Consider the following 54,534-nt stretch of genomic DNA (forward strand, 5'->3'; position numbering starts at 1 on the left):
ATGGCCTGCTTGTTGAGTGGCGCAGCTTTTCAAGGACACCGAATGACGGCTTCTTCACCCGCCTCTCCCGCCTCCCACACTTCCCCTTCGGCGACCGCCCGCGGTGCAGTGGCCGACGCTTCCCGCCGTGTGGTCACCGTGCTGATTGCCCGCCGCGTGGCGCCCGCGTCGGTGGCGGCGTTTGAGGTGGCCATCCAAGGCATGCTGGCCGCTGCCGAAGGGTTTGCCGGGCACCTGGGCGGCCAGGTCATCCGACCCGGTGACAGCGATACCCCGGGCGAATCGCTTGCTGCGGACGGCAGCACCGAGCCGCTGCTCTACCACGTCGTTTTTGCGTTCGATAACGAAGCCCACCTGGCCGCCTGGCAAAACTCCGCCGAGCGCGCGCACTGGCTGGCCCAGGTGCTGCCGCACACCGTGGGGCAGCAGCTGCTGCACCGGGTCACCGGCCTGGACTACTGGTTTGCCGCCCCCAACAGCACCACCCGCCCCGCGCCGCCGCGCTGGAAGGTGGCCACCGTGACCTGGCTGGGCATTTTTCCTACCGTGCTGCTGCTGTTTCTGACCATTGCGCCGCTGATGGCCGACTGGTACCTGGTGCCGCGCGTGATGGTCATTACCGTGCTGGTCGTGCTGATCATGACCTGGGTGGTGGCGCCGCGCCTGACGCGCTGGCTGCATTCCTGGCTGCACGCCAAGCGTTGAAATCGCCCTATCACAAAAATCAAGGGAAAACCCTAATAAATGCCAAAACGGTATTGAGGGTGGGCAAAAATGGTATTGGACGGTATTGAAATGTCTTTCTATCGTTGCTTCCTGGCTCGCAATTGCTGGTTTTTTAAAGGCACCGCGTAAGCGACACACCACCATGCAGAAATTTGTCGTCAGCATCGAAGACACCGGCGAGCAGTACAGCTGCGTCGGCGGTCGCTCCGTGCTGGAAGGCATGGAAGCGTTGGGCAAAAAAGGCATTCCCGTGGGCTGCCGGCAGGGCGGCTGCGGCGTGTGCAAGGTGCACATCCTGGAAGGCCAGTACGCGCGCCGCGTGATGAGCCGCGCGCATGTCAGTGCCGAGGAAGAAGCCGCTGGCTGCGTACTGTCGTGCCGCATCTACCCGACCAGCGACCTGCGTCTGCAGGTCGTGGGCGCCATGAAAAAGAACATCTGCCGTTCGCTGGCAGCGCCTTCTTCAACCCATCCGTGAACCCAAACAAAGGAGACAACCCATGGCATTAACCGGCGTTTTGCGCCCAGGACACGCACAAATCCGCGTGCTGGATCTGGAGGAATCGGTCAAGTGGTACACCGAGGTGATGGGCCTGGTGCCCATGGGCCGCGATGCCCAGGGCCGCGCCTATTTCAAGACCCGCTCCGAGCGCGATCACAACAGCGTGGTGCTGCGCCAGGCCGACCAGGCGGGCATCGACTTCTTCGCCTTCAAGGTGCTGGACAAAGCCACGCTGGAAGACTTCGACAAGAAGCTGCAAGCCTTTGGCGTGAAAACCGAGCGCATCCCCGCCGGTGAGCTGCTGGAAACCGGCGAGCGCGTGCGCTTTCAGATCCCCACCGGCCACACCGTGGAGCTGTACGCCGAAAAGACCGACGTGGGCAACGGCATGGGCTACCTCGACCCCGATGTGGACGTGCTGGACGGCCCCGGCATTCGCCCCATCCGCATGGATCACTGCCTGCTGTACGGCGGCGATGTGGACGGCAACGTCAAGCTGTTCACCGAAGTGCTGGGCTTTACCCCGGTCGAGCGCGTGAAGCTGGAAGACGGCAAGACCGATCTGGGCGTATGGCTGACCTGCAGCGCCAAGGCCCACGACATCGCCTTTGTGCGCCACGCCGAGGACGGCAAGCTGCACCACGTGTCGTTCCAGATGCCGAGCTGGGAAAGCGTGCTGCGCGCGGCCGACATCATGAGCATCAACCGCGTCTCGATCGACATCGGCCCCACGCGCCACGGCGTCACGCAGGGCACGACGATCTACTTCTTCGACCCCAGCGGCAACCGGCTGGAGACCTTCTGCGGCGGCTACGACCACTACCCCGACATGCACCCCATCACCTGGAGCTGGGAGAACGTGGGCCGCGGCATCTTCTATCACGACCGCAAGCTCAACGACGCCTTCCTGAGCGTGGTGACCTGAGGAGCGCACGGCAATGGCACAACACAGCGTCGAACAACGCGCCATCACTGCCGAGGCCGCCAACGCGGCCGTGGTTGCAGCGGTGGCCAAGGCGGGCGAGCTGGGCATCCGCATCAATGTCGCCGTGACCGACGCATCGGGCGTGCTGGCGGCCTTTCTGCGCATGCCGGGGGCGTTTTTGCACTCGGTGGACATTGCCATCGACAAGGCCTACACCAGCGCCGGCTTTGGCTTTGCCACGGCGCAGTGGGCCGGCATTTTGCAGGGCGACGAAGCGCTGCGCCTGGGCATGCCCACGCGCCCGCGCAACGTGGTTTTTGGCGGCGGTCTGCCCATGCGTGAGGGCGGGGCGCTGATCGGCGGCATTGGCGTGTCCGGCGGTAGCGCCGAGCAGGACGAAATCTGTGCCCGCGCCGCGCTGACGGCCCTGGGATTGGATCCATGAAGGAGTCGGCCGCCCCGGGGTGCCAGGCATTTCATGCGGCACCCGGGCAGGCCGCTGCGAACCTGCAGGCCGCAGCGTTGTTCAACATTTCCATAGCAAGGTAACACCATGAAAGAGTTCCTGAATTTCATCAACGGCGAATATGTTCGCAACGCCAGCGGCAAGACGTTCCAAGACATCAACCCGGTGAACGGCCAAGTCATCGGCAATATTTACGAAGCCGGCCAGGTCGAGGTTGATGCCGCCGTGGCCGCTGCCCGCGCCGCGCTGAAGGGCGACTGGGGCCGCCTGTCGGTCGCAGAGCGCTGCAAGCTGCTGGACGCCGTGGCCGGTGAGATCAACCGCCGCTTCGACGACTTTTTGCAGGCCGAAATTGCCGACACCGGCAAGCCGCACCACCTGGCCTCGCACGTGGACATTCCGCGCGGCGCCGCCAACTTCCAGATCTTCATCGACACCATCAAGAGCACGGCCACCGAGTCGTTCAACATGCGCACGCCCGACGGCAAGACGGCATTGAGCTACGGCGTGCGCGTGCCGCGCGGCGTGATTGCCGTGGTCTGCCCCTGGAACCTGCCGCTGCTGCTGATGACCTGGAAGGTGGGCCCGGCCCTGGCCTGCGGCAACACCGTGGTCGTCAAGCCCAGCGAAGAAACCCCCGCTACCGCCACGCTGCTGGGCGAGGTGATGAACGCTGTGGGCATGCCCAAGGGCGTGTACAACGTGGTGCACGGCTTTGGCCCTGCCTCGGCCGGTGAATTTTTGACCAAGCACCCCGGCGTGAACGGCATTACCTTCACCGGCGAGACGCGCACCGGTACCGCCATCATGAAGGCCGCTGCCGATGGCGTGCGCCCCGTGTCGCTGGAAATGGGCGGCAAGAACGCCGCCGTGGTGTTTGCTGATTGCGACTTCCAGGTAACCATCGATACGCTGACGCGCTCGTGCTTTGAAAACGCTGGCCAGGTCTGCCTGGGCACCGAGCGCGTGTACGTCGAGCGACCCATCTTCGACAAAGTGGTGGCTGCCCTGAAAGAGCGCGCCGAAGCCATGAAGCCCGGCCTGCCGTTTGATCACGACACCAAGATTGGCCCGCTGATCAGCAAGAAGCACCAGGCCAAGGTGCTGGGCTTGTACAAGACAGCCAAGGACGAAGGCGCCACCATCGTCACCGGCGGCGGCATCCCCGACATGCCCGACGCGCTGAAGGATGGCTCCTGGGTGCAACCCACCATCTGGACCGGCCTGCCCGAAACCGCCACCGTGGTGACCGAAGAAATTTTTGGCCCCTGCTGCCACATCAGCCCCTTCGACAGCGAAGAGGAAGTGCTGGGCAAGGTCAACGCCAACCGCTACGGCCTGGCCACGGCCATCTTCACGCAAGACATTGCGCGCGCCAACCGCCTGGCGCACCAGATCGAAGTGGGCCTGTGCTGGATCAACGCCTGGTTCCTGCGCGACCTGCGCACGCCGTTTGGCGGCTCCAAGCAATCGGGCATCGGCCGCGAAGGCGGTGTGCACTCGCTGGAGTTCTACACCGAGCTGCGCAACGTGATGGTGAAGTTCTAAGCCATTTTTTGAACCAAATCGGCCTCTTGCGCTTGCCAGGCAAGCGCGAGTAGCTCTTATAAAAATAGCAAGGAGACAGTTTCACATGAGCAATACATCGTCCAACCCCGAGATCGGGCACAGCATCGAAGCAGCGGGCATTCGCACCAACTACCACGACAGCGGTGGCCAGGGCGCGCCCGTGCTGCTCATCCACGGCTCAGGGCCGGGTGTTTCTGCCTGGGCCAACTGGCGCCTGGTGATGCCCGCGCTGGCGCAGAACGCCCGCGTGATTGCGCCCGACATGGTGGGCTTTGGCTACACCGAGCGCCCGCAAGGCTTTGTCTACAGCATGGACGCCTGGGTGCGCCAGGCTGTGGGCCTGCTCGATGCCCTAGGCATTGAGCGCACCGACCTGGTGGGCAACTCGTTTGGCGGCGGCCTGTCGCTGGCGCTGGCCATTGCCCACCCCGAGCGCGTGCGCCGCTTGGTGCTGATGGGCAGTGCCGGTGTCTCCTTCCCCCTGACCGAGGGGCTGGACGCCGTGTGGGGCTACACCCCCTCGGTAGAGAACATGCGCGCCATCATGGACTACTTCGCCTTCGACCAAGGCCTGATGAGCGACGACCTGGCGCGCCTGCGCTTTGAGGCCAGCATCCGCCCCGGCTTTCAAGAATCGTTCGCCGCCATGTTCCCCGCCCCGCGCCAGCGCTGGATTGAAGCCCTGGCCAGCGCCGAGGCCGACATCCGTGCCCTGCCGCACCAAGCCCTGGTCATCCATGGCCGCGAAGACCGCGTGATCCCGCTGAGCACCTCGCTGACCTTGTCCAGCTGGATTCAGCGCTCCCAACTGCACGTCTATGGCCAATGCGGCCACTGGACGCAAATTGAACACGCCGCGCGCTTTGCCCGCCTGGTGGGCGACTTCCTTGCTGAAGCGCACCCCGACGAGCCGCTGCCGCTGCGGCCCTGAACGACTTTTCTGAACACCCTCGCCAAAGGAACCCCCATGACCATGACCCCTGCCTTGATCGAACAACTGGGCGACGAGCTGTACCAGGCCCTGACGCAGCGCCAAACGCTGGAGCCGCTGACCAACCTCCATGCCGACATCACCATTGAAGACGCCTACGCCATCCAGCAAAAAATGCTGGCGCGCCGCTTGGCCGCTGGTGAAAAAGTGGTCGGCAAGAAAATTGGCGTGACCAGCCAGGCCGTGATGAACATGCTGGGCGTGTTCCAGCCCGACTTTGGCTGGCTCACCGACGGCATGGTGTTCAACGAAGGCGAGGCCGTGCCCGCCAACACGCTGATCCAACCCAAGGCCGAGGGCGAGATTGCCTTCGTGCTGAAGAAAACCCTCAAGGGCCCCGGCGTGACGGCGGCCGACGTGCTGGCCGCCACCGAGGGCGTGATGGCCTGCTTTGAAATCGTGGATTCGCGCATCCGCGACTGGAAAATCAAGATTCAAGACACCGTGGCTGACAACGCCAGCTGCGGCGTGTTCGTGCTGGGCGACCGCCTGGTCGATCCGCGCGACGTGGACTTGGGCACCTGCGGCATGGTACTGGAAAAGAATGGCGAGATCGTTGCCACCGGTGCTGGCGCTGCGGCCCTGGGCCACCCCGCCAACGCCGTGGCCTGGCTGGCCAACACGCTGGGCCGCCTGGGCATTGCGCTGGAAGCCGGTGAAGTGGTGCTGTCGGGTTCGCTGGGCATCATGGTGCCTGTGCAAGCGGGCGACAACCTGCGTGTGACCATCGGCGGCATCGGCGGTTGCTCGGTGCGTTTCCTCTAAGGAGCGCGGCATGGACTTGCAACTCAGCGGCAAACGCGCCCTGGTCACCGGCTCCACCGCAGGCATTGGCTTTGCCATTGCCACCGAACTAGCACGCGAAGGCGTGGCCGTCGTGCTCAATGGCCGCAGCGAGGAGCGCGTGGCCCAAGCCGTGCAGCGCCTGCAGGCGGCCGTGCCACAGGCCCAGGTGCGCGGCGTGGCCGCCGACGTGGCCAGCGCTGCCGGTTGTGAGCTGCTGGCCCAGGCCAGCGCGGGCGTGGACATTCTGGTGAACAACTTCGGCATCTTCGATCCGCAGCCCTTCGAGGCCATCGACGACGCCCAGTGGCAGCGCTTTTTCGACGCCAACGTGATGAGCGGCGTGCGCCTGACGCGCGCGCTGCTGCCCGCCATGCAAGCCGCAGGCTGGGGCCGCGTGGTGTTCATCAACAGCGAGTCGGGCGTGAACCCGCCCACCGAAATGGTGCATTACGGCATGAGCAAGGCAGCGCAGCTGTCCGTCTCGCGCGGGCTAGCGCAGCACTGCGCTGGCACGGGCGTGACGGTGAACGCCGTGCTGCCTGGCCCCACCCGCACCGAGGGTGTGGGCGACTTTTTCGCCAAGCTGGCCGCCGAGCAGGGCGTGGACCTGGACGAGGCCGAGCGGCGCTTTTTCACCGATGCGCGCCCCACCTCGCTGCTGCGCCGCTTCATCGAACCTTCCGAGGTCGCCGCGCTGGTGGCCTATGTGTGCAGCCCCCGTTCCGCCGCCACCAACGGTGCGGCGCTGCGGGTCGAGGGCGGCATCCTGTCTTCGATTTGCTGACCCTTTTTTCCAAAGGACTTCCTATGAGCCAAAAAATCAAATGCGCCCTGATCGGCCCCGGCAACATCGGCACCGACCTGCTGGCCAAGCTGCAGCGCAGCCCCGTGCTGGAACCCGTGTGGATGGTGGGCATCGACCCCGAGTCCGACGGCCTCAAGCGCGCCCGTGAAATGGGCATCAAGACCACCCACGAAGGCGTGGACGGGTTGATTCCGCACATGAAGGCTGACGGCGTGCAGATCGTCTTCGACGCCACCAGCGCCTACGTGCATGCCGAAAACTCGCGCAAGGTGAACGCGCAGGGCGCGCTCATGATCGACCTCACGCCTGCGGCCATCGGCCCGTTCTGCGTGCCGCCCGTCAACCTGAAGGAGCACGTCGGCAAGGCCGAGATGAACGTGAACATGGTCACCTGCGGTGGCCAGGCCACCATCCCCATGGTGGCAGCGGTGAGCCGTGTGCAGCCCGTGGCGTATGGCGAGATCGTGGCGACTGTGTCCAGCCGCTCGGCAGGCCCCGGCACGCGCAAGAACATCGACGAGTTCACCCGCACCACCGCCGGTGCCATCGAAAAAGTGGGCGGCGCCCAGAAGGGCAAGGCCATCATCATCATCAACCCGGCCGATCCACCGCTGATCATGCGCGACACCGTGCACTGCCTGGTCGAGGGCGAGCCCGACAAGGAAGCCATCACCAGGAGCATCCACGACATGCTGGCCGAAGTGCAAAAGTACGTGCCCGGCTACAAGCTGGTCAACGGCCCGGTGTTTGACGGCAACCGCGTCTCGGTCTTCCTGGAAGTCGAAGGCCTGGGCGACTACCTGCCCAAGTACGCCGGCAACCTGGACATCATGACCGCCGCCGCCGCCCGCACCGCCGAAATGTTTGCCGAAGAAATTCTGGCCGGCAAGCTCACCTTGCAAGCTGCCTGAAGCGCACAGGAGTACCCCACCATGACACAAAAGATCACCCTGCACGACATGACGCTGCGCGACGGCATGCACCCCAAGCGCCACCTGATGACGCTGGAGCAGATGAAGTCCGTGGCCCAAGGGCTGGATGCCGCGGGCGTGCCGCTGATTGAAGTGACCCACGGCGACGGCCTGGGCGGCGCGTCGGTCAACTACGGCTTTCCCGCGCACAGCGACGAGGAATACCTGGGCACCGTGATTCCGCTGATGAAGCAGGCCAAGGTCTCTGCGCTGCTGCTGCCGGGCATTGGCACCGTCGATCACCTGAAGATGGCCCACGGCCTGGGCGTGCACACCATCCGTGTGGCCACGCACTGCACCGAGGCCGACGTGAGCGAGCAGCACATCACCATGGCGCGCAAGCTGGACATGGACACGGTGGGCTTTCTGATGATGGCGCACATGAACGACGCGGCCGGTCTGGTCAAGCAGGCCAGGCTGATGGAAGGCTATGGCGCCAACTGCATTTACGTCACCGATTCGGCCGGCTACCTGCTGCCCGACCAGGTGACCGAGCGCATTGCCGCCGTGCGTGCAGCGCTGAAGCCCGAGACCGAGCTGGGCTTTCACGGCCACCACAACCTGGCCATGGGCGTGGCCAACTCCATCGCCGCCATCCAGGCTGGTGCCAACCGCATTGACGCCGCCGCTGCAGGTCTGGGCGCCGGTGCGGGCAACACGCCGCTGGAAGTGCTGGTGGCCGTGCTCGACCGCATGGGCATCGATACCGGCGTGGACGTCTGGAAGATCCAGGACGTGGCCGAAGACCTGGTGGTGCCGCTGATGGACTTCCCCATCCGCATCGACCGCGATGCGCTCACGCTGGGCTACGCCGGCGTGTACGGCAGCTTCCTGCTGTTTGCCAAGCGCGCCGAAAAGAAATACGGCATTCCCGCGCGCGACCTGCTGGTCGAGCTGGGCCGCCGCGGCATGGTCGGCGGCCAGGAAGACATGATCGAAGACACCGCCCTCACCATGGCGCGCGCACGCGGCCTGACCGTCAACGCCTGATTGGAGCTACACCTATGGCACTCGCACAAGACACCATCGCACAGCTGGCCGAGCACCTCGAAAACTGCCAGCTGCAGGCGAAAGACACCCCCAAGATCACCGACGCCCATCCCGACATGGACTGGGACGACGCCTACGCCATTCAGGACGCCATCCTGGCGCGCAAACTGGCACGCGGCGCGCGCGTGGTGGGCCTGAAGGCGGGCCTGACCTCGCACGCCAAGATGCGCCAGATGGGCGTGACCGACCCGGTGTTCGGCTTTCTGGTCGATGAATACGTGGTGCCTGAAGGCGCCACCGTCAACACCGCGGAGCTGATCCACCCCAAGGTGGAGCCCGAGATCGCCTTCGTGCTCAAGCACGCGCTCAAGGGGCCGGGCTGCCACATCGGCGCCGTGCTGGCGGCAACCGACTTCGTGCTGCCCGGCATCGAGGTCATCGACAGCCGCTACCGCGACTTCAAGTTTGACCTCAAGAGCGTGGTGGCCGACAACACCTCGGCCTCGCGCTTCGTGGTCGGCGGGCGTGCGCTGCGTCCCGAAGACGTGGACCTGCGCACCGTGGGCATCGTGCTGGAAAAGAACGGTGAGCCCGTCGCCCTGGGCGCCGGCGCCGCCGTGCTGGGCCACCCGGCGGCGGCGATTGCCATGCTGGCCAACCACCTGGGCCGCCGCGGCCAGGAGATACCGGCCGGCAGCCTGATTCTGTCGGGCGGCGCCACCGAGGCCGTGGCCGTGGCCGCGGGCGACAGCGTCTGCCTGCGCGTGCAGGGCATGGGCAGCGTCTCGCTGCGCTTTGCCTGAGGGGCCGCGTCGCCCCTTTTTTGATGCAACCACAACGATAACTGGAGACAGCGCATGCAACGACGTGACTTCATGACCGCAGGCGCGCTGGCCGCGCTGGGCGCAACCCTGCCCGGCGCCGCCTGGGCGCAGTCGGCCTACCCGACCAGGCCTGTGCGCCTGATCGTGCCCTTTCCGCCCGGCGGGCCGACAGACATCATGGGCCGCACGGCCGCCAAGGCCATGGGCGACCAGCTGGGCCAGCAGTTCGTGGTGGAAAACAAGGCCGGCGCGGGCGGCAACATCGGCACCGACGCGGTGGCCAAGTCCGCGCCGGACGGCTACACCATCGGCCTGTCGGCCATCAGCAGCCTGGCGATTGCGCCGCACCTGTATGCCAGCGTGCCGTTCAATGTCGAGAAAGATTTTGTGCCGATCTCGCTGGTGGGCACCACGCCTTGCGCGCTGGTCATCAATCCGTCGGCACCTTTCTCCGACTTCAAGGGCATGGTGGCCTATGCCAGGGCCAACCCCGGCAAGCTCAGCTACGCCACGTCGGGCATCGGCACCAGCAACCACCTGGCGGCCGAGCTGCTGCAGTCGGTGGCGGGTATCAAGCTGACCAACGTGCCGTACAAGGGCTCCAGCCAGATCGTGCCGGACCTGCTGTCGGGCACGGTGCTGATGAGCATGGAAAGCTCGCTGGCCACCACCTTGCAGCATGTCAGGGCAGGCAAGCTCAAGGCCATCGCGGTCACATCGCAACAGCGCACCAGGGCCCTGCCCCATGTGCCGACGATCGCCGAGTCCGGCTACCCCGGCTTTGAGGTGGAGACCTGGTTTGGCCTGATCGCGCCCGCCGGCACACCCGCAGCCATCGTCCAGAAGCTGCAGGCTGCCTGGGCCGCCGGCTCTGCCGCCCCCGAAGCGCAGACCGCGTTTGACAACATCTCCGGCAACCTGCGCGTCACCACGCCGCAGCAGTTTGCCGAGTTCATCCGCACCGAAAACCGCCGCTGGGGCGACCTGATCCGCAAGAACGGCATCAAGGCGGAATAAACCCCTTTTTCACAGACGGACACACCATGCCATTCGCACAGATCTACATTATCGAAGGCCGCACCGAGGAGCAGAAAAAGGCTGTCATCGAGAAGGTGACCCAGGCCCTCGTCGATGCAGTGGGCGCGCCGCCCGCCAACGTGCGCGTCTGGATCCACGATGTTCCCAAGGAAAACTGGGGCATCGCGGGCGTCAGCGCCAAGGAGCTGGGCCGGTAAGCCTCTTGCGGCAAAAATAGCATTCAGCGCTTATCCAGCAAGCGCTGAATGCTATCAGGTTGATAGTGGACGGATTCAGGTATTGCCCACATAGGGGTTGCTGCGCCGCTCGCGCCCAAAGGTGCTTTCCGGCCCGTGGCCGGGAATGAACACCGTCTGGTCGCCCATGGGCCACAGCCGCTGGGTAATGCTGTCTATCAGCTGCTGGTGGTTGCCGCCCGGAAAGTCGGTGCGGCCGATGCTGCCCGCAAACAGCACGTCGCCCACGAATGCGCGGTCGATCTGCGGCGCGTGGAACACCACATGGCCGGGGGTGTGTCCGGGGCAATGGCGCACGCTCACAGTCTCGTGGCCAATGGCGACGGTGTCGCCGTCATGCAGCCAGCGTGTGGGCGTGAAGGGCAGCGCCGGCGCAAAGCCGAACATGACGCTTTGCTGCGCCAGGCCGTCAATCCAGTATTGATCGCCCTCATGCGGGCCCATGATGGGCAGTTGCAGCCGCTGCGCCAGCTCGCCCGTGCCGCCCGCGTGGTCGATATGGGCGTGCGTGAGCCAGATGGCCTTCAGGTGCAGGCCCAGGCGCTGCACTTCGGCCAGCAGCACATCCAGGTCGCCCCCGGGGTCGATGACGGCGGCATCCATGGTCTGGTCGCACCAGACGATGGAGCAGTTTTGCTGAAACGGGGTGACGGGAACGGTGTGGTAGTGCAGCATGCGGCAATTGTCGCCCGGCGCCGGATCGTCGGCGCCGTGGCGCGTTGCTTATTCAAAAACAATAGCTGCCAGCGCTTGTTAAACAAGCGCTGGAGGCATATTTCATGCAAAACGCATGTCGTCCGCCTGCAGCGCGGGTGCGATGGCCTCGCGCACATTGCGCACATGCTGCATGCCGGCGGCGTCGGCCGCGGCTGCGTCACCGGCCAGGATGGCCTGGCACATGGCCTGGTAGTCGCGCATGCGCACCTGCTGCAGCGTGGCGGGGCGGTGCTGGGCATAGACGATGGGCATGTGGATGGAGGGCAGCAGGCGGCGCAGCTCGCGGCTGCCGCTGGTGGCCAGCAGCGCGCGGTACAAGGCGCGTCGGGCGCTGGCAAAGCGGTCTGCATCCTGGCTGCGGTCGGCTTCGTGCAGTTGCTGTAGCGCCGCCTCGATGGGGGCGGGCGGTGCTCCCGCGGCAATCGCCCGCGCCGCGCTGCGCGCCAGCAGGCCGGTCATGCGCTCGGCCACGTCCAATACTTCCAGCGTTTCTTGCGCCGAAAGGCTGCGTATGGCGGCGCCCTTGTTGCGGTGCAAATCGACCAGTCCCTGCGCGGCCAGGCGCTGCAGTGCCTCGCGCACCGACGCGCGGCTGACGCCGAACTGCGCGGCCAGATCCACCTCGACCAGCCGCTGCCCGGGCACCAGGCGCTGCTGCGCCAGCCCCTGCACGATGCCGTGGAACACCGCGTCGGCGGCGGTCACGGGGGCGATTTCGGGAGCGTCGTCAGCGGGCTCGGGCGGCAGGGTGGGCAACATGGGCGGGCGGCAGGAGGGAGGACAAACATTATCACAGCGTGACAGGGCTTGTTTCCAATATTGTCTGACAATATCATCTGCAACGCGCCAGGCGTTCTGGCGCTTCATTTCAAAGAGGCCCTGCATGGACTTTTCCCTCTCCCCCGAGCTGCTCGCCTTGCGCGACAAGGTGCGGCAATTCATCGCCGAACAGGTGATTCCGCTGGAAAACGACGGGCGCCAGTCGCACCACGGCCCCGATGAGGCGCTGCGCAACGAGCTGGTGTCGCGTGCCAGGGCGGCCGGGCTGCTCACGCCCCACGCCTCGCGCGACATGGGCGGGCTGGGGCTGTCGCATGTCGCCAAGGCCGTGGTGTTTGAAGAGGCGGGCTACTCCTGGCTGGGCCCCACGGCGCTCAACATTCACGCGCCGGACGAGGGCAACATCCACCTGATGGAAGAGGTGGCCACGCCCGCGCAAAAAGAGCGCTGGCTGCGCGGCCAGGTGGCGGGCGACTGGCGCTCGTGCTTCGCCATGACCGAGCCCGCGCCCGGCGCCGGGGCCGATCCGTCCATGCTGGCCACCACGGCCGTGCGGGATGGCGACGACTACGTGATCAACGGCCGCAAGTGGTTCATCACCGGCGCAGAAGGAGCGCACTACGCCATCGTCATGGCGCGCATGGAGGACGGTTCGGCCACCATGTTCCTGACCGACATGGACAAGCCCGGCATCGTGCTGGAGCGCAACATGGACGCCATGGACAGCTGCTTTACAGGCGGCCACGGCGTGCTGCGCTTTGACAACCTGCGCGTGCCCGCCAGCGATGTGCTGGGCGAGGTGGGCAAGGGCTTTCGCTACGCCCAGGTGCGCCTGGCGCCCGCGCGCCTCACGCACTGCATGCGCTGGCTGGGCCAGGCACGCCGCGCGCACGACACGGCGCTGGCATACGCCCGCAAGCGCCACGCCTTTGGCAAGCCGCTGGCCGAACACGAGGGCGTGGGCTACATGCTGGCCGACAACGACATGGACCTGCACACCGCGCGCCTGCACATCTGGCACACCGCATGGATGCTGGACCAGGGCGAGAAGTGCAACTTCGAATCGAGCCGCGCCAAGGTGGTCTGCTCCGAGGCCGAATGGCGCGTGGTGGATCGCAGCGTGCAGATTCTGGGCGGCCAGGGCGTGACGGGCGAGACGCCGGTGATGCGCATCTTCACCGACATGCGGGCCTTTCGCATCTACGACGGCCCGAGCGAGGTGCACCGCTGGAGCATGGCGCGCAAGCTCGTGCACATGGCCGAGAAGGCCGCCGCAGCCAAGGAGGTGGCATGAGCGATGCATTGACGCCCTTTCGCCTGGACGGCCGCGTGGTGCTGGTCACCGGCGCATCGAGTGGCCTGGGCCAGCATTTCGCGCGGCTGCTGGCTTCGGTGGGCGCTCGCGTAGCCGTCGCCGCACGCCGGGCCGACAAGCTGCAGGGCGTGGTGGATGACATCGCCGCCGCGGGCGGCGAGGCGCGGGCGTTCACGCTGGACGTGACGGACGCCGCCAGCGTGCGCGCGTGCCTGGACGCCGTGGGCGCCTGGGGCGTGCCCGATGTGGTCATCAACAACGCGGGCGTCACGGTGACGCGCCCGCTGCTGGAGCAGACCGAAGAAGACTTCGACCAGGTGCTGGACACCAACCTCAAGGGCTGCTGGCTTGTCGCCACCGAGGCGGCGCGCCGCATGGTGGCCGCGGGCAAGGGCGGCGCGATCGTCAATGTGGCTTCCATCCTGGGCGAGCGCGTGGCGGGCGGCGTGGCGCCGTATGCAATCTCCAAGGCCGGCGTGGTCCAGGCCACCAAGGCCATGGCGCTGGAGCTGGCGCGCCACCGCATCCGCGTGAACGCGCTGCTGCCCGGCTACGTGGTGACCGACCTGAACCGCGACTTCCTCACCAGCGAGGCGGGCGACAAGCTGCGCAGCCGCATCCCCAGCCGGCGCTTTGGCGAGCTGACGGACCTGGACGGGCCGCTGCTGTTGCTGGCGTCCGACGCCGGCGCCGCCATGTCGGGCGCCACGGTGGCGGTCGACGGCGCGCACCTGGTGAGTTCGCTATGAGCGGGGCATCCACTTCTTTGCCGCTGGACGCGCTGGGCGACTACCTGCGCGCGCAGGGCCTGGCGGGCACGGGGCCGCTCGCGGCCACGGTACTGGCGGGCGGGCAGTCCAACCCCACCTTTCGCATCACCACGGCGGAAGGCCGCATTTACGTGCTGCGCAAGAAGCCCCCGGGGGCGCTGATCGCATCGGCCCACGCCATCGACCGCGAGTACCGCGTGATGCGCGCGCTGCAGGACACGGCCGTGCCCGTGCCGCGCATGCTGGCCTACTGCGACGATGCGGCGCTGCTGGGCACGCCGTTCTACGTGATGGAGTTTCTGCAGGGCCGTGTGCTCATGGACCAGTCGCTGCCCGGCATGGACCCGGCCGAGCGCACCGCCATCTACCGCGAGATGAACCGCGTGATCGCCGCGCTGCACGCCGTGGACTACGCCGCCGTGGGCCTGGCCGACTACGGCAAACCTGGCAACTACGTGGGCCGCCAGGTCGCGCGCTGGTCGCGCCAGTGCCGCGAGGCCACGGTGCCCGTCACGCCGGCGATGGAGCGGCTCATGGACTGGTTGCCCCAGCACCTGCCGCAGGACGACGAGACCACGCTGGTGCATGGCGACTACCGCCTGGACAACCTCGTGTTCCACCCCAGCGAGCCGCGCGTGATCGGCGTGCTGGACTGGGAGCTGTCCACGCTGGGCCACCCGCTGGCCGACCTGGCCTACCAGTGCATGGCCTGGCGCATCCCGCCCACCCTGTGGCGCGGCATCGGCGGGCTCGATCTCGCGGCGCTGGGCATCCCTCAGGAAAGCGAGTACGTGGGCTGGTACGAGCAGGCCACCGGACGCCAGGCGGCGGAGCACTGGGACTTCTACCTGGCCTACAACCTGTTCCGCATGGCGGCCATCCTGCACGGCATCGCCCAGCGGGCGCAGGACGGCAATGCCGCGGCCGCCGATGCGGTGGAGACGGGCGCCAAGGCCGGACCGCTGGCCGAACTGGGCTGGGAGGCGGCGCAGCGCTACATGGCCGGGCGCCAGTAAGCAGGTCGCTATGAAAATAGCAGCTGTTCGCGCTGGATATGTAAGCTTCTCCATGCGAAAACGCACGGAAAACGCCGAACACCCGGCGCGAATAGCTCCTGAATTCAGAGCGACAGTTCGTACCCGACGGTGATGGGCGCGTGGTCGCTGAACTTCTGCGCCTTGTAGATTTCCTCGGTACGCGCGAGCGCCGCGATGGCGGGCGTCGCCAGGTGGTAGTCCAGGCGCCACCCCACGTTGTTGGCATAGGCCTGCCCGCGGTTGCTCCACCACGTGTAGCAAGCGTCCGTGGTCTCTGGCTGTAACTGACGGTAAACGTCCACCAGGCCGCCCGTAGGCTCAGAGATGTGTAACAACTTTGTCATCCAGGCGCGCTCCTCGGGTAAAAAGCCGCTGTTCTTCTGGTTGCTGCGCCAGTTCTTCAGGTCGATCTGCTGGTGGGCAATGTTGATGTCGCCGCACAGGATGAACTCCCGCTCGGCCTTCAGCCGCATGAGGTGCGGATGGAATTCCTCCAGGAAGCGGAACTTGGCCAACTGGCGCTCCTCGCCCGAGGAGCCGCTGGGGAAGTAGGCGCTGATGATGGACAGGCGCCGCGCGGGGGTGTCAAAGCGCAGTTCCACGTAGCGCCCCTCGGTGTCGAACTCGCTGGAGCCGTAGCCGATGACCACGTCGCTGGGCTCGTGGCGGGCATAGATGCCCACGCCGGAGTAGCCCTTCTTCACCGCAAAATGAAAGTAGCCCTTCAGGCCGGCCAGCTCCTCGAAACGCCCCTGCATGTCCGCAGACTGGGCCTTGATTTCCTGTACGCAAATACAATCCGGCCGGCTTTGGGCAATCCATGCCTCGACCCCTTTGGACGTGGCTGAGCGGATGCCGTTGAGGTTGAGACTGGTTAATTTGAACAAGGATGCATCCATGGTGACAGACAGCGCGCAGACGGTGGAACAAGGGGCGAGCCAAGCCCGCCTGGCGCAGGATTTCGTGCGGTTTGCTGTGGATTCAGGGGTGCTGCGCTTTGGTGAATTCAAGACCAAGGCAGGCCGCTTGAGCCCGTATTTCTTCAACGCCGGTCTGTTCGACGACGGCGCCAAGCTCGGGCGGCTGGCGCAATTCTATGCACAAGCCCTGATGGCCAGCGGCGTCGAGTTCGACATGGTCTTCGGCCCCGCCTACAAAGGCATTCCGCTGGCCGCCACGGTGGCGGTGGAGCTGGCGCGGCTGGGCAAGAACGTGCCCTTTGCCTACAACCGCAAAGAGGCCAAGGACCATGGCGAGGGCGGCACGCTGGTGGGCGCGCCGCTGCAGGGCAAGGTGCTCATCATCGACGACGTGATGAGCGCCGGCACCGCCGCGCGCGAGTCCATCGCGCTGATCCGCGCCGCGGGTGCCACGCCGCATGCCATTGCGATCGCCCTCGACCGCCAGGAGAAGGCCACCGAGAATGGACAGGACGTGGACCACAGCGCCGTGCAGTACGTGCGCCGTGAACTGGGCATGCAGGTTTGTGCTATCGCCAAGCTGGCAGACTTATTGCAATACCTATCGGCGGGTGGCGGCGATACGCAGATGCGCGAGCACCACGAGCGGGTGCTGGCCTATCGCCAGCGCTACGGTGTGAACGACTGAAAACAACGGCAGCGGCCAGGAGGGCAGGGGTTTTGAAAGCAGGCACACGACACGCGGGCTGGTTCATGGCAGGAGCAACCGCAGCGCTGGGCCTGTTGACCCCGGTCGCCTGGGCGCAGCCGAAGCCGCCGCAAGAGGTGTACACCTGTATCGACAAAACCGGCAGGCGCATCACCGCCGACCGCCCCATCGCCGACTGCGTGGACCGCGAGCAGCGCATCCTGGACCATACGGGGGCCGAGCGACGCCGCATCGGCCCCACGCTGACCGAACACGAGCGCGCCGCGTTGGAAGTGCAGCGCCGCAAGGAGGCGCAGGAGCGCGCGCGCATTGCCGAAGAGCGCCGCCGCGAGCGCGTGCTGATGGCGCGCTACCCCGACGAGGCGGCCCACCAGGTTGAGCGCGAGGCCGCCCTCGTGCAGGTGGACGAGGTCATGGCCGTAGCCCGCAAGCGCATCCAGGAACTGCAGGTCGAGCGCAAGCGCATTGACGGCGAGATGGAGTTCTACCGCCGCGACCCGCTCAAGGCGCCGATGAAGCTGCAGCGCCAGATCGCCGAGAACGATGAGGCCGTGGCCGAGCAGCAGCGCTTTTTGACCGCGCAGGACCAGGAAAAGCGCCGCATCCACCAGCGCTTCGACGCCGAACTGGCCCAGCTGCGCCAGTTATGGGCGGCCCAGCGCGCGGCGGCGTCGCAACTGGTGCCGCCGCAGTCCACGCTCGTATCGCCCGGCGCCTCGCGCTGAGACGGCACACAAAAAAGGCTCCACCGGGAGCCTTCTTTTTTGATAGCTGCCAGCGCTTGACTGGCCAGCGTTTCAGGCCAATTTGGCCTTCAGCAAGTCGTTGACCTGCTGGGGATTCGCCTTGCCCTTGCTGGCTTTCATCACCTGGCCTACGAGGGCGTTGAAGGCCTTGTCCTTGCCGGCCTTGTACTGTTCCACGTTGGCGGCGTTGGCGGCGATCACCTCATCGATGATCTTCTCCAGCGCGCCCGTATCGTTCATCTGCTTGAGGCCCTTGGCCTCGATCACGGCGTCCACGTCATGGCCTTCGCCGCTCCACAAGGCTTCGAATACCTGGCGAGCGGCGTTGTTGCTGATGGTGCCGTCGTTGATGCGGCCGATGAGCGCCGCCAGTTGGGCGCTGTTCACCTTGGCCTGCTCCACACCGATCTCCTCGGCATTCAGGCGGCGCGAGATCTCGCCCATCACCCAGTTGGAGGCGAGCTTGGGCTGGCCGCAGCCCTTGGCGGCGTCCTCGAAATAGGCCGCCATGGCCTGGCTCTGCGTGAGCGTGGTGGCGTCGTACTCGGGCAGGCCGTACTGCTGCACGAAACGCGCGGCCATCGCGCGCGGCAGCTCGGGCATCTGGGCCCTGATGTCGTCGATCCACGGCGCGGCGATGCGCAGCGGCGGCAGGTCGGGGTCGGGAAAGTAGCGGTAGTCGGCCGCGTCTTCCTTGGTGCGCATGGCGCGCGTCTCGCCCGTGTCGGGGTCGAACAGCACGGTGGCCTGCTGGATCGCGCGGCCATCCTCGATCTCCTCGATCTGCCAGCGGATCTCGTAGTCGATCGCCTGCTGCATGCTCTTGAAGCTGTTGAGGTTCTTGATCTCACGGCGCGTGCCCAGGGGCTGGCCGGGCTTGCGCACCGAGACGTTGGCGTCGCAGCGGAAGCTGCCCTCCTGCATGTTGCCGTCGCAGATGCCGATCCAGGTCACGATCTTGTGCAGTTCCTTGGCGTAGGCCACGGCTTCTTCGCTGCTGCGGATGTCGGGCTCGGTCACGATCTCCAGCAGCGGCGTGCCCGCGCGGTTCAGGTCGATGCCCGACTGGCCCCCTCCACCCAATGAGGAGTCCTCGTGCAGCGACTTGCCCGCGTCTTCCTCCAGGTGGGCGCGCACCAGGCGCACGGTCTTCTTCTCATCGCCCAGATAGAAGGAGACTTCGCCGCCTTGCACCACCGGGATCTCGAACTGGCTGATCTGGTAGCCCTTGGGCAGATCCGGGTAGAAGTAATTCTTGCGCGCAAAAATGCTCTCTGGCGCAATGTGGGAGCCAAGGGCCAGTCCCAATTTGATAGCGCAGGCGACAGCCTCGCGGTTCATCACCGGCAGGGTGCCGGGCAGCGCCAGGTCCACGGCGCAGGCCTGGGTGTTGGGCTCGGCGCCAAAGGCGGTGCTGGCGCGGCTGAAGATCTTGCTGCGGGTGGCGAGCTGGGCGTGGGTCTCGAAGCCGATGACGACTTCGTAGCCCTGGATGAGTTTCGCGGTCATGGTCAGATGCCCTCCGGCGCACGGAGGTGGAAGTCGGTCGCCTGCTGCAGGCGGTGCGCGGCGTTCAGCAGGCGGCCCTCCTGGAAGTAGTTGCCGATGAGCTGCAGGCCCACGGGCATGCCGCCCGCGCCAAAGCCGGCGGGCACGCTCATGCCGGGCAGGCCGGCCAGCGACGCGGGCAGGGTGAAGATGTCGGCCAGGTAGTCGGCCAGCGGGTCGTTGCCGTGCTCGCCGAGCTTCCAGGCCACGCTGGGCGCCACGGGGCCGGCGATCAGGTCGCAATCCTTGAAGGCGTTCTGGAAGTCGTCCGCGATCATGCGGCGGATCTTCTGCGCCTGCAGGTAGTAGGCGTCGTAGTAGCCGTGCGAGAGCACGTAGGTGCCGATCATGATGCGGCGCTTGACCTCGTCGCCGAAGCCTTCGGCGCGGGTCTTCTTGTACATGTCCACCAGATCGGCGTAGTCCTTGGCACGGTGGCCGAACTTCACGCCGTCAAAGCGCGAGAGGTTGGACGACGCCTCGGCCGGCGCAATGATGTAGTACACGGGGATCGACAGCTCCGTGCGCGGCAGGCTGATGGGCACCAGCTTGGCGCCGAGCTTCTCGTACTCCTTCAGTGCCGCATCGACAGCGGCGCGCACGTCGCCCGCCAGGCCGTCGCCGAAGAACTCGGCCGGGATGCCGATGCGCAGGCCGTCGATGGAGTCATTCAGCTGGGCGCTGAAATCCTCGGCCGGCACGTCCAGGCTGGTGGAGTCGCGGTCGGGGTCGGGGCCGCACATGGCCGACAGCAGCAGCGCGCAATCCTCGGCCGAGCGGGCCATCGGGCCAGCCTGGTCCAGGCTGGAGGCGAAGGCGATCATGCCGTAGCGGCTGGCGCGGCCGTAGGTGGGCTTGATGCCGGTGACGCCGCAAAACGATGCCGGCTGGCGGATGGAACCGCCGGTGTCCGTGCCGGTGACGGCCGGCGCCAGGCGCGCGGCCACGGCCACGGCGCTGCCGCCCGAGGAGCCGCCGGGGATGCGGCTGGTGTCCCAGGGGTTGCGCACCGGTGCGGGGGCGTCGTAGCCCACGGGCGCCACGGCGGAGTTTTCGTTGGCCGAGCCCATGGCGAACTCGTCGCAGTTGAGCTTGCCCAGGGTTACGCAGCCGGCATCGGCCAGACGAGTGACCACGGTGGCGTCGAACGGCGACTGGTAACCGGCCAGCATCTTCGAGCCGGCGGTGCTGGGGAAGTCGCGGGTGACGAAGATGTCCTTGTGCGCGATTGGCACGCCGGCCAGCGGGGCAGCCGTGCCGGCGGCGAGGGCCGCGTCCTGCGCGCGGGCCTGCGCCAGGGTGGTGTCCTCGTTCATGGCGACGTAGGCGCCCAGGTTCTGGTGCTGGCGTGCGCGGGCCAGGAAATGCTGCGCGGCCTCGACGGCCGAGACCTGTTTGCTGCGCAGTGCGCTGGTCAGCTGTGCGATGCCCAGGTCGTGGAGTTCGGAGGAGGGGGTGTTGCTCATGCTGTCGTCCTCACTCGATGACCTTGGGCACCAGGAACAGGCCGCGCTCGACGGCCGGCGCGCTGCGCTGGTTGGCCTCGCGCTGGTCGGGCTCGCTGGCCACGTCCTCGCGCAGGCGCAGCTCCACATCCCGCACCACCGCCACCGGGTGCGACAGGGGGGCGATGCCATGGGTATCCACAGCCTGCATCTTCTCGACGATGCCGAAAAAACCGTTGAGTTGCGTGAGCATGCGCTCACTTTCGCCGGGGCTCAGTTCGAGCCGGGCCAGATTGGCGATGCGGCCGATATCCTGGGGTGTCAGTGCCATAGGGAAGAGGGACGGGCGGAAACCAGATGTAAAGCGGTTTTCCGGGCTCCGCCAGGGGGAGTTATTCACAGGGGATGCGTTATTATCCCGGCTTTGCCGCTAGACCTCCATATTGCCGGTCATTGTGCGAAAAAAGCCAACAAACACCCCCGTAATATCCGGCGACGGCAGGCCGACGTGCATGCCGTGCCTGAGAGGACCCCTGCATGTTCGGAGCTTTCCGTCGGTACTTCTCCACCGACCTGGCCATTGACCTTGGCACAGCCAACACCCTGATTTTCGCCCGCGACAAGGGCATCGTGCTCGACGAGCCCTCCGTCGTCGCCATCCGCCACGAGGGCGGCCCGCACGGCAAGAAAGTGATCCAGGCCGTGGGCCACGAGGCCAAGGCCATGCTGGGCAAAGTGCCTGGCAACATCGACGCCATCCGCCCGATGAAGGACGGCGTGATTGCCGATTTCGTGATCACCGAGCAGATGATCAAGCAGTTCATCAAGATGGTGCATCCCCGCTCGGTGCTCACGCCCAGCCCGCGCATCATCATCTGCGTGCCCTGCGGCTCCACCCAGGTGGAGCGCCGCGCCATCAAGGACGCGGCCGAAGCGGCCGGCGCCACCGCCGTGTACCTGATCGAAGAGCCCATGGCCGCCGGTATCGGCGCGGGCCTGCCGGTATCCGAGGCCTCTGGCTCCATGGTGGTGGACATCGGCGGCGGCACCACCGAGGTCGGCGTGATCTCGCTGGGCGGCATGGTCTACAAGGGCAGCGTGCGCGTGGGTGGCGACAAGTTCGACGAATCCATCATCAATTACATCCGCCGCAACTACGGCATGCTGATCGGCGAGCCGACGGCCGAGGCCATCAAGAAGAACATCGGCTCTGCCTTCCCCGGCTCCGAGGTCAAGGAGATGGAGGTCAAGGGCCGCAACCTCTCCGAGGGCGTGCCGCGCAGCTTCACCATCTCGTCCAACGAGGTGCTGGAGGCCCTGACCGAGCCGCTCAACCAGATCGTCTCCGCCGTCAAGAACGCGCTGGAGCAGACCCCGCCGGAGCTGGGCGCCGACATTGCCGAGCGCGGCATGATGCTCACCGGCGGCGGCGCGCTGCTGCGCGACCTGGACCGCTTGCTGGCCGAGGAAACCGGCCTGCCCGTATTGGTGGCCGAGGAGCCCCTGACCTGCGTGGTGCGCGGCTGCGGCATTGCGCTGGAGCGCATAGACCGCCAGGGCAGCATCTTCACCAGCGACTGAGCCCGAACCGCGCCTGACGAGCTGTCCGCATGCCACAGGGAACCCTGGACCGTTCGGCGCCGACGCTGTTCAAGCAGGGGCCATCGCCGCTCTCCCGCCTCACCCTCTACAGCGCCCTGGCGCTGTTTTTGATGGTGGCGGACGCACGCTTTCACCTGACAGAGCCGCTGCGCAAGGCCGTCTCCACGGCGCTGTACCCGCTGCAATGGCTGATGCTGCAGCCGGTGGAGTTCGCGGACAAGGGGGCTGGATACTTCCAGTCGCTGCAGGCCGCGCAGCAGGGCATGGACGACGCGCAGCGCACCATGGCGCAAATGGCGGTGCGCGCCGGCGAGGCCGAGCAGCTGCTGCGCGAGAACGCCGAGCTGCGCCAGTTGCTGGCACTGCGCGAGCGCCTGACCACCGAGGCCACGGCCGCGCAAGTGATTTATGACACGGCAGACCCCTATACGCGGCGTGTGATGGTGGACCGTGGGCAGCTGGCAGGCGTGGAGCCGGGCTCGCCGGTGATGGATGCCTCGGGGGTGCTGGGGCAGGTCACACGCGTGTTCCCCATGCTCAGCGAAGTCACGCTGCTCATCGACCGCGACCAGGCCATTCCTGTGCTCAACCTGCGCACCGGTGCACGCAGCGTGGCCTACGGCGACCCGGTGGCCGGGCATGGCGGAGGCATGGAGCTGCGCTTCACGCCGGGCAATGCGGATGTGCAGGAAGGCGACCTGCTCACCACCAGCGGCGTGGACGGCCTGTACCCCGCGGGCCTGCCGGTTGCGCGCGTGCTGCGCGTGGAGCGGCGTGCCGACTCCGCCTTTGCGCGCATCTACTGCGCTCCCGTGGCGCAGATGTACGGAGCGCGCCATGTGATGGTGCTCAAGCCGGTGGTGGCCGACCTGCCGCCGCGCCCCGAACCCGAGCCGGCGGCGCCCAAGCGCGGAGGCCGCAAATGATCATGCCCAAGGGCCAGCAGCTGCTGCTGCCCGTGAACCCGGTCTTCATCGCTGCCAGCCTGGTGGCCGCGCTGGCGCTGAACATGCTGCCACTGGGCCGCGTGGTCTGGACGCCCGACTGGGTCATGGTGCTGCTCGTGTTCTGGGGCATGCACCAGCCGCAGCGCGTGGGGCTGGGGGTGGCTTTCCTCATGGGGCTGTGCCTGGATGTGTACCAGTCTGCCTTGCTGGGCCAGCATGCGCTGGTGTACTGTCTGCTGATGTTCGGCGCGCAATACACGCACCGCCGGCTGCTGTGGTTCGGCCCGCTGCTGCAGGCGCTGCAACTGCTGCCGTTGTTCTTTGCGGCCCATGCGCTTGAACTGCTGCTGCGCGTAGCCATCGGCGGGGGCATCCTGCCGGGTTTCGAAGGCCTGGTGGCACCGCTGCTGGAGGCCACCCTCTGGCCGCTGGCCAGCTGGGTGCTGCTGGCGCCCCAGCGCCGCCCGCCCGACCGCGATGAAAACCGGCCGCTGTGAGCGCGCAGGGGTGAAGGGCCGCTGCGGATGACCGAACTGCGCAATGCCGAGGCCGATGTCTGGCACTTTCGCCTGCGCGTGTTCGTCGTGGGCGTGGTGGTGCTGCTGGCATTCCTGCTGATCGTCGCGCGCCTGGTGGTGCTGCAGGTGGTGCGCCACGAGGACCTCGCGGACCAGGCCGAGAGCAACCGCACGGCGGTCGTGCCCATCGTGCCCAACCGCGGCCTCATCCTGGACCGCAACGGCGTGGTGCTGGCCACCAACTACTCGGCATACACGCTGGAGATCACGCCCTCGCGGACCATGGACCTGGAGGCGACGATCGACGCGCTGGCCGAGGTCGTGGACATCCAGCCGCGCGACCGGCGCCGCTTCAAGCGTCTGCGCGAGGAGTCGCGCAGCTTCGACTCCCTGCCCATTCGCACACGGCTGTCGGACGAAGAGGTGGCGCGCTTTGCGGCGCAGCGCTACCGCTTCCCCGGCGTGGACATCAAGGCGCGGCTGTTTCGCAACTACCCGCTGGGCGAGGTGGCGAGCCACGCCATCGGCTACATCGGCCGCATCAACCAGCGCGAAAAGGAGCGCATCGAGGACTCGGACGATGCGGCCAACTACCGCGGCACGGACTACATCGGCAAGCTGGGGGTGGAGCAGAGCTTCGAATCCACGCTCCACGGCCAGACGGGGTTCGAGCGCATGGAGACCTCGGCCGGCGGGCATGCCGTGCGGCGCCTGAACAGCCACCCGGCGACGCCGGGCAACACGGTGATGCTGTCGCTGGACATCAAGCTGCAAAAGCTGATCGAAGATATGTTCGGCGAGCGCCGCGGCGCTCTGGTAGCGCTGGACCCGCGCAACGGCGAGGTGCTGGCGCTGGTGTCCAAACCCACGTTCGACCCCAACCTGTTCGTCGAGGGTATCGACCAGGAAAACTGGCAGGCGCTCAACGAGTCCATCGACAAGCCGCTGCTCAACCGCGCGCTGCGCGGCACCTACCCTCCCGGCTCCACCTACAAGCCCTTCATGGCGCTGGCCGCGCTGGAGCTGGGCAAGCGCACGGCGGGGCAGGTGTTCAACGACCCGGGCTATTACAACTATGGCGGGCGCACCTTCCGCAGCCACGAAGGCGGCCTGGGCGGCGTGGACATGCACCGCGCCATCCAGTATTCGAGCAACACCTATTTCTATTCGCTGGCCGTGGAGATGGGTGTGGACGCCATCCACGACTTCATGAAGCCGCTGGGCTTCGGGCAGATCACCGGCATCGACCTCGGGGGCGAAGTGCGCGGCGTGCTGCCCAGCACCGAGTGGAAGCGCAACACCTACAAGCGCCCGGAGGCCAAGCGCTGGTACTCGGGCGAGACAGTGTCGCTGGGCATCGGCCAGGGCTACAACAACTTCACCATGCTGCAGCTGGCCGTGGCCGAGGCCACGCTGGCCAACGGCGGCACGCGCCACCGTCCGCACCTGATCAAGGCCGTGAAAGACCAGGTGGGCGGGCAGGTGACCGAGGTGCAGCAGCCCCCCGGCGAGCGCCTGGGCTACAACCCCAAGCATGTGGCGATCGTGAACAACGCGCTGATGGCCGTGAACCAGGCGGGCACGGGGCGGCGCGTGTTCGCGGGCGCGCCCTACACCTCGGCGGGCAAAACCGGTACGGCGCAGGCGGTGAGCCTGGGGCAGAACGTGCGGTACAACGCCAAGCTGCTGGAGGAGCACCAGCGCGACCACTCCCTGTTTGCCGCGTTCGCACCCGTGGAGGAGCCCCGCATCGCCGTGGCCGTGATCGTGGAGAACGCGGGTTTTGGCGCGGCGGCGGCGGCGCCCATCGTGCGCCGCGTGTTCGACTACTGGTTGCTGGGCCAGTACCCGAGCGAGCAAGACCTGGCGGCCGTCTCCAAGGGGCAGGCCGGTGCTCCCATGGGCACGCCGCGCAACGCGGCGGACGTGCCGCTCGCGATGCCCTGAGGGCTCTTGCGCCCGATCAGGGGGCCGAAGGACGCGCCAGTGCGCGCGGCGGCGGCAACTGGCTCACCACCAGGGCGGCCACGATCAGCGCCGCGCCCGCCAGGCCGGCCGCGCCCAGGCGCTCGCCGATCAGCACCCAGGCCGTGGCGGCGGCAAACACCGGCTCCAGCCCGAAGACGATGGCGCTGCGCATGGCATCCACGCGCTGCTGGCCCCAGGCCTGCAGCGTCACCACCAGCACGCTGGCCACCACGCCCAGGTAGGCCAGCGCCGTCAGCGCGTGCGCCGGCAGGTCCGCCAGGGCCTGCAGCGTCGTGGCGACCTCGCCGTGGCGCGCGAGCAGCAGGACGCTGGCCGCGGCGAACATCACCAGCGCCTGCACCGCCGCCATGCGTGTGGCGCGCAGCGGCCGGGCCGCCGTGCGGCGCGCGCATTCCTCCAGCGTGAGGATGTAGATGGCATAGAACAGCGTGCTGGCGAGCGTCAGCGTGTCGCCCAGGTTCCAGGGCTCGTTCTCGTGGAACATCAGCACCATGCCGGCCAACGCCATGGCGCAGGCCGCCCACAGCGCGGCGCCATAGCGCCGGCCCAGCACGGCCATGGCCAACAGCGGCACCACCAGCACGTTCAGCCCGGTGACGAACGCATTGCGGTTGCTGCTGGTGCGCGCCAGCCCCTCGATTTGCAGCCAGAACGCGAGGAACAGCAGGGCGCCCAGCAGCAGACCCCAGCGCAGTTCCGTGCGCCGCAGACCGCGCCACAGCGGCGCCAGGACCAGCAGCGCAATCGCGAAGCGGGCCCAGATGATCTGCAGCGCATCCAGGTGCGCGGACATCATCTTCATCGCGGGAAAGGTGGTGCCCCAGACGGCGACCACCAGCAGGAGGGCCAGCAGGCCCTGGCGTTTGGAACGCATGGCTTCTTCAAAAATGAGAGCTGTTGGCGCTTGTATCAAAAGGATTTCGATATGTTTTCATATCGAAACCAAAGTACATCAAGCGCTGGCAGCTATGGTTTTATAAGCGGCCGCACCGTGCCGCCCGGCGGGTCAGTGGCTCATGCGCCCGATGAAGGAGCGGATGCGGTCGTTGGCCGGGTTGGAGAAGAACTCGGCCGGCGGCGCATCGTGGGCAATGCAGCCCTGGTCGAAGAACATCACGCGGTCGGCCACCTCGCGCGCAAAGCCCATCTCGTGCGTGACCACGATCATCGTCATGCCGCCGCGCGCCAGCTCGCGCATCACGTCCAGCACCTCCTGCACCATCTCGGGATCGAGGGCACTGGTGGGCTCGTCGAACAGCATCACCTTCGGCGCCATGGCCAGCGCGCGCGCAATCGCCACGCGCTGCTGCTGGCCGCCCGACAACTGCCAGGGGTACTTGTGCGCATGGTCCTGCATGCCCACGCGCTTGAGCAGGGCCATGGCCTTGTCGTTGGCCTCGCGGCGCGACGTGTGGCGGATGCGGCGCGGCGCCAGCGTCACGTTGTCCAGCACCGTCATGTGGCCGAACAGGTTGAACTGCTGGAACACCATGCCCACCTCGCTGCGCTGCAGCTGCAGCGTGCGCGGGTCGTCGGTGACCTCCACGCCGTCGATGGTGATGCTGCCGCTGTCGTGCGGCTCCAGGCGGTTGATGGCGCGCAGCAGCGTGGACTTGCCCGAGCCCGAGGCGCCGATGATCACGGTGACCTCGCCCGTGCGGAACACGGTGGACACGCCCTTGAGCACCTCGTGGCTGCCGAAGGCCTTGCGCACGTCCTTGCACACGATGTAGGGATTGGCGGAAGCGGCGTGGCTCATTTCACACGCCCTTCGACGTCAAAGCGGTACTCGATGGCATGCGTGACCTGCGTCACCAGCGTGGTCAGGATCAGGTAGGTGATGGCCACCGTGGTCAGCGTGGCCACGGGCTGGAAGGTGGCGGACTGGATGCGGTTGCCCACGTTGGTCAGCTCCACCACGCCGATGGCGTACGCGAGCGACGAGTCCTTGAGCAGCGCCACGAAGTTGCTCACCAGCGGCGGCAGCGCGATCTTGAAGGCCTGGGGGAACACGACGTCGAAGAACACGTGCGTGCGCGACAGGCCGAGCGCGCGCGCGGCCTCGGTCTGCCCGCGCGGCACGGCCAGCAGGCCGGCGCGGATGGCCTCGGCGTTGTAGGCGCCCACGTTCAGGCCCAGCGCCACCACGGCGGCGGCGAAGTCGGGCAGGTTCAGGCCCGGCACCAGCACGGGCAGCGCGAAGTACACGAACAGGATCTGCACCAGCAGCGGCGTGCCGCGGATCGCCCAGATGTAGAAGCTGGCCACCCAGCGCAGCCAGGCCAGGCGCGAGGTGCGCGCCAGCGCCGCGGCGGTGCCCAGCAGCAGGCCCACGGTGCCGCTGACCAGCGTCAGGTACAGCGTGGTGAGCGCGCCTTCGGAGAAGAGCTCCGCGTTGGAGCCGATGGGCTCAGGAAAGAAGGAGAGGAACTGGCCGAGCAGGGCGAGGACCAGCGCCATCAACACCAAAGCCGCCACCAGCGTTGCATTGCTGCGCTGGGTGCGGCTCCAGTGTGCGGGCCAGAGAGCGAGAAGCATGGGCAAAGCGGGCCGGACCCGCAGGCCCGGCGCAGTCGGTTACTTGCAGGTGACGTCTTCTTGGAAGTACTTCTGGGAGATCTTGCCCACAGTGCCGTCGGCGATCGCTTCCTTCAGCGCCTTGTTCCAGGCGTCGGCCAGGCCCTGGTTGCCCTTGGAGACGGCGGCGGCCACCTGCTCCACGAACAGCATGTCGCCCGTGCGGAAGCCCGCCTTGGGCGCCTTGGCCAGCATTTCCTTGGCCACGAAGCGGTCGGTCACCCAGGCGTCCACACGCTTGGAAGCCAGGGCGTTGCGCGCGGCTTCGTCGGTGGGGAAGTTCTTCACGTCCTTCACGCCGGGCACCTTCTTCACGGCGTCCAGATAGGTGGTGCCGGTCTGCACGGCCACCACCTTGCCATTCAGGTCGGCGGCCTTGGCCACCTCGGGCTTCATCGACACGATGATGCCGCCCGAGCAGTAGTGCGGCAGCGTGAAGGTCACGGCCTTGGAGCGCTCGTCGGTGATGGCGTGCGAGGCGATCACCAGGTCCCAGCGGTCCTGGGCCAGGCCGGTCAGCAGCGCGTCGAAGCCGACGGTCTTCCACTCGTACTTCAGGCCCATCTTCTTGACCACGGCCTCGGCCACTTCGATCTCGTAGCCCGTGAGCTGCTTGCCCTTGAAGAAGTTGAACGGCGCGTACTGCCCCTCGGAGCCGAGGATGATGGTGCCGCTCTTCTGGATTTCTTCCAGGGGACGCGCCTGCACGACAACGGCGGCGCACAGCGCCACAGCAGTGGCCAGGGTCTTGAACATCTTCATAGGGAGTTCCTGCTTGCTTCAGGTACAAAAAATCCGGCATTGCGGATCACAAGCCGGAAACCAACGCCTGCGCAAGAAGCCCGGGTAAGGGCGGCGTCACGAGGCGGTCACATTATAGAGAGCGGCCCCTGGTGCGCCGCATTGACGCAAACCCGGGGGCCAGGGTCATTGCGGGCGCATCAGCGTGGACTTGCCGAACAGGCTCTCCAGCAGGTCCACGGCCAGCTCGGCCGTCTGGTTGCGCACGTCCAGCGCAGGGTTCAGCTCCACCAGGTCCGCCGAGCCGAGCGCGCCGCAGTCGGCCAGCATCTCCATGCACAGCTGGGTCTCGCGGTAGGTCGGGCCGCCGCGCACGCCGGTGCCCACGCCCGGGGCCACCGACGGGTCCAGGCAATCCATGTCGAAGCTCACGTGCAGGTGCGTGTCCTGGTCCACGTCGGCCAGCGCGGCCTGCATCACCGCGCGCATGCCCAGCTCGTCGATGGTGCGCATGTCGTACACCTCGATGCCGTGCTCGTTGACGAAGCGCTTCTCGGTGGCGTCCACGCTGCGCACGCCGATCAGCGTGATCTGCCCGGGCTGCAGCGCCGGTGGGTCCTCGGGGCCGGCCAGGCGCGTGAGCTGTGCCGGGCCGTGGCCCAGCAGGCACGCCACAGGCATGCCGTGCAGGTTGCCGCTGGGGGAGGACTCGGGGGTGTTGGCGTCCGCGTGCGCGTCGAACCACAGCACCTTCAGCCGCCGCCCGCGCGCGCGGCAGTGCTGCGCCACGGCGCTGATGGAGCCGATGGCCAGGCAGTGGTCTCCGCCCATGAGCAGCGGCAACTGTCCCGCCTGCAGCGCAGCGTGCGTGGCTTCGTACACCGCCCGGTTCCAGGCCGCGACCTCGGCCAGATGGCGAAAGCCGCTGGCGGGCTCGGCCTGCGGATTGCCGGGGCCGGCCAGGTTGCCCTGGTCGCGCACGTCGAAGCCGCGTGCCTGCATGGCCCGCGCAATGCCCGCGATGCGCAGCGCGTCGGGGCCCATGCTGGCGCCCAGCACGCTGGCGCCCACGTCGGTGGGGGCGCCGATCAGGGTCAGGGTCGTCATCGGGTCTCTCCTTGCCAGTGAATGCGGGTGAATCGGGTCAGCGCAGGAACGCGTCGTAGCCGGTCTTCAGGATCAGCATGCCCACCACCAGGATGAAGATGCCGCGCACGAAGCCCGCGCCATGCTTCAGCGCCAGGTGGGCGCCGAGCAGGCTGCCCACCACGTTGGCCACGGCCAGCGGCAGCGCGAAGTGCCACCAGACATGGCCCTTGGCCGTGAACAGGATCAGCGCGGCCACGTTGGTGGCCAGGTTCAGCAGCTTGGCGGACACCGAAGCGTTCAGGAAATCGTAGCCCAGCACGCGCACGAAGAGAAACACGAAGAAACTGCCCGTGCCGGGGCCGAAGAAGCCGTCGTAGAAACCGATGGTCACGCCGATGGCGCAGGCCGCCAGGGTTTCACGCCCTGCAGCCAGGCGCGGCGCGTGGTGGCGCCCCAAGTCCTTACGCGCCAGGGTGTAGATCAGCAGCGCCACCAGCACCAGCGGCAGCAGTTTGCGCAGGAAATCGGCGGAAATCAGCGTCACCACCCAGGCGCCGGCGAACGCGCCGACGAATCCCGCCAGCGCCGCCGGCAGCATGGCACGCCAGCGCATCTGCACGCGGCGGCTGTATTGCCAGGTGGCGATGCCCGTGCCCCAGATGGCGGCACTCTTGTTGGTGCCCATCAGCGTGGCCGGCGGCGCGGTGGGAAACGTGGCGAACAGGGCGGGCAGCAGGATCAGGCCGCCCCCGCCGACGATTGCGTCCACGAAGCCGGCCAGCAGCGAGGCCAGCGAGACGATGATCCATTCCATGGGCGCGATTGTCGCACCGCTACCGCTACGGAATCAGTAGCTGCTTGCGCCCAACCTGCGGGCGCTGGGGCCACTTTTGCTGAAAGTCTCGACAAATAAAAAGGCACCCGGGTTGCGGGTGCCTTGTGAAGGGGCATCTCGTTGCGGATGCCTGATTGGATGGTTGATGTTCTTGTGTTAGGGCTGTTGTCTCCTCGGTCCCCTCGGTTGGCGTGCCGAGGCGCGCTTCGAGTGCATGGACTGTAATAAAACGCACCCCGGTGGTGCATTGGTGGTTTCCCGCACCTGCTGCCACTGGTTCAAACTGGGGCACGCGCCTCGCTGCGAATCCATTGGGCGGCCATCTCGGCCATCATCAGCGTGGGTGCATTGGTATTGCCGCTGGTGATGGTGGGCATGGCGCCAGCGTCCACCACGCGCAGGCCGGCCACCACGCCGCCGCGGCCGTCGCGCACGCGCAGGCGCGCATCCAGCACGGCCTGCGGATCGTCCAGCCGGCCCATGCGCGTAGTGCCCACGGGGTGGAAGATGGTGGTGGCGATATCGCCCGCCAGCCGGGCGAGGTCTTCGTCGCTCTGGTACTGCGGGCCGGGCTTGTATTCCTCGGGCTGGTAGGGAGCCAGCGCGGGCTGGGCCACGATGCGGCGCGTGACGCGCAGGCTGTCGGCGGCCACCTGGCGGTCCTCGGGTGTGGACAGGTAGTTGGGAGCGATGGCCGGCGCGGTGCGGAAGTCCGGGCTCTTGATTTGGATGGTTCCGCGGCTGGTGGGGTTCAGGTTGCACACGCTGGCCGTGAAGGCCGGGAAGCGGTGCAGCGGCTCGCCGAAGGCCTCCAGCGACAGGGGCTGCACGTGGTACTCAAGGTTGGGGTGCGGCAGGTCCGGCTGGCTGCGTGTGAAGGCACCCAGTTGCGACGGCGCCATGCTCATCGGGCCGCTGCGCTTGAAGGCGTATTCCAGTCCGATCCTGGCCTTGCCCAGCAGGTTGCCCGCCAGCATGTTCAACGTGGGCACGCCTTGCACCTTGTACACGGCGCGGATCTGCAGGTGGTCCTGCAGGTTGGCGCCCACGCCGGGCAGGTCGGCCTGTATGTCGATACCGTGCCGCTGCAGCAACGCGCCGGGGCCGATGCCCGACAGCTGCAGAATCTGTGGCGAGTTCACCGCGCCGGCGCTCAGGATCACCTCCTGCTGCGCGTGGGCCGTGACCATCTCCTCGCCGGTCCACACCTGCACGCCGGTGCAGCGCAGGCTGCCGTCCGGCTGACGGTCCAGTACCAGGCGCGTCACCTGGGCCGAGGTCCACATCTCGAAATTGGGCCGCCCGTAGCAGGTGGGGCGCAGGAAGGCCTTGGCCGTGTTCCAGCGCCAGCCGTTCTTCTGGTTGACCTCGAAATAGCCCACGCCCTCGTTGGTGCCGCGGTTGAAGTCGTCGGTGGCGGGAATGCCGGCCTGCTGCGCGGCCTGGGCGAAGGCGTCGAGGATGTCCCAGCGCAGGCGTTGCTTTTCCACGCGCCACTCGCCCGAGCTGCCCGTGGACTTGCTGCCGTGCAGGCGCTTGAAGTTCTCGTTCACGCCCTCGGGCTGGTCCAGGCGCCAGTGGTCCTCGTGGCGGCGAAAGGCGGGCAGCACGTTGTCCCAGCGCCAGGCGTCGTCGCCCGTGATCTGGGCCCACTGGTCGTAGTCGCGCGCCTGGCCACGCATGTAGATCATGCCGTTGATGCTGCTGCAGCCGCCCAGCACCTTGCCGCGCGGGTAGCGCAGGCTGCGGCCGTTCAGGCCGGTGTCGGCCTCGGTGTGATAGAGCCAGTCGGTGCGCGGGTTGCCGATGCAATACAGGTAGCCCACGGGAATGTGGATCCAGTGGTAGTCGTCCCTGCGGCCGGCCTCCACGAGCAGCACACGGTTCTTGGGGTCTGCGCTGAGCCGGTTGGCCAGCAGGGCGCCGGCGGTGCCGCCGCCGATGATGATGTAGTCGAAAGTGGTGTCGCTCATGGATGCCGATCGCACGTCAGGGAAGGAGCGCAACGCGCCAGCGCCGGGGCTGCCGCAGTGCAGCAATCGATTGTGCGATTCGGCACTCGGGTGTCGAGAGGGAAACCCCGCTGCGCTACGCTTTTTGATAGTGGCAGCGCGCGCTGCGGGTGCGTCACGGCCGGTTTTTGATGTTTTTTCAAGCGCCGGCGGGCCTCGCTTTTGCCACGCGCCAATCTGTGGAATGATGCGCCGCGTCAGCCCCGTGCGCGGCGCGGCCGCCGGAATATGCAAAACTGCGGGTGCCGCCAGTGGCGCCGGCGCCAGCCGGTCGCCCGGCCTCTTTCCCGACCACCATGCCCGTCACCCACCCTCCATCGGTCGTGCAGGACCACGCTGCCAGGCCCCTTGCCCAGCCGCAAGGCGACTGGGTGGCCGCGGCCTTTGCCGACCGCCGGGCCTGGCGGCGGGTGGCGGCGCAGCTCAAGGACTGCGGTCCCGGCGTTGCCTGGAGCCTGCAAGGCGTGCAGCGTCTGGACCACGTGGGCGCGCAGATCCTGTGGAACCACTGGGGCCGCGCCTGGCCCGAGCAGCTGGAACTGACCGAGAACCAGCGTGAGATGCTGGAGCGCGTGGCGCAGTACACCACCCCCTGCGAGCCCCCTGCGCCTTGGCGCCTGGGCGACCAGGTGGACCGCCTGGGTGTGCTGGTGCTGCACGCGCTGGACCATGTGCGCCATCTGGTGATACTGGTGGGCCAGCTGGTGCTGGACGTACTGCGCCTGCTGCGCAACCCGCGGCGCGGGCCGTGGCGCGACATCTCGGGCCACCTGTACCGCATGGGCGCCACGGCGCTGCCCATTACGGCGCTGGTGGGTTTCCTGATCGGCGTGGTGCTGGCCTATCTCATGTCGCTGCAGTTGCGGCAGTTCGGCGCCGAAGCGTTTATCGTGAACATCCTGGGCATCTCGCTGATCCGCGAGCTGGGGCCCATGCTGGGCGCCATCCTCGTGGCGGGGCGATCGGGCTCGGCCATCACCGCGCAGATCGGCGTGATGCGCGTCACCGAGGAGCTGGACGCCATGCGCGTCATGGGCATACCGCACGGTTTTCGCCTGGTGATGCCGCGCGCGCTGGCGCTGGCGCTGGCCATGCCGCTGGTGGCCCTGTGGACCACGCTGGCGGCGCTGGCGGGCGGCATGCTGGCTGCGGACCTGACCATGGGCATCTCGTCGGCCTACTTCGCGCAGGCCCTGCCTGCCGCCGTGAATGTGTCCAACCTGTGGCTGGCGATGTCCAAGTCGGTGGTGTTTGGCGTGTTCATCGCGCTCATCGGCTGCCACTGGGGGCTGCGCGTCAAGCCCAACACCCAGAGCCTGGGCGAAGGCACCACCGCCTCGGTGGTGAGCGCCATCACCATGGTGATCATCGTGGACGCGCTGTTCGCCGTCGCTTTCAAGAACGTGGGTTTCTAGCCATGGATGCCACCCGCCCCGCCGCAGACGCCGACACCCGGGCCGTGGTTGATCCGCCGGTGGTGGACATCCGCGGCCTGGCCACGGTGTTCGGCCGGGGTGACGAAGCCTTCACGGTGCACGACGACCTGCAGCTCACCGTGCAGCGCGGCGAGATCCTCTCGCTCGTGGGAGGCTCGGGCACCGGCAAGACGGTGTTGCTGCGCCACATCCTGGGGCTCACGCGGCCCACGCGCGGCAGCGTGGAGGTGCTGGGCCGCTCGGCGACTGAGCTGGTCGGCGGCGAGCGCGCCAGCAGCCGCGTGGGCATGCTGTTCCAGCACGGGGCGCTGTTCTCGGCCTTCAACGTGCTGGACAACATTGCTTTCGCGCTGCGCGAGCTGGGCACGCTGCCGCCCGCGCTGGTCAACGACGCGGCCATGGTCAAGCTGCGCCTGGCGGGGCTCAAGCCCGAGCACGCCACGCGCATGCCGGCGGACCTTTCGGGCGGCATGATCAAGCGCGTGGCCCTGGCGCGCGCGCTCATCATGGACCCGCCGCTGCTGCTGCTGGACGAGCCCACGGCGGGGCTGGACCCGAGCAGTTCCGACGAGTTCTGCGCGCTGCTGCGCGAACTGCATGCGGCGCTGGGCCTCACGGTGATCATGGTCACGCACGATCTGGATACCCTGTACGCCCTGTCCACGCGCGTGGCCGTGCTGGCCGACCGGCGCGTCATCGTCACCGGCACGCCGCAGGAGGTCGCGCGCTTCGACCATCCCTTCATTCACCACTTTTTTCTCGGAGAACGCGGCCGCCGTGCCATGGCCCAGCCGCCCGCCGCCTCTTCGTCCAAGGAAGCCTGATGGAAAACAAGTCCCATGCCCTGGCCGCAGGCATTTTCGTGATCGCCGTGGCGGCGCTGCTGGCCGGCCTCGGCATGTGGCTCACGCGCGACCAGACCGATTACCAGCTCTACGAGCTGTCCAGCAAGGACAGCGTGAGCGGCCTGCAGCCCCAGGCAGCCGTGCGCTACAAGGGCGTGGCCGTAGGCAAGGTCATGCACATCGGTTTTGACCCGCAGGTCTCGGGCAACGTGCTGATCCGTATCGCCGTGAATGCGGACGCGCCCATCAGCCCCACCACCTTCGCCACACTGGGCTACCAGGGCGTGACGGGCCTGGCCCATGTGCAGCTGGACGACGCGGAGGCGCCGCTGCCCGCGCCGCCGCCGGGCGCCAGCGGCCTGCCGCGCCTGCCGCTGCACAGCTCCTCGTTCAGCCAACTGGCCGAGCAGGGCCCGGCCATCCTGGGCCAGGTGCAGGAGGCCACGCAGCGCATCAACACCCTGCTGGGCGACGAGAACCAGCAGCGCTTTTCCACGGCACTGAAGCAGTTGGGCGACGCGGCGGGCAGCATCGACCAGCTCGCGCGCCGCCTGGACAACACCGTGACCACCCGGCTGGACCCCGCGCTGGCGGGCGTGCCGCCGCTGGTGCAGGACACGCAGCAGACCCTGCAGGCGCTGCGCCAGGCGGGCAGCAGCGCGGCCACGGCCGCCAACGACGTCAGCCAGGCCATCCGCACGCTGCAGGCCGAGGGCGGCGCGCTCGACGAGATCGCCGCGGGCGCCAAGTCGCTGGCCGGCGCGGCCGACCGCTTCGGCCGCGTCACGCTGCCGCGCATCAACCATGCGGCCGACGAGACCGCGCGCGCCGCACGCCGCCTGGGCCGCACGGCCTCGGGTATCAACGACAACCCGCAGTCGCTCATCTACGGGCCCGGTCGCTCGGCCGCGGGACCGGGCGAGCCCGGTTTCACCGCCCCCGCAGCGCAGCCCTGACGCATTGCAAGGACCCTATGATGACTATCAAAAAGATAGCTGCTAGCGCTTATCAGATAAGCGCTAAGGCCATATTTTGCTTAGCATCCCTGGCCCTGGTGGCGGGCTGCTCCATCCTCCCCGAGCCGCCGGTGCGCGCCGATGTGTACGACTTCGGCCCCGGCCCCTTGCAGGCGCCGGGCCCCGCGGCCAGCGCGCCGCTGCCGCCGATCGCGCTGGCCGAGGTGACCGCCACGGGCCTGCCCGAGGGCAGCACCGCGCTGCTGTACCGGCTGGCCTATACCAACGCCCAGCAACTGCGCCCCTACACCCAGGCGCGCTGGAGCCTGCCGCCCGCCGTGCTGCTGCACCAGGCGGTGCGCGAGCGCCTGGGCCAGCGCCGCGCGGTGCTCTCAGGCGACGACGGCATGGCCGTGTTGCTGGAGCGCGGCCGCATGCCCAGCGTGCTGCGCCTGGAGCTGGAGGAGTTCAGCCATGTGTTCGGCGCGCCCCAGGTGAGCGCCGGCCTGGTGCGTGTGCGCGCCGTGCTGGCCGACGCGAGCACTGCGGGTGAGACGCTGGTCGCGCAGCGGGTGTTCGTGGCGCGGCGCGATGCCGCCACGCCCGATGCCGCCGGCGGCGCCAAGGCCCTGGCCGATGCGGCGGCCCAGGTGGCCGAAGAACTGGCCGCATGGGTGGAGCAGTCCGGCCGCTGAGCGCCTGCGCCCTTCCCACCCCCAGAGACATGCTGCGCATGTCTCTTTTTTTTGCCCACCGCGCACCGGCGACGGGGCGCAGGCCTACGTGCCGCTGTCGCCCTGGGCTGACGCGGCTTGCGTGCGCGCACCGACGCGCTGCCGCCGGGCACCTGCCTAGAGTCCATTCATCGCCTCGCAATGCCCGGCGCCGTACAGGGGCCAGGCAGGCGATCCCTCAACAACCGCCACAGGAGAGTGACGTATGAACGAAGACCGCATTGAAGGCAACTGGAAGCAGTTCAAGGGCAAAGTGAAGGAGCAATGGGGCAAGCTGACCGACGACGATTTGGACGTCATCGCCGGCAAGCGCGACCAGCTGCTGGGCAAGCTGCAGGAGCGCCACGGGCTGGCCCGGGAGGCAGCCGAGGAACAGCTCAAGGGCTGGGAACAGCGCAACCCCGACTTCCGCTACGACTGACGCAACGCGCCGCAGGGGCACGACTCGCGCGCCCTGCGGGATCCAATTTCCATCACATTCATCTGGAGGACATTCCATGAAAAACGCACGCAATCTGCTGGCCCTGGCGGCCGCTGCCCTGATGGCCACTTCGGGCATGGCCATGACCAAGGAGGAATACAACGCCGGTAAGGACCGCATCGGCGCTGACTACAAGGCCGCCAAGGCGCAGTGCGACACCCTGAAGGGCAACGCCAAGGACGTCTGCATGAAGGAGGCCAAGGGCCGCGAGAAAGTGGCCAAGGCCGAGTTGGAAGCCCAGTACAAGCCCAGCGACAAGGCCACCTACAACGTGAACGAGGCCCGTGCCGACGCTGACTATGAAGTGGCCAAGGAAAAATGCGACGACCAGAAGGGCGACGCCAAGGACATTTGCGTGAAGGACGCCAAGGCCGCCCATGTGGCCGCCAAGGAAAACGCCAAGGTGCAGCGCGCGCAGGCCAAGCCCGCCGACTCCACCGCCGAGAAGCGCGCCGATGTCGCAGAGGCCAAGAAGGACGCCGCAGAGGCCCAGCGCGAAGCCAACTACAAGGCTGCGAAGGAGCGCTGCGACACCATGAGCGGTGACGCCAAGGACAAGTGCGTGGCCGATGCCAAGCGCACCCACGGCCAATAAACCGGCAAACACGTGCAGCCCCGCCTCTGGCGGGGCTTTTTTTGTCCCCACGAGCGGCACCGACATGACATGTGTCAATACCGCCGGTGGCGGTTTTTCTTAAGCTCGCGCCGCTTCACAACGCCGCACAGGAAGGAAAGACCGCCCATGGCCGCATTGCAATGGTCCGAGGAACTCGCACTGGATCTGCCGCAGATGGACCACACGCACCAGGAATTCGTGGCACTGCTGCAGGCCGTGGAGAGCGCCGATGACGTGGCGCTTATCGGTGCCTGGGAAGACCTGGTGGCGCACACCGACGCCCACTTCGCCCAGGAGGACCGCTGGATGCAGGCCACCCGCTTTGCCGCGGGCAACTGCCACAGCACGCAGCACCAGGTGGTGCTCAAGATCATGCGCGAGGGCACCGACCGCGCGCGCCAGGGCGAGCTGCATGTCCTGCGCGAGATGGCTGCAGAGCTGGCCGTATGGTTCCCCCAGCATACGGACGCCATGGACGCGTCCCTCGCCCAGCACCTGCGCCGCGTGGGCTTCGACCCCGCCACGGGCAGCGTGCAGAAGCCGGGCGCGCTGCCCGACGATCTGATCCACGGCTGCGGTGGGGCCTGCTCTTCGGGTGACGACACCCCCGCCCAGCCCGCCGCCGTGGCCTGAACGATCGGCCGGCTCAGCAGAACTGCAAAACTGGGGCGGTGCGGCGCCGCGCCGGGTGCGTGTGGCGCTTGGCGACAGGTTGTGCCGGAGTGGCGCGGCGTGGCGTCCCGCGCCCGCCACGGCCGCTGTCGCGTCGCCCTGCTAAGCTTGCTGCGTTTTCACGGCCAGCCGGAGCCCCCATGACGCCGCATGAACCACCCGAAAGCGCGCTCTATCGCACCCTGCTCGAATCCACGCGCGCCATTCCGTGGAAGATCGACTGGGCCACGGCGACCTTTGCCTACATCGGGCCGCAGATCGAGGACCTGCTGGGCTGGGAGCCCACCAGCTGGCGCACCGTGCAGGATTGGGCCGACCGCATGCACCCCGACGACCGGGACCGGGTGGTCAACTTCTGCATTTCGCAGTCCCAGTCGGGCGTGGACCACGAGGCGGACTACCGCGCGCTCACCACGGGTGGGGATTACGTGTGGATCCGCGACGTGGTGCATGTGGTGCGCGACTTGCAGGGCAATGTGGTGTCGCTCGTGGGCTTCATGTTCGACATCACCGAGCGCAAGCAGAACGAACACCAGCTGCTGCAACTGCAGCAGGAGCTGCAGGAACTGTCATTCCGCGACGGGCTCACGGGCGTGAACAACCGCCGCAAGTTCGACGCGGTGTACGAGCGCGAATGGCAGGAGGCGCAGCGCACCGGCGAGCCGCTGTCGCTGCTGATGTTCGATGTGGATTTCTTCAAGAGCTACAACGACCAGTACGGCCACGTGGAGGGCGACGAGTGCCTGCGGCGCGTGGCCCGCGCGCTGCAGCAGGCCGCCCACCGCCCGCGCGACTGCCTGGCGCGCTACGGCGGCGAGGAGTTCGTGCTGCTGCTGCCCGGCGCGGATGCATCTTCCGCGCGCGCGGTGGCGCAGCGCTGCATGCAGGAGGTGGCCCACGCCGGTATCGTCCATGCGGCTTCGCCCCTGGGCCAGCAGCTCACGGTGAGCGTGGGCATGGGCACGGCCCTGCCCGGCACGCAGGATGACTCCAAGCGGTTCCTGGAAACGGTGGACCGCTGCCTTTACCGTGCCAAGCACGCGGGGCGCAACCGCATCGAGGCCACGGCCTGACCGCTATGAACGCGCGGCCAGCACCGGGAACAGCTTGCTCAGCCCGTCGGCCATCACCTCCACGGCCAGCGCCGCGAGGATCAGTCCCATGAGCCGCGTCATCACGTTGATGCCCGTCTTGCCGAGCACGCGCTCGATGGGCTCGGCCAGTGCAAAGCACAGCGCCGTGGCCGCGCCCACCACCACGCCGTAGCCCACCAGCGCCAGGTGCTGCCAGATGCTCTGCGCGCGGTCGGCGTAGATCACCACGGTGGACATGGCCGCCGGCCCCGTGAGCAGCGGGATGGTCAGCGGCACCACGGCGATGCTGCTGCCAGCAGCCGCCTTTTCGGCGCCCTGCTCCAGCTCGTGGGTGTGCGGCTTGGCCTCGGCCGGCTGGGCATTGAGCATGTTCATGGCGCTGATGAGCAGCAGCATGCCGCCGCCCACCTGGAAGCTCTGCAGCGAGATGTTGAAGAAGTCCAGGATCTGCAGGCCGATGAGTGCGCAGGCAGCAATCACGCAGAACGCGCTGAACGCCGCCACCTGGATGGTGCGCCGGCGCTGCGCGGCGTTGAAACCGCTGGTGTAGTGGATGAAGAACGGCACGATGGCCAATGGATTCACGATGGCCAGCAGCGTGATGAGCGGCTTCAAGTCCATCAGCGGCCCCCGGCAATGTCCATGAGCGTGGCCGAGGTGTAGCTGGCCGCGTCCGACATCAGCCACACGATGGCCTCGGCCACTTCCTCGGGCGTGCCGCCGCGCCCCATGGGCACCTGGCCTGCCAGGTCGCGCACGCGGTGGGGCAGGCCGCCGCTGGCGTGGATATCGGTGTCGATCAGGCCGGGGCGCACGGCATTCACGCGGATGCCCTCGCCGCCCACCTCGTGCGCCAGGCCTATGGTGAGCGTGTCCAGCGCGCCCTTGGACGCCGCATAGTCCACGTACTGATGGGGTGCACCCAGCCGGGCCGCGATGCTGGACACGTTGACGATGCTGCCACCGGCACCGCCATGGCGCGTGCTCATGCGCAGCACCGCCTCGCGCACGCAGTAGAAGGCGCCCAGCACGTTGATGCTGAACATGCGCCGCAGGCGCTCGCCGTGCATCTCGTCCACGCGGGCAGGGCGGTCCACCACGCCCGCGTTGATCACCAGTACCGTGAGGCGCCCCAGGCGGTGGTCCACGGTCTCGAACAAAGTCACTACGTCGGCCTCCACCGCCACATCGGCCTGCACCGCGATGGCGCGCCCGCCCGCGGCCTCGATCTGGCGCACCACGCCGTTCGCGGCTTCGGCGTGGCGCAGGTAGTTGATGGCCACGGCCCAGCCGCGCTGCGCGGCCAATAAGGCGGCGGCAGCGCCGATGCCCCGGCTGCCGCCGGTGATCAGAACAATCTTGTCCATGTACGGGTGACTCCTGCAAGAATGGCGCATTGGAACAGGTTTGCGGCGCTGACGCGTATCGTCCACGCGCCTGCATTCCCTTCGCTCAACGCCTCAGGAGACACGACATGGGACAGTGGGTGGACCTTACCGCCAGCGACGGATTCACGGCCCCCGCCTGGGTGGCGCGCACCGACGGCGCGCCGCGCGGCGCGGTGGTGGTGCTGCAGGAGATCTTCGGCGTCAACGCCCACATCCGCGCCGTGACCGACCGGCTGGCCATGCGCGGCTACCTGGCGGTGGCGCCGTCCACCTTCGCGCGGGTGCAAAAGGGCGTGGACCTGGGCTACAGCGATGCCGACATGAAGGTCGGCCGGGCACTCAAGGCCGCCGTGGAGGGGTTGCCCGCGCCGGGCGTGATGCCCGACATCCAGGCCGCCATCGACTATGCCGCGCGGCACAGCGACTGCAAGGTCGGCGTGGTGGGCTTTTGCTGGGGCGGGCTGCTCACCTGGCGCGCGGCCTGCATGCTGCAGGGGCTGTCCGCGGCCGTGCCCTACTACGGCGGCGGCATGACCACGCCCGCCGAGGTGGCGCGCCAGCCGCGCGTGCCGGTGCTGGCGCACTTTGGCGAGCGCGACCAGTGGATCCCGCTGGACAGCGTGCAGGCCTTTGCCCGCGCGCACCCCGAGGCGCAGGTGCACGTGTACGCGGCGGACCACGGCTTCAACTGTGACCAGCGCGCCAGCTACGACGAGGCCGCCGCTATGACCGCGCGCGACCGCACGCTCGCCTTCCTGGCACGGCACGTCGGCTGAGATTTATAGAGAAAATCACTGCTAGCGCCCACCTGGTAAGCGCTAGCAGCTAGATTATTGATAGCGTTTTCGCATCGACATCGCCGCTCAATGCGCACCGGCCGCGGCGTCGGCGCTGCCGCTGGCAGCGCGCGTGGGGTGGGCCAGCCACACCAGTGGGATCAGCAGCAGGAACAGCAGGGCCGAGGCATAGAAGATGTCGTTGGCCGCGAGCATGAAGGCCTGCTGGTTCACCAGCCGCTCCACCTGGGCCAGTGCCTGCTCGGGCGTGAGACCCCCGGCCTGCAGGCCCTGCAGCGCCTGCGTGAAGGGCAGGTGGCCCTGGTGCAGGCCTTCGGTCAGCTGGGCATGGTGCAGGCTGGCGCGCCGCTCCCACAGCGTGGTGGTGACGGACGTACCCACCGCGCCGGCCGTGATGCGCATGAAGTTCGACAGCCCCGAGGCCGCCGGGATGCGGTCGGGCGCAATGCCCGACAGCGTGATCGTGACCAGCGGGATGAAGAAGAACGCCATCGCCACGCCCTGGATGATGGTGGGCACCATGATGGTGGCGAGGTCTGCCTGGGTGTTGAAATTGGAGCGCATCCACAGCACCAGCGCAAACACCAGGAAGGCCAGCGTGGCAAAGCGGCGCGGGTCCACCTTGGCGATGTTCTTGCCCACCAGGGGCGACAGCACCATGGCCAGCAGCCCCACGGGCGCCATCACCTCGCCGGCCTGCGTGGCGGTGTAGCCCATGTACTGCTGCAGCCACAGCGGCAGCAGCACCACGTTGCCGAAGAACAGGCCGTAGCCCACGGAGGTGGCCAGCGCACCGGCCCAGAAATTGCGGATGCGAAACAGCGCCAGGTCCACCACGGGGTGGTCCTCGCCACGCTCCCAGACCACGAAGGCCACCAGGCCCACCAGCGCGACCAGGCCGCAGGCCACCACCCAGGGCGACTCGAACCAGTCGTGCTCCTTGCCGATGTCCAGCATGACCTGCATGGCACCCACCCAGATCACGAGCAGCGCGAGGCCGATGGAATCGATGGGCAGCGCGCGCCGCTCGGTTTCGCGCTGGTGGAAGATGGCCCAGGTGACCAGCACCGAGGCAATGCCCACGGGCACGTTGATGTAGAAGATCCACGGCCAGGTCATGTTGTCGGTGATCCAGCCGCCCAGCAGCGGCCCCATGACCGGCGCGATCAGCGTGGTCATGGACCACATGGCCATGGCCAGCCCCGCCAGCGCGCGCGGGTAGCTGGACAGCAGCAGCGACTGCGACAACGGGATCATCGGCCCCGCCACGAAGCCCTGCAGCGCGCGCGCGGCGATGAGCAGCGCCATGTTGGGCGCCAGGCCGCACAGCAGCGACGCGATCACGAACAGCGCCACGCTCGCCACGAACAGGCGCACCTGCCCGAAGCGCTGCGACAGCCAACCCGTGAGCGGCACCGCGATGGCGTTGGCCACGGCAAAGCTGGTGATCACCCAGGTGCCCTGGGTGGGGCTCACGCCCAGGTCGCCCGCGATGGCGGGCAGCGACACGTTGGCGATGGACGTGTCGAGCACGTTCATGAACGTGGCCGCCGACAGGGCCAGCGTGCCCCAGGCGCGCGCGCTGCCGGTGAGCGGCGGGGGCGGGGTGTGCGCGGGTGCGGTCATGCGCGTCGGCTCAGAGCGTGCCCAGGTTGGCGCGGATGATGCGCGCCACGTCGGCATCGGCGCCCTTGTCCAGCGCGTCGTACACGGCCGTGCTGGCCACCGCTTCCTTGCGCGGCGCATCGGCCAGCGCCGGGCCGCTGCGGTCCTGCGTGTCCACGCTCACGTTCATCGACAGGCCCACGCGCAGCGGGTGCTCGGCCAGCTGCCCGGCATCCAGCGCGATGCGCACGGGCACCCGCTGCACCACCTTGATCCAGTTGCCGGTGGCGTTCTGCGCCGGCAGCAGCGCGAAGGCAGCGCCCGTGCCCACGCCCAACCCGGCCACGGTGCCGGTGTATTCCACCTTCTTGCCGTACAGGTCGGCGACGAGCGTGGCGCGCTGGCCCAGGCGCAGGTTGCGCAGCTGGTTCTCCTTGAAATTGGCGTCCACCCAGACCTCGCGCAGCGGCACGATGGTCATCAGCGGCGTGCCCGCGGCCACGCGCTGGCCCAGCTGTACCGTGCGCCGCGCAACGTAGCCGTCCACGGGTGCGGGCAGGGCGGTGCGGCGATCGGCCAGGTAGGCCTCGCGCACCTTGGCGGCTGCGGCCTGCACGCTGGGGTGCTGCGCCACGGCCACGCCCTGGGTGAGCGACTGGTTGCTGGCGAGCTGCTCGCGCGCGGCGGCCACGCCTGCCTGCGCAGCGGCCAACTGCGTGCGCGCGGTCTGCAGCTGGCTCTGCGCGTGGCGCAGTTCCTCCTGCGAGACGGCGCCCTCGCCGGTCAGGGCCTGGCGGCGGCGCAGGTCGTCCTCGGCGCGCGCGATCTCGGCCTGGGCGCGTGCGGCCTCGGCCTCGCGCAGGCGCACCTGCGCGGCCAGGGCGCTGTTGTTGGCGTACAGCGTGCGTGTCTGCCGCACGGCCTGCGCCAGGTTGGCCTCGGCCTGCTGCAGCGCCACGCGCGCGTCGGCCGGGTCCAACTGCACCAGCGCAGCGCCGGCGCGCACGAAGTCGGTGTCGTCGGCCAGGATGGACATCACCGTGCCGCCGGTCTGCGGCGTGATCTGGATGACGTTGCCCTGCACGTAGGCGTTGTCGGTGTGCTCATAGTGGCTGGCGACCAGCCAGTCGTACAGGCCCCAGGCGCAGCCGGCGAGCACGACGACGCCGGCCAGGGTGAACAGCGCCTTGCGGCGGGAAGCCTTCGACGCGGTGGAAGGGGTGGAGGGAGTTGCGGTCATGGTGGACAAGGGCAAAAAAGGGGGAATGGGGGCGAATTCAGCGGGCGGCCGCCACCGTGGGGGCCGCTTGCGGGGCTTGCGCCGTGGGTGGCGGCGTGGCCGCATAGCCGCCGCCCAGGGCGCGCATCACGCCCACCTGGTTGTCCAGCCGCCGCGCGGCCAGGTCCACGGCCAGGCGGCGCTGGGCCAGCACCTGGCTTTCGGCCGACAGCACTTGCAGGTAGGTGCCCAGGCCTGCCTCATAGCGGCGCCGCGCAATGCCATAGGCGGCCTGTGCGGATTCGCCGGCCTGGCGCTGCTCCGCGATCTGCCGTGCGATCGAGCTGCTGCTGGCCAGCTGGTCGGCTGCGTCGCGCATCGCTTCCAGCAGGGCGGCGTTGTAGCTTTCGACGGCGGCGTCCCGGTCGGCCGCCTTGCCGCGCAGGTTGGCGCGCAGGCGGCCGGCATCGAAGATCGGCAGTCGCAGCGCCGGGCCCACGCCCCATTCACGGCTGCCGGCCTCGATGAAACGGTCCAGCCCCACGCTGGCCAGGCCCACGAAGGCGGTCAGGCTCACGTTGGGATAGAACTGCGCCCGCGCCACGCCCATGTCCTGGGTGGCGGCTTCCACGCGCCAGCGCGCGGCCGCCACGTCGGGGCGGCGGCCCAGCAGGTCGGCGGGCACGGCGGCGGGGGTTTCTGAAAAATGGATAGCTGCCAGCGCTTGTGGGGTCAGTGTCTGGGCCGTCTGGGGGTCTGCAATCAGCGCGCCCAGCGCGTTGCGTGCCAGGGCCTCTTGCTCGCGCAGCGCCTCGATCTGCTGGCGCGCTTCGGGCAGGGCGCCTTCGCTTTGGCGCAGCTCCAGCTGGGTGTCCAGCCCGGCCTGCACGCGCCGCTGCACCAGTTGCAGCATTTCGGTGCGCTGCTGCAGCGTGCGCTCGGCTACGGCGCGCTGGGCCTGCCAGCGTGCCAGCTGGAAGTAGCCCTGCGCCACGCGGCTCGCGAGCAGCAGGCGCGCGGCCTCGGCGTCGGCGCGCGCGGCCTGGGCCTCGCCCAGTGCGGCGGCGAGGGCGGCACGGTGTTTGCCGAAAAAGTCCAGCTCCCAGCTGCCCGACAGGCGGGCGGTTTCCACGCTACGAATGGCGCCGGCCTGGCCGGGGGGGTAGGGTCCGTTGGCGCTGTAGCGCTGGCGCGTGGCGTCCAGGCTGCCGTTGACCTGCGGGCTCTGGGCCGCGTGGGCGGTGTCGGCAAAGGCCTCGGCGCGCGCGATGCGGGCGGCGGCCTGCTGCAGCCCGGGGTTGCCTTGCAAGGCCTGGGTGATGAGCGCATCCAGCTGCGCATCGCCAAAGCTGCGCCACCAGTCGGCGGAGACCGCAGTCTGCGGCTGCACAGCAGCATCTGCGCCGGATGAGGGCGCAGCGGCCAGGCCCAGGGAGGCAGGGTCGCGCATCCGGGCGTGGGAGTCGATACCCGCCATGTCGGCGCAGCCCGACAGCAGAGGCAGGGCCAGCAGCGCGACGGCCAGCGTGGCGCCATACAGCAGCGCACTGCCGCGGGGCGCGGTCGGAGGAGTAAGCGCCGGGGCGCTGGAGGGTGAGAGGTGGTTTTTCATGTTGTGGTCTCTCGGCAAAGGGCAAACGGGGCGGGCGGTAAGGCCCAGGCGCTGGCGCCTATGGCCCGCCTTCTGGAGGGCGTACGTTGGCGTAGATGCGTTTCAGGAAGTCGCGCAACTGCGCCTCTTCCTCGGCGGAGAAGCCCTGCAGCAGTTGGTCCTGCACCTCGCCCAGGAGCGCGGGCAACTGGGCGGCGACGGCCTGGCCCTCCGGCGTGAGCGCGACATGCACCACGCGGCGGTCTTCCTGCGATCGCTCGCGCTGGCACAGGCCCTTGGCCTCCAGCCGGTCCAGCAGGCGCGTGAGGCCGCCCGCGTCCAGGTGGCACATGCGCGCCAGGGCCGCGGCGGTGCCGGGCGGGTCCAGCAGCAGGCGCAGCAGGGGTTTCCACTGCGCGTCGGTCAGGCCCAGGGGCTCCATGCGGCGCTCCACCTCATACCCCAGCAGGGTGGTGATGCGTCGCATCTGAAAGCCGATGCTGCGCTCGATCTCGAACGGCACCGGCAGCTCCGGGTCGGACAGCGGGCAGGCGGCATCCCCCGACAGGGAGGGCGGAACGGAAGGTGAATTCATGCCGTGACAATAGTTGACTGATCAATCATTGTCAAAGCAGGGAAATAAAACCCTGCTGGAAGCCGGGACGGCGTGGCCGTGCAGCCGCGCGTGCGGCGAAGGGGTCAGCCCTGGCCGGTGCGTGCCAGGTAGCGCTTGCGCCAGAAGAACAGCGTGAGGCCGACGGCCGTGGCGGTCATGCTGCCCATGGCCCACCAGAAGCCGTCCTGCTTGTGCACCAAGGGGATGAACTCGAAGTTCATGCCGAAGATGCCGGCGATCAGGTTCAGCGGCAGGAACACGGCGGTGAGCGCCGTGAGCGTGCGCATGATGTCGTTGGTGCGGTTGCTCTGCGCCGAGAAGTGCATCTGCACCGTGGCCTCGGTGCTTTGCTCCAGCCGGCGCACGTGGTGCACCACGCGCTCGATGTGCTCCAGCACGTCGCGGCTGCGCACCTTGAGCAGGTCCAGCTCGCGCAGGGCCGCCGGCGTGTCCGACGAGGGGGCCCAGGTCTCCAGCACCGCGCACCAGGCCTGCACGGCGGCGCGCTGGTCTTCGCAGATCTCGTCGAGCTGGTGCAGGGTCAGGCGCGCGTCCATCAGGGCGCGCCAGTTGTTAAAGCGCGTGCGCGGCTGCAGCAGCTCGGCCTGCCAGTGGTCGAGCTGGCGCGACAGCTCGCGGCGCAGGTCCAGGTAGTTGTCCACGATCTGGTTGACCATGCGCAGCATCAGGTCGGCCGGGCTGGCGGGCAGGCGCGTGCCGGCCACAGGGCCGGTGCGCAGTTCGCGCACCACGGCTTCGGCGGGCGTGGTGGGCGGCGCGTTGCCGTTGGGCGCCTCGGGCGGGGGCGTCGTCGTCGGAGCCGGTGGGGTGATCAGGCGCGCCGCGTAGGCATCGCGCACGGAGCAGTCGGCCGGGTGCACCGACAGCAGCACCTGGTCGAACACCGCGAAGCCCACGGGGCTGGTGTCGATGCGCCGCAGTACGGGCGGGCCGCCGCGCGCCGCCGCCGGCATGAGCGGGGCGGCCGCGGGGGCGAGCGATGCGCTCAGGCGGCGCACCACCAGCATGTCGTACTGCGAGGTGTAGTCGTAATGCGAGGGTAGCTGGGCGTTGAGCAGATCGGACACGTGCAAGTCCACCAGCTGCTGGCCCGTGAGCGCCTGCAGCACGCCCTGCAGGCGCGGCAGTTCGGTGCTGAACGCCGCACGTGTGCAGGCGATCCAGTAAAAGCCCCGCGCGGGCGGCTGGGTGGGCAGCTCGGGCATTTCCCGCGCTTGGGCGCCGGGCTGCAGGTGGAAGATGCGGATCGCCTGCGGGGTTAGGGTCAAATCGGCCTCCAGCGCTTGTTTATCAAGCGCAAGCAGCTATTATTTTGCGAGCAAACGCGCGGCGTCCAGCGCGAAGTAGGTCAGCACGCCGTCGGCGCCCGCGCGCTTGAAGGCCAGCAGCGACTCCATCATCACCTTGTCATGGTCCAGCCAGCCGTTGGCGGCGGCGGCCTTGAGCATGGCGTACTCGCCGCTGACCTGGTAGGCGAAGGTGGGCACCTTGAACTCGTCCTTCACGCGGCGCACCACGTCCAGGTAGGGCATGCCGGGCTTGACCATGACCATGTCGGCGCCTTCGGCCAGGTCCAGCGCCACCTCGCGCAGGGCTTCGTCGGTGTTGGCCGGGTCCATCTGATAGACGTTCTTGTTGCTGCGCCCCAGGTTGGCGGCCGAGCCGACCGCGTCGCGGAACGGGCCGTAGAAGGCGCTGGCGTACTTGGCGCTGTAGGCCATGATGCGGGTGTAGATCTGGCCGTGGGCCTCCAGCGCCTCGCGGATGGCGCCGATGCGCCCGTCCATCATGTCGCTGGGCGCGACCATGTCCACGCCGGCCTGGGCATGGGTCAGGGCCTGGCCTACCAGCAGTTCCACGGTCTCGTCGTTCAGGATGTAGCCGGTGTCGTCCAGCAGGCCGTCCTGGCCGTGGCTGGTGTAGGGGTCCAGCGCCACGTCGGTCATCACGCCGAGGTCGGGGAATTCGGCCTTGAGCCTGCGCACCACGCGCGGGATCAGCCCGTCGGGGTTGAGCGCCTCCTTGCCATCGGGCGTCTTGAGCGCCGCATCGATCGACGGAAACAGCGCGAGCACCGGGATGCCGAGCTTCACGCATTCCTCGGCCACGGGCAGCAGCAGGTCCAGGCTCAGGCGCTCCACTCCGGGCATGGACGCCACGGGTACGCGCAGGTTGGAGCCCTCGTGCACGAACACCGGGTAGATGAAGTCGTGCGGCGTGAGCACGGTCTCACGCACCAGGTTGCGGGTGAATGCATCGCGGCGCAGGCGGCGCGGGCGATTGGCGGGAAAGGGGGTGGGGCTGGACAGATGCATGGCGTCGATTGTCCTTCACTCCCATGCCGGGCTCCACCCCTGCGCTCATCCTTGCCCGGGCCTGCCCGTGGCCGCTGGTGGTAGCCTGTGCCACTTGCCATCTCGCCAGGAGTGCGCCATCACCACCGCAGGACAGGAGCACCGCTGGAACCAGCGGTACATGCAAACCGCAGTGACGCGGCCCTATTGGCGCGTGTGGACTTACGAAACGCCCGCGGTGGTGCTGGGTTGCTCGCAGCGCGCCTATCTGGACGGGGCACGCGCGCGCCTGGCGCTCGGCATGGAGCTGTTGCAGCGCCCCTCGGGCGGTGGTGCGGTGCTGTGCGGCCCGTGGATGGTGAGTTGTTCGGTGGTGCTGCCGCCATCGCACCCCTGGGTGCAGGGCCGCCTGCCCGACAGCTACCAGGGGCTGGGCCAATTGCATGCGCAGGTACTGGCTCCGTGGGGTGTGGCGGCGCGGGCGCTGCCGCCCGATCAGGTTGCCGCTGCCAACGCCCGCGGCGGGCCGGTGGTGCCCTGGGCCTGCTATGGCAGCCTTGCACCGTGGGAAGTGGTGGACGCGGCCGGACGCAAGCTGGTCGGCCTGGCCCAGCGGCGCCAGCGCGCTGGCGTGCTGCTAGTGGCGGGCACCCTGGTCACGCCCCCGGACTGGGCGTTGCTGTGCCAGGCGCTGGACCAGCAGGGCGACGAAGCTGCACTGCGCGCGCGCACCGTTTCGTGCGCCGAACTCAGTGCCTGTGCGCCGGATGCGCAGCAGATGGCCCGCGCCTTGCGCGTGGCGCTGACACAGACGCTGGGTGAAGAAGCGGGCGACGGCGCGGGCGAGGCGGCGGACGACCCCGCGCGCCAGGCACCAGCACCGAACCGTCCCTAGCCGACGCTCCATCTTGCGCACCCTGGCGGTGGGTGCTAGATTGGCCCCGGGCGGCCCCTCCGCCCCCCGCTTCACCTCCCTGAGCGGGCCCCGCTGCCTGCGACGCGGCGGGGTTTTCCGCCCGGATTTCCGGGCATTTTTTTGCCTCGTGGCGGTTCCGTGTCCCGACCGGGTCATGCAGCGCCGGCACCGCCACGTACACTGCGCCGATGCTCTGGGTCAAAGCCTTTCACATCGTCTTCGTCGCCAGCTGGTTTGCTGGCCTGTTCTACCTGCCGCGCATCTTCGTCAACCTGGCCATGGTGGCGCCCGGGTCGGTGGCCGAGCGGGAGCGCCTGCTGCTCATGGCGCGCAAGCTGCTGCGCTTCACCACGCTGCTGTCGGTCCCCGCCATCGCGCTGGGCCTGTGGCTGTGGCTGGGCTACGGCATCGGCAAGGGACCGGGCAACGGCTGGCTGCACGCCAAACTGGCCGTGGTGCTGCTGGTGGTGGGCTACCACCACGCCTGCGCCGTACTGCTGCGCAGGCTGACTTCCAACGCGGACCAGCACAGCCACCGCTGGTTCCGCTGGTTCAACGAGGTGCCGGTGCTGCTGCTGCTGGTCGCCGTGGTGTTGGTGGTCGTCAAGCCGTTCTGAGATGCAGCGGCTGCAGCGTTGCCCGGCTTCGTTCCCTTGCAATGGGGGCGGCGCGCGGCGGGCGGCAGCGGCCACGGCACGAGGTGATTGAGAGGGCATGCACAAGACGTCCGCCTGGCCTCTGGCGCTCATCTACGCGGCGCTGATCGTCTTCGCCAGCCTGTTCCCGTTCGACGGGTGGCGCGAGCAGGGAATCTCGCCCTGGGTGTTCTTCTCGGCGCGCATCCCGCCGCCGTACTGGACCTGGTTCGACGTCAACATGAACATCGCGGGCTATGCCCCGCTGGGGTTCCTGCTGGCCCTGGCGGGCCTGCGTTCTGGCTGGCCGCGCGCGGCCGTGCCGTTGGCGGCACTGGCGGGTGCGCTGCTGTCGCTGAGCATGGAATACCTGCAGATCTTCCTGCCGCGGCGGGTGCCGTCCAACATGGACTTCGCGCTCAACGCGACCGGTGCGCTGCTGGGAGCGTTGGCGGCCGCGCTGCTGGAGCGCTTCGGGGCCATTGCGCGCTGGAGCCGCTTTCGCGAGCGCTGGTTCGTTCCGCATGCGCGCGGCGCGCTGGTGCTACTGGCGCTGTGGCCCTGGGCACTGCTGTTCCCGGCGGCGCTGCCCTTTGGCCTGGGGCAGATGTGGGAGCGGCTGGAGGCCGCGCTCATCGACGCGCTGCAGGACACGCCGTTTCTGCAGTGGCTGCCCGTGCGCGAGGCGCCGCTGGAGCCACTGTCGCCGGGCGCCGAGCTCATGGCCGTCGCGCTGGGGCTGCTGATCCCCTGCCTGCTGGGCTACTGCGTCATGCGCCATGCGGGGCGCCGCATGGCCTTCGCACTGGCGACGGCCGCCGTGGGCGTGGGCGTGACGGCGCTGTCGTCGCTGCTGAGCTACGGGCCCACGCACGCCTGGGAGTGGCTCACGCTGCCGGCCCGCATGGGCGTGCTTGTTGCCCTGGGGGCGGCCCTGACGATGGCGGCCGTGCCGCGGCGCGGCTGCGCGGCGTTGCTGCTGCTGGCGCTGATGCTGCACCTGAACCTGCTCAACCAGGCGCCCACCAGCGCCTACTTCGCACAGACGCTGCAGGCCTGGGAGCAGGGGCGCTTCATCCGCTTCTACGGCCTGGGGCAGTGGCTGGGCTGGCTCTGGCCCTATGGGGCACTCGCCTATGTGGTATTGCGGGTGTCGCGCCGCGATGGCGACTCCTAGAATCGTGCCATGAGCGACACCACCCCCCAGTACTACCAGCGCCACATCTTCTTTTGCCTGAACGAGCGCACGAACGGCGAGAACTGCTGCGCCCACCATGGCGCCCAGCAGGCGTTTGACCGCTGCAAGATGCTGGTCAAGCAGCAAGGCCTGATGGGCCCCGGCAAGGTGCGCGTGAACAAGGCGGGCTGCCTGGACCGCTGCGCCGGCGGCCCCATCGCCGTGGTCTATCCCGAAGGGACTTGGTACACCTACGTGGATGAGAGTGACATCGACGAGATCGTGGAGTCGCACCTCAAGAACGGCGTGGTGGTCGAGCGCTTGCTCACGCCGCCGGAACTTGGCCGCTGATTTGCGCTCACTATCCTCTTTGTAGTGTTTTGGGCTCCAGCGCTTTCCCATCCAGCGCGGGCAGCTCTTGATTGGATAGCAACGTGAATGCCCAGACCGAACGCCTGACCCTCGCGGGCGCCGCGGGCGCCATCGAGGCTGCGCGCGATGCCGCGGCCGACGGCGTACCGCCGCGCGGCGTGGCGGTGATCGCCCATCCCCACCCGCTCTTCGGCGGCACCATGGACAACAAGGTGGTCCAGACCGTGGCGCGGGCCTTTGTAGCCTGCGGCTGGACGGCCGTGCGTTTCAACTTCCGCGGCGTCGGCGGTACCGCTGGCGTGCATGACGAAGGGCGCGGTGAGCTGGAGGATCTGCTGGCCGTCGTCCGCCAGGTGGCGCCCGAGGGGCCTGGCGCCGTGCCGATTGCCCTCGCGGGTTTCTCCTTCGGCGCCTTCGTCACCAGCCACGCGCTGGCGCGGCTGTGGCCCGAGCGCCCAGTGGAGCGCGCCGTGCTCGTGGGTACGGCGGCCAGCCGTTTCAAGGTGGCCGACGTACCCGCCGAGGCCCATCTGCGCACCCTGGTCGTGCACGGCGAAGCCGATGACACCGTGCCCTTGTCCGCAGTGATGGATTGGGCGCGCCCGCAGACACTGCCGGTTACGGTTGTGCCTGGGGGCGGTCATTTCTTTCACGGACAATTGCCGCTGCTCAAGGGCCTGGTCATGCGCCACCTGCAATCCGCGCCCTGACGGCGCGGCACCGTTTCTCTTGTGCCGACCATGCGGTCGGCCCGTTTCTTCTCCCGTTTCCCGAGTGCCTGTTCCCACCATGAAGTCTCTTTTGTCCTCCCTGCGAACCCTTGCCTGCGCCGCCCTGATGGCCCCCGCCATCCTCTGGGCGCAGGTGCCCCAACCGCCGGAGATCGCCGCCCGCAATTACATGCTGGTGGACGTGACGGCCGGCCAGGTGCTGGCGACCAAGGACATCGACGCGCCGGTGGAGCAGGCTTCGCTGACCAAGCTCATGACGGGCTATCTGGTCTTTGACGCACTGCGCGCCAAGAAGATCACGCTGGAGCAGCGCCTGCCGGTGAGCGAGCGTGCTTGGAAGATGCCGGGTTCGCGCATGTTCATCGATCCCAAGATGCAGGTTCCGGTGGACGACCTGCTCAAGGGCATGATCGTGCAGTCGGGTAACGACGCCACCGTGGCCTTGGCCGAAGGTGTGGGCGGTACGGTGGAAAACTTCGTGCGCCTGATGAACGAGCAGGCCAAGGCGCTGGGCATGACGAACACCGCCTACAAGAACCCCGAGGGGTTGACGGAGCCCGGCCACACCACCTCCGCGCGCGACCTGGCCACGCTGGCCACCCGGCTGATGCAGGACTTCCCCGAGTACATGCACTACTACTCGACCAAGCAGTACCGCTACGAGGGCACGCCCGCCTCTAACAGCAACAACCGCAACATGCTGCTGTTCCGCGATCCATCGGTGGACGGCCTGAAGACCGGCCATACCGCCGCCGCGGGCTATTGCCTGGTCGCCACGTCCAAACGCGAGTTTCCCAATGTGGGGCAGCGCCGCATGCTGTCCATCGTGCTGGGGGCCGCGAGTGAGAACGCCCGCGCCAACGAGAGCCAGAAGCTGCTGAACTGGGGCTACACGGCGTTCGATTCGGTGAAGCTGTTCGACGCTGGCCAGGCTGCCGCCACGCCCGCCGTGTGGAAGGGCACGCAGAGCACCCTCAAGATCGGCCGCCCTGAAGCCATCGTGATCACCGTGCCTTCGGGCAGCGCGGGCAAGGTCACGACCGAGATCGTACGCAAGGACCCGCTGGTCGCGCCCTTCACCAAGGGACAGGCCATCGGCACGCTCAAGGTGAAGCTGGGTGAGCAGCAGGTGGCCGAGGTGCCCCTGGTGGCGCTGGAGGATGTGGCACAGGCCGGCATCTTCGGCCGTGCCTGGGACGCCATTCGCCTCTG

58 protein-coding genes (1 of these 58 only partly in view) are annotated in these 54,534 nt (G+C 68.0%); 37 read left to right on the top strand and 21 right to left on the bottom strand.

Annotated features, from left to right (window positions below; all coding sequences use genetic code 11):
* The first annotated feature begins 42 nt into the window (after positions 1-42).
* From OX89_RS09005 to OX89_RS09065, 13 genes are all read left to right on the top strand, one after another.
* Positions 43-705 (top strand): hypothetical protein, encoded by a 663-nt coding sequence (locus tag OX89_RS09005; RefSeq protein ID WP_234305540.1) that lies wholly within the window; start codon positions 43-45, stop codon positions 703-705.
* A gap of 163 nt (positions 706-868) precedes the next feature.
* Positions 869-1,204 (top strand): 2Fe-2S iron-sulfur cluster binding domain-containing protein, encoded by a 336-nt coding sequence (locus OX89_RS09010; RefSeq protein WP_047350373.1) that lies wholly within the window; start codon positions 869-871, stop codon positions 1,202-1,204.
* A gap of 22 nt (positions 1,205-1,226) precedes the next feature.
* Positions 1,227-2,153, top strand: a complete 927-nt coding sequence (locus OX89_RS09015; protein WP_047350374.1) for a catechol 2,3-dioxygenase — start codon at positions 1,227-1,229, stop codon at positions 2,151-2,153.
* 13 nt (positions 2,154-2,166) lie between these two features.
* A complete protein-coding gene (locus tag OX89_RS09020; protein ID WP_032490123.1) occupies positions 2,167-2,598 on the top strand; it encodes a heme-binding protein in 432 nt (143 codons plus the stop codon).
* A gap of 108 nt (positions 2,599-2,706) precedes the next feature.
* The gene (locus tag OX89_RS09025; protein ID WP_047350375.1) at positions 2,707-4,167 is read left to right on the top strand and encodes a 2-hydroxymuconic semialdehyde dehydrogenase; all 1,461 of its coding nucleotides are present in this window, start codon (positions 2,707-2,709) and stop codon (positions 4,165-4,167) included.
* Between the two features lie 85 nt (positions 4,168-4,252).
* Positions 4,253-5,119: an alpha/beta fold hydrolase gene (locus OX89_RS09030; RefSeq protein WP_047350376.1), complete on the top strand. Its 867-nt coding sequence runs from the start codon at positions 4,253-4,255 to the stop codon at positions 5,117-5,119.
* 42 nt (positions 5,120-5,161) lie between these two features.
* Positions 5,162-5,944 (top strand): 2-oxopent-4-enoate hydratase, encoded by a 783-nt coding sequence (dmpE, locus tag OX89_RS09035; RefSeq protein ID WP_047350414.1) that lies wholly within the window; start codon positions 5,162-5,164, stop codon positions 5,942-5,944.
* A 10-nt stretch (positions 5,945-5,954) separates the two neighbouring features.
* On the top strand, positions 5,955-6,749 hold the full coding sequence (locus tag OX89_RS09040; RefSeq protein ID WP_047350377.1) for an SDR family NAD(P)-dependent oxidoreductase: 795 nt from the start codon (positions 5,955-5,957) through the stop codon (positions 6,747-6,749).
* 23 nt (positions 6,750-6,772) lie between these two features.
* Positions 6,773-7,681 (top strand): acetaldehyde dehydrogenase (acetylating), encoded by a 909-nt coding sequence (locus OX89_RS09045; protein WP_047350378.1) that lies wholly within the window; start codon positions 6,773-6,775, stop codon positions 7,679-7,681.
* A gap of 21 nt (positions 7,682-7,702) precedes the next feature.
* The gene (gene dmpG / locus OX89_RS09050; RefSeq protein WP_047350379.1) at positions 7,703-8,731 is read left to right on the top strand and encodes a 4-hydroxy-2-oxovalerate aldolase; all 1,029 of its coding nucleotides are present in this window, start codon (positions 7,703-7,705) and stop codon (positions 8,729-8,731) included.
* Between the two features lie 14 nt (positions 8,732-8,745).
* Positions 8,746-9,534 (top strand): 2-oxo-3-hexenedioate decarboxylase, encoded by a 789-nt coding sequence (gene dmpH, locus OX89_RS09055; protein ID WP_011803691.1) that lies wholly within the window; start codon positions 8,746-8,748, stop codon positions 9,532-9,534.
* Between the two features lie 54 nt (positions 9,535-9,588).
* The gene (locus OX89_RS09060) at positions 9,589-10,572 is read left to right on the top strand and encodes a tripartite tricarboxylate transporter substrate binding protein (RefSeq protein WP_047350380.1); all 984 of its coding nucleotides are present in this window, start codon (positions 9,589-9,591) and stop codon (positions 10,570-10,572) included.
* Between the two features lie 26 nt (positions 10,573-10,598).
* Positions 10,599-10,790 (top strand): 2-hydroxymuconate tautomerase, encoded by a 192-nt coding sequence (locus OX89_RS09065; RefSeq protein ID WP_047350381.1) that lies wholly within the window; start codon positions 10,599-10,601, stop codon positions 10,788-10,790.
* A 75-nt stretch (positions 10,791-10,865) separates the two neighbouring features.
* Here OX89_RS09065 and OX89_RS09070 read toward each other — a convergent pair whose 3' ends face one another.
* Together OX89_RS09070 and OX89_RS09075 are read right to left on the bottom strand one after the other, a co-directional pair.
* On the bottom strand, positions 10,866-11,504 hold the full coding sequence (locus OX89_RS09070) for an MBL fold metallo-hydrolase (protein ID WP_047350382.1): 639 nt from the start codon (positions 11,502-11,504) through the stop codon (positions 10,866-10,868).
* A 102-nt stretch (positions 11,505-11,606) separates the two neighbouring features.
* Positions 11,607-12,305 carry a GntR family transcriptional regulator gene (locus OX89_RS09075; RefSeq protein ID WP_011803695.1) on the bottom strand — a complete coding sequence of 233 codons (699 nt, stop codon included), beginning with the start codon at positions 12,303-12,305 and terminating at the stop codon, positions 11,607-11,609.
* A 124-nt stretch (positions 12,306-12,429) separates the two neighbouring features.
* On the opposite strand from OX89_RS09075, the gene OX89_RS09080 reads away from it, so the two are divergent.
* From OX89_RS09080 to OX89_RS09090, 3 genes are read left to right on the top strand one after another with little or no spacing between them, the layout of a single operon-like run.
* Positions 12,430-13,620 (top strand): acyl-CoA dehydrogenase family protein, encoded by a 1,191-nt coding sequence (locus OX89_RS09080; RefSeq protein WP_047350383.1) that lies wholly within the window; start codon positions 12,430-12,432, stop codon positions 13,618-13,620.
* On the top strand, positions 13,617-14,390 hold the full coding sequence (locus tag OX89_RS09085) for an SDR family NAD(P)-dependent oxidoreductase (RefSeq protein ID WP_047350384.1): 774 nt from the start codon (positions 13,617-13,619) through the stop codon (positions 14,388-14,390). The genes OX89_RS09080 and OX89_RS09085 overlap by 4 nt, the downstream gene beginning before the upstream one ends.
* Positions 14,387-15,427: a phosphotransferase gene (locus OX89_RS09090; RefSeq protein ID WP_047350385.1), complete on the top strand. Its 1,041-nt coding sequence runs from the start codon at positions 14,387-14,389 to the stop codon at positions 15,425-15,427. Before OX89_RS09085 ends, OX89_RS09090 begins: the two co-directional genes overlap by 4 nt.
* A gap of 104 nt (positions 15,428-15,531) precedes the next feature.
* Here the strand turns inward: OX89_RS09090 and OX89_RS09095 are convergent, their stop codons facing one another.
* Positions 15,532-16,335, bottom strand: a complete 804-nt coding sequence (locus OX89_RS09095) for an exodeoxyribonuclease III (RefSeq protein WP_047350415.1) — start codon at positions 16,333-16,335, stop codon at positions 15,532-15,534.
* Positions 16,336-16,345: 10 nt separating this feature from the next.
* Between OX89_RS09095 and pyrE the strand changes: the two genes are divergently transcribed.
* Both pyrE and OX89_RS09105 read left to right on the top strand, forming a co-directional pair.
* On the top strand, positions 16,346-17,056 hold the full coding sequence (gene pyrE, locus OX89_RS09100) for an orotate phosphoribosyltransferase (protein WP_047350386.1): 711 nt from the start codon (positions 16,346-16,348) through the stop codon (positions 17,054-17,056).
* A 65-nt stretch (positions 17,057-17,121) separates the two neighbouring features.
* On the top strand, positions 17,122-17,802 hold the full coding sequence (locus tag OX89_RS09105; protein ID WP_047350387.1) for a hypothetical protein: 681 nt from the start codon (positions 17,122-17,124) through the stop codon (positions 17,800-17,802).
* Positions 17,803-17,874: 72 nt separating this feature from the next.
* Here OX89_RS09105 and gatB read toward each other — a convergent pair whose 3' ends face one another.
* Genes gatB through gatC form a run of 3 tightly spaced genes read right to left on the bottom strand, consistent with a single transcriptional unit; the run spans position 17,875 to position 21,147 of the window.
* Positions 17,875-19,332, bottom strand: a complete 1,458-nt coding sequence (gene gatB / locus OX89_RS09110; RefSeq protein ID WP_047350388.1) for an Asp-tRNA(Asn)/Glu-tRNA(Gln) amidotransferase subunit GatB — start codon at positions 19,330-19,332, stop codon at positions 17,875-17,877.
* A gap of 2 nt (positions 19,333-19,334) precedes the next feature.
* Positions 19,335-20,837: an Asp-tRNA(Asn)/Glu-tRNA(Gln) amidotransferase subunit GatA gene (gatA, locus tag OX89_RS09115; protein WP_047350389.1), complete on the bottom strand. Its 1,503-nt coding sequence runs from the start codon at positions 20,835-20,837 to the stop codon at positions 19,335-19,337.
* A gap of 10 nt (positions 20,838-20,847) precedes the next feature.
* Positions 20,848-21,147, bottom strand: a complete 300-nt coding sequence (gene gatC / locus OX89_RS09120) for an Asp-tRNA(Asn)/Glu-tRNA(Gln) amidotransferase subunit GatC (protein ID WP_047350390.1) — start codon at positions 21,145-21,147, stop codon at positions 20,848-20,850.
* A 206-nt stretch (positions 21,148-21,353) separates the two neighbouring features.
* Here gatC and OX89_RS09125 point away from each other — a divergent pair, with 206 nt between their 5' ends.
* From OX89_RS09125 to mrdA, 4 genes are read left to right on the top strand one after another with little or no spacing between them, the layout of a single operon-like run.
* Positions 21,354-22,397, top strand: coding sequence for a rod shape-determining protein (locus OX89_RS09125; protein ID WP_047350391.1), 1,044 nt, complete (start codon positions 21,354-21,356; stop codon positions 22,395-22,397).
* Positions 22,398-22,426: 29 nt separating this feature from the next.
* Positions 22,427-23,344, top strand: a complete 918-nt coding sequence (gene mreC / locus OX89_RS09130; protein ID WP_047350392.1) for a rod shape-determining protein MreC — start codon at positions 22,427-22,429, stop codon at positions 23,342-23,344.
* A complete protein-coding gene (mreD, locus tag OX89_RS09135) occupies positions 23,341-23,862 on the top strand; it encodes a rod shape-determining protein MreD (RefSeq protein ID WP_012655334.1) in 522 nt (173 codons plus the stop codon). Before mreC ends, mreD begins: the two co-directional genes overlap by 4 nt.
* Before the next feature lie 27 nt (positions 23,863-23,889).
* Positions 23,890-25,830: a penicillin-binding protein 2 gene (mrdA, locus tag OX89_RS09140; protein ID WP_047350393.1), complete on the top strand. Its 1,941-nt coding sequence runs from the start codon at positions 23,890-23,892 to the stop codon at positions 25,828-25,830.
* A 16-nt stretch (positions 25,831-25,846) separates the two neighbouring features.
* On the opposite strand, the gene OX89_RS09145 is transcribed toward mrdA, so the two are convergent.
* From OX89_RS09145 to OX89_RS09175, 7 genes are all read right to left on the bottom strand, one after another.
* Positions 25,847-26,746 (bottom strand): DMT family transporter, encoded by a 900-nt coding sequence (locus tag OX89_RS09145; RefSeq protein ID WP_047350394.1) that lies wholly within the window; start codon positions 26,744-26,746, stop codon positions 25,847-25,849.
* Positions 26,747-26,878: 132 nt separating this feature from the next.
* Positions 26,879-27,631, bottom strand: a complete 753-nt coding sequence (locus OX89_RS09150) for an amino acid ABC transporter ATP-binding protein (RefSeq protein ID WP_011803710.1) — start codon at positions 27,629-27,631, stop codon at positions 26,879-26,881.
* On the bottom strand, positions 27,628-28,410 hold the full coding sequence (locus tag OX89_RS09155; RefSeq protein ID WP_011803711.1) for an amino acid ABC transporter permease: 783 nt from the start codon (positions 28,408-28,410) through the stop codon (positions 27,628-27,630). Before OX89_RS09155 ends, OX89_RS09150 begins: the two co-directional genes overlap by 4 nt.
* A 39-nt stretch (positions 28,411-28,449) precedes the next feature.
* Complete coding sequence (locus tag OX89_RS09160; protein ID WP_011803712.1) at positions 28,450-29,211, bottom strand: ABC transporter substrate-binding protein; 762 nt, start codon at positions 29,209-29,211, stop codon at positions 28,450-28,452.
* Positions 29,212-29,376: 165 nt separating this feature from the next.
* Positions 29,377-30,297, bottom strand: coding sequence for an arginase (rocF, locus tag OX89_RS09165; protein ID WP_011803713.1), 921 nt, complete (start codon positions 30,295-30,297; stop codon positions 29,377-29,379).
* A gap of 37 nt (positions 30,298-30,334) precedes the next feature.
* Complete coding sequence (locus tag OX89_RS09170) at positions 30,335-31,093, bottom strand: TSUP family transporter (protein WP_012655339.1); 759 nt, start codon at positions 31,091-31,093, stop codon at positions 30,335-30,337.
* A 299-nt stretch (positions 31,094-31,392) separates the two neighbouring features.
* Positions 31,393-33,087, bottom strand: a complete 1,695-nt coding sequence (locus OX89_RS09175; RefSeq protein WP_041835849.1) for a GMC family oxidoreductase — start codon at positions 33,085-33,087, stop codon at positions 31,393-31,395.
* Positions 33,088-33,422: 335 nt separating this feature from the next.
* On the opposite strand from OX89_RS09175, the gene OX89_RS09180 reads away from it, so the two are divergent.
* The 8 genes from OX89_RS09180 (at position 33,423) to OX89_RS09215 (ending at position 39,939) form a co-directional block, all read left to right on the top strand.
* Positions 33,423-34,541: an ABC transporter permease gene (locus OX89_RS09180; RefSeq protein WP_047350395.1), complete on the top strand. Its 1,119-nt coding sequence runs from the start codon at positions 33,423-33,425 to the stop codon at positions 34,539-34,541.
* Between the two features lie 2 nt (positions 34,542-34,543).
* Complete coding sequence (locus OX89_RS09185; RefSeq protein WP_047350396.1) at positions 34,544-35,386, top strand: ABC transporter ATP-binding protein; 843 nt, start codon at positions 34,544-34,546, stop codon at positions 35,384-35,386.
* On the top strand, positions 35,386-36,363 hold the full coding sequence (locus tag OX89_RS09190) for an MlaD family protein (protein WP_047350397.1): 978 nt from the start codon (positions 35,386-35,388) through the stop codon (positions 36,361-36,363). Before OX89_RS09185 ends, OX89_RS09190 begins: the two co-directional genes overlap by 1 nt.
* Positions 36,364-36,380: 17 nt before the next feature.
* Positions 36,381-37,058, top strand: a complete 678-nt coding sequence (locus tag OX89_RS09195; protein ID WP_047350398.1) for an ABC-type transport auxiliary lipoprotein family protein — start codon at positions 36,381-36,383, stop codon at positions 37,056-37,058.
* Between the two features lie 244 nt (positions 37,059-37,302).
* Positions 37,303-37,518 carry a CsbD family protein gene (locus OX89_RS09200; protein WP_011803720.1) on the top strand — a complete coding sequence of 72 codons (216 nt, stop codon included), beginning with the start codon at positions 37,303-37,305 and terminating at the stop codon, positions 37,516-37,518.
* Between the two features lie 76 nt (positions 37,519-37,594).
* Entirely contained in the window at positions 37,595-38,173 is a 579-nt protein-coding gene (locus tag OX89_RS09205; RefSeq protein ID WP_047350399.1) for a hypothetical protein, read from the top strand.
* 147 nt (positions 38,174-38,320) lie between these two features.
* Positions 38,321-38,827, top strand: a complete 507-nt coding sequence (locus OX89_RS09210; RefSeq protein ID WP_011803722.1) for a hemerythrin domain-containing protein — start codon at positions 38,321-38,323, stop codon at positions 38,825-38,827.
* A 179-nt stretch (positions 38,828-39,006) separates the two neighbouring features.
* Positions 39,007-39,939: a sensor domain-containing diguanylate cyclase gene (locus tag OX89_RS09215; RefSeq protein WP_047350400.1), complete on the top strand. Its 933-nt coding sequence runs from the start codon at positions 39,007-39,009 to the stop codon at positions 39,937-39,939.
* A gap of 3 nt (positions 39,940-39,942) precedes the next feature.
* Here the strand turns inward: OX89_RS09215 and OX89_RS09220 are convergent, their stop codons facing one another.
* Complete coding sequence (locus OX89_RS09220) at positions 39,943-40,581, bottom strand: MarC family protein (RefSeq protein ID WP_047350401.1); 639 nt, start codon at positions 40,579-40,581, stop codon at positions 39,943-39,945.
* Positions 40,581-41,327, bottom strand: a complete 747-nt coding sequence (locus tag OX89_RS09225; protein WP_047350402.1) for an SDR family oxidoreductase — start codon at positions 41,325-41,327, stop codon at positions 40,581-40,583. Before OX89_RS09225 ends, OX89_RS09220 begins: the two co-directional genes overlap by 1 nt.
* Before the next feature lie 107 nt (positions 41,328-41,434).
* Between OX89_RS09225 and OX89_RS09230 the strand changes: the two genes are divergently transcribed.
* Positions 41,435-42,124 carry a dienelactone hydrolase family protein gene (locus OX89_RS09230; protein ID WP_047350403.1) on the top strand — a complete coding sequence of 230 codons (690 nt, stop codon included), beginning with the start codon at positions 41,435-41,437 and terminating at the stop codon, positions 42,122-42,124.
* An 87-nt stretch (positions 42,125-42,211) separates the two neighbouring features.
* Here OX89_RS09230 and OX89_RS09235 read toward each other — a convergent pair whose 3' ends face one another.
* From OX89_RS09235 to hemB, 6 genes are all read right to left on the bottom strand, one after another.
* On the bottom strand, positions 42,212-43,771 hold the full coding sequence (locus OX89_RS09235; protein WP_047350404.1) for a DHA2 family efflux MFS transporter permease subunit: 1,560 nt from the start codon (positions 43,769-43,771) through the stop codon (positions 42,212-42,214).
* A 10-nt stretch (positions 43,772-43,781) separates the two neighbouring features.
* On the bottom strand, positions 43,782-44,990 hold the full coding sequence (locus tag OX89_RS09240; RefSeq protein ID WP_041836155.1) for an efflux RND transporter periplasmic adaptor subunit: 1,209 nt from the start codon (positions 44,988-44,990) through the stop codon (positions 43,782-43,784).
* A 37-nt stretch (positions 44,991-45,027) separates the two neighbouring features.
* Positions 45,028-46,581, bottom strand: coding sequence for an efflux transporter outer membrane subunit (locus tag OX89_RS09245; RefSeq protein ID WP_047350405.1), 1,554 nt, complete (start codon positions 46,579-46,581; stop codon positions 45,028-45,030).
* Positions 46,582-46,639: 58 nt separating this feature from the next.
* On the bottom strand, positions 46,640-47,155 hold the full coding sequence (locus OX89_RS09250) for a MarR family winged helix-turn-helix transcriptional regulator (RefSeq protein ID WP_047350406.1): 516 nt from the start codon (positions 47,153-47,155) through the stop codon (positions 46,640-46,642).
* A gap of 104 nt (positions 47,156-47,259) precedes the next feature.
* Complete coding sequence (locus OX89_RS09255) at positions 47,260-48,402, bottom strand: magnesium transporter CorA family protein (RefSeq protein WP_234305541.1); 1,143 nt, start codon at positions 48,400-48,402, stop codon at positions 47,260-47,262.
* A 102-nt stretch (positions 48,403-48,504) separates the two neighbouring features.
* Positions 48,505-49,512: a porphobilinogen synthase gene (gene hemB, locus OX89_RS09260; protein WP_047350408.1), complete on the bottom strand. Its 1,008-nt coding sequence runs from the start codon at positions 49,510-49,512 to the stop codon at positions 48,505-48,507.
* 160 nt (positions 49,513-49,672) lie between these two features.
* On the opposite strand from hemB, the gene OX89_RS09265 reads away from it, so the two are divergent.
* The 6 genes from OX89_RS09265 to OX89_RS09290 all read left to right on the top strand — a co-directional run.
* Positions 49,673-50,386, top strand: coding sequence for a ligase (locus OX89_RS09265; RefSeq protein WP_047350409.1), 714 nt, complete (start codon positions 49,673-49,675; stop codon positions 50,384-50,386).
* A 209-nt stretch (positions 50,387-50,595) separates the two neighbouring features.
* The gene (locus OX89_RS09270; RefSeq protein ID WP_047350410.1) at positions 50,596-51,024 is read left to right on the top strand and encodes a CopD family protein; all 429 of its coding nucleotides are present in this window, start codon (positions 50,596-50,598) and stop codon (positions 51,022-51,024) included.
* Between the two features lie 97 nt (positions 51,025-51,121).
* Positions 51,122-52,219 (top strand): VanZ family protein, encoded by a 1,098-nt coding sequence (locus OX89_RS09275; RefSeq protein ID WP_047350411.1) that lies wholly within the window; start codon positions 51,122-51,124, stop codon positions 52,217-52,219.
* A 9-nt stretch (positions 52,220-52,228) separates the two neighbouring features.
* Complete coding sequence (locus tag OX89_RS09280) at positions 52,229-52,570, top strand: ferredoxin (RefSeq protein WP_011803736.1); 342 nt, start codon at positions 52,229-52,231, stop codon at positions 52,568-52,570.
* Between the two features lie 83 nt (positions 52,571-52,653).
* The gene (locus OX89_RS09285; protein WP_047350416.1) at positions 52,654-53,301 is read left to right on the top strand and encodes an alpha/beta hydrolase; all 648 of its coding nucleotides are present in this window, start codon (positions 52,654-52,656) and stop codon (positions 53,299-53,301) included.
* A gap of 79 nt (positions 53,302-53,380) precedes the next feature.
* Positions 53,381-54,534: the 5' portion of a D-alanyl-D-alanine carboxypeptidase family protein gene (locus OX89_RS09290; RefSeq protein ID WP_047350412.1), read on the top strand. Its footprint extends 10 nt past the window's final position; only the first 1,154 of its 1,164 coding nucleotides appear in the window; its start codon is at positions 53,381-53,383; the stop codon falls past the right edge of the window.

Origin of the sequence: Diaphorobacter sp. J5-51 (genome assembly GCF_001023515.1) — a bacterium.
GTDB classification, from domain to species: Bacteria; Pseudomonadota; Gammaproteobacteria; order Burkholderiales; family Burkholderiaceae_C; genus Diaphorobacter; species Diaphorobacter nitroreducens.

Excerpts from the sequence above, each read along its gene's own strand:
- OX89_RS09010 (WP_047350373.1), top strand. The coding sequence starts at position 869 with ATGCAGAAATTTGTCGTCAGCATCGAAGACACCGGCGAGCAGTACAGC.
- OX89_RS09280 (WP_011803736.1), top strand. The coding sequence starts at position 52,229 with ATGAGCGACACCACCCCCCAGTACTACCAGCGCCACATCTTCTTTTGC.
- OX89_RS09030 (WP_047350376.1), top strand. The coding sequence starts at position 4,253 with ATGAGCAATACATCGTCCAACCCCGAGATCGGGCACAGCATCGAAGCA.
- OX89_RS09020 (WP_032490123.1), top strand. The coding sequence starts at position 2,167 with ATGGCACAACACAGCGTCGAACAACGCGCCATCACTGCCGAGGCCGCC.
- mreD (WP_012655334.1), top strand. The coding sequence starts at position 23,341 with ATGATCATGCCCAAGGGCCAGCAGCTGCTGCTGCCCGTGAACCCGGTC.
- gatC (WP_047350390.1), bottom strand. The coding sequence starts at position 21,147 with ATGGCACTGACACCCCAGGATATCGGCCGCATCGCCAATCTGGCCCGG.
- OX89_RS09230 (WP_047350403.1), top strand. The coding sequence starts at position 41,435 with ATGGGACAGTGGGTGGACCTTACCGCCAGCGACGGATTCACGGCCCCC.
- OX89_RS09240 (WP_041836155.1), bottom strand. The coding sequence starts at position 44,990 with ATGACCGCAACTCCCTCCACCCCTTCCACCGCGTCGAAGGCTTCCCGC.
- OX89_RS09215 (WP_047350400.1), top strand. The coding sequence starts at position 39,007 with ATGACGCCGCATGAACCACCCGAAAGCGCGCTCTATCGCACCCTGCTC.
- OX89_RS09170 (WP_012655339.1), bottom strand. The coding sequence starts at position 31,093 with ATGGAATGGATCATCGTCTCGCTGGCCTCGCTGCTGGCCGGCTTCGTG.
- OX89_RS09205 (WP_047350399.1), top strand. The coding sequence starts at position 37,595 with ATGAAAAACGCACGCAATCTGCTGGCCCTGGCGGCCGCTGCCCTGATG.
- OX89_RS09220 (WP_047350401.1), bottom strand. The coding sequence starts at position 40,581 with ATGGACTTGAAGCCGCTCATCACGCTGCTGGCCATCGTGAATCCATTG.
- OX89_RS09075 (WP_011803695.1), bottom strand. The coding sequence starts at position 12,305 with ATGTTGCCCACCCTGCCGCCCGAGCCCGCTGACGACGCTCCCGAAATC.
- OX89_RS09150 (WP_011803710.1), bottom strand. The coding sequence starts at position 27,631 with ATGAGCCACGCCGCTTCCGCCAATCCCTACATCGTGTGCAAGGACGTG.
- OX89_RS09275 (WP_047350411.1), top strand. The coding sequence starts at position 51,122 with ATGCACAAGACGTCCGCCTGGCCTCTGGCGCTCATCTACGCGGCGCTG.
- OX89_RS09185 (WP_047350396.1), top strand. The coding sequence starts at position 34,544 with ATGGATGCCACCCGCCCCGCCGCAGACGCCGACACCCGGGCCGTGGTT.
- dmpH (WP_011803691.1), top strand. The coding sequence starts at position 8,746 with ATGGCACTCGCACAAGACACCATCGCACAGCTGGCCGAGCACCTCGAA.
- OX89_RS09160 (WP_011803712.1), bottom strand. The coding sequence starts at position 29,211 with ATGAAGATGTTCAAGACCCTGGCCACTGCTGTGGCGCTGTGCGCCGCC.
- OX89_RS09070 (WP_047350382.1), bottom strand. The coding sequence starts at position 11,504 with ATGCTGCACTACCACACCGTTCCCGTCACCCCGTTTCAGCAAAACTGC.
- OX89_RS09045 (WP_047350378.1), top strand. The coding sequence starts at position 6,773 with ATGAGCCAAAAAATCAAATGCGCCCTGATCGGCCCCGGCAACATCGGC.
- OX89_RS09060 (WP_047350380.1), top strand. The coding sequence starts at position 9,589 with ATGCAACGACGTGACTTCATGACCGCAGGCGCGCTGGCCGCGCTGGGC.
- OX89_RS09190 (WP_047350397.1), top strand. The coding sequence starts at position 35,386 with ATGGAAAACAAGTCCCATGCCCTGGCCGCAGGCATTTTCGTGATCGCC.
- OX89_RS09235 (WP_047350404.1), bottom strand. The coding sequence starts at position 43,771 with ATGACCGCACCCGCGCACACCCCGCCCCCGCCGCTCACCGGCAGCGCG.
- OX89_RS09105 (WP_047350387.1), top strand. The coding sequence starts at position 17,122 with ATGGCAGGAGCAACCGCAGCGCTGGGCCTGTTGACCCCGGTCGCCTGG.
- OX89_RS09090 (WP_047350385.1), top strand. The coding sequence starts at position 14,387 with ATGAGCGGGGCATCCACTTCTTTGCCGCTGGACGCGCTGGGCGACTAC.
- dmpG (WP_047350379.1), top strand. The coding sequence starts at position 7,703 with ATGACACAAAAGATCACCCTGCACGACATGACGCTGCGCGACGGCATG.
- OX89_RS09265 (WP_047350409.1), top strand. The coding sequence starts at position 49,673 with ATGCAAACCGCAGTGACGCGGCCCTATTGGCGCGTGTGGACTTACGAA.
- OX89_RS09195 (WP_047350398.1), top strand. The coding sequence starts at position 36,381 with ATGATGACTATCAAAAAGATAGCTGCTAGCGCTTATCAGATAAGCGCT.
- OX89_RS09245 (WP_047350405.1), bottom strand. The coding sequence starts at position 46,581 with ATGAAAAACCACCTCTCACCCTCCAGCGCCCCGGCGCTTACTCCTCCG.
- mreC (WP_047350392.1), top strand. The coding sequence starts at position 22,427 with ATGCCACAGGGAACCCTGGACCGTTCGGCGCCGACGCTGTTCAAGCAG.
- mrdA (WP_047350393.1), top strand. The coding sequence starts at position 23,890 with ATGACCGAACTGCGCAATGCCGAGGCCGATGTCTGGCACTTTCGCCTG.
- OX89_RS09085 (WP_047350384.1), top strand. The coding sequence starts at position 13,617 with ATGAGCGATGCATTGACGCCCTTTCGCCTGGACGGCCGCGTGGTGCTG.
- OX89_RS09210 (WP_011803722.1), top strand. The coding sequence starts at position 38,321 with ATGGCCGCATTGCAATGGTCCGAGGAACTCGCACTGGATCTGCCGCAG.
- rocF (WP_011803713.1), bottom strand. The coding sequence starts at position 30,297 with ATGACGACCCTGACCCTGATCGGCGCCCCCACCGACGTGGGCGCCAGC.
- OX89_RS09175 (WP_041835849.1), bottom strand. The coding sequence starts at position 33,087 with ATGAGCGACACCACTTTCGACTACATCATCATCGGCGGCGGCACCGCC.
- OX89_RS09125 (WP_047350391.1), top strand. The coding sequence starts at position 21,354 with ATGTTCGGAGCTTTCCGTCGGTACTTCTCCACCGACCTGGCCATTGAC.
- gatA (WP_047350389.1), bottom strand. The coding sequence starts at position 20,837 with ATGAGCAACACCCCCTCCTCCGAACTCCACGACCTGGGCATCGCACAG.
- gatB (WP_047350388.1), bottom strand. The coding sequence starts at position 19,332 with ATGACCGCGAAACTCATCCAGGGCTACGAAGTCGTCATCGGCTTCGAG.
- pyrE (WP_047350386.1), top strand. The coding sequence starts at position 16,346 with ATGGTGACAGACAGCGCGCAGACGGTGGAACAAGGGGCGAGCCAAGCC.
- OX89_RS09270 (WP_047350410.1), top strand. The coding sequence starts at position 50,596 with ATGCTCTGGGTCAAAGCCTTTCACATCGTCTTCGTCGCCAGCTGGTTT.
- dmpE (WP_047350414.1), top strand. The coding sequence starts at position 5,162 with ATGACCCCTGCCTTGATCGAACAACTGGGCGACGAGCTGTACCAGGCC.
- OX89_RS09015 (WP_047350374.1), top strand. The coding sequence starts at position 1,227 with ATGGCATTAACCGGCGTTTTGCGCCCAGGACACGCACAAATCCGCGTG.
- OX89_RS09250 (WP_047350406.1), bottom strand. The coding sequence starts at position 47,155 with ATGAATTCACCTTCCGTTCCGCCCTCCCTGTCGGGGGATGCCGCCTGC.
- OX89_RS09040 (WP_047350377.1), top strand. The coding sequence starts at position 5,955 with ATGGACTTGCAACTCAGCGGCAAACGCGCCCTGGTCACCGGCTCCACC.
- hemB (WP_047350408.1), bottom strand. The coding sequence starts at position 49,512 with ATGCATCTGTCCAGCCCCACCCCCTTTCCCGCCAATCGCCCGCGCCGC.
- OX89_RS09255 (WP_234305541.1), bottom strand. The coding sequence starts at position 48,402 with ATGCCCGAGCTGCCCACCCAGCCGCCCGCGCGGGGCTTTTACTGGATC.
- OX89_RS09080 (WP_047350383.1), top strand. The coding sequence starts at position 12,430 with ATGGACTTTTCCCTCTCCCCCGAGCTGCTCGCCTTGCGCGACAAGGTG.
- OX89_RS09200 (WP_011803720.1), top strand. The coding sequence starts at position 37,303 with ATGAACGAAGACCGCATTGAAGGCAACTGGAAGCAGTTCAAGGGCAAA.
- OX89_RS09155 (WP_011803711.1), bottom strand. The coding sequence starts at position 28,410 with ATGCTTCTCGCTCTCTGGCCCGCACACTGGAGCCGCACCCAGCGCAGC.
- OX89_RS09225 (WP_047350402.1), bottom strand. The coding sequence starts at position 41,327 with ATGGACAAGATTGTTCTGATCACCGGCGGCAGCCGGGGCATCGGCGCT.
- OX89_RS09145 (WP_047350394.1), bottom strand. The coding sequence starts at position 26,746 with ATGCGTTCCAAACGCCAGGGCCTGCTGGCCCTCCTGCTGGTGGTCGCC.
- OX89_RS09005 (WP_234305540.1), top strand. The coding sequence starts at position 43 with ATGACGGCTTCTTCACCCGCCTCTCCCGCCTCCCACACTTCCCCTTCG.
- OX89_RS09065 (WP_047350381.1), top strand. The coding sequence starts at position 10,599 with ATGCCATTCGCACAGATCTACATTATCGAAGGCCGCACCGAGGAGCAG.
- OX89_RS09025 (WP_047350375.1), top strand. The coding sequence starts at position 2,707 with ATGAAAGAGTTCCTGAATTTCATCAACGGCGAATATGTTCGCAACGCC.
- OX89_RS09180 (WP_047350395.1), top strand. The coding sequence starts at position 33,423 with ATGCCCGTCACCCACCCTCCATCGGTCGTGCAGGACCACGCTGCCAGG.